Annotated in this window: 49 protein-coding genes and 1 pseudogene (1 of these 50 cut by a window edge); 18 read left to right on the top strand and 32 right to left on the bottom strand. The window is 30.8% G+C overall.

Annotated elements, in window-relative coordinates; translation table 11 throughout:
- The 3 genes in view from HGB55_RS03715 to HGB55_RS03725 are tightly spaced (at most 21 nt apart) and all read right to left on the bottom strand, a layout consistent with a single transcriptional unit that may run on beyond the window.
- A protein-coding gene (locus HGB55_RS03715; protein ID WP_168814759.1) for an NAD(P)H-dependent oxidoreductase crosses the window boundary here: on the bottom strand, nucleotides 1–259 show its 5' end (the start). The gene continues 377 nt to the left of window position 1, outside the view; 259 of the gene's 636 nt are visible here — the first part of the coding sequence; its start codon is at nucleotides 257–259; the stop codon falls past the left edge of the window.
- A gap of 21 nt (nucleotides 260–280) precedes the next feature.
- Nucleotides 281–946 (bottom strand): NAD(P)H-binding protein, encoded by a 666-nt coding sequence (locus HGB55_RS03720; RefSeq protein WP_168814761.1) that lies wholly within the window; start codon nucleotides 944–946, stop codon nucleotides 281–283.
- Nucleotides 947–956: 10 nt separating this feature from the next.
- Entirely contained in the window at nucleotides 957–1,535 is a 579-nt protein-coding gene (locus HGB55_RS03725; RefSeq protein ID WP_168814763.1) for a TetR/AcrR family transcriptional regulator, read from the bottom strand.
- Between the two features lie 113 nt (nucleotides 1,536–1,648).
- Here HGB55_RS03725 and rlmF point away from each other — a divergent pair, with 113 nt between their 5' ends.
- Nucleotides 1,649–2,572, top strand: coding sequence for a 23S rRNA (adenine(1618)-N(6))-methyltransferase RlmF (rlmF, locus tag HGB55_RS03730; RefSeq protein ID WP_168814765.1), 924 nt, complete (start codon nucleotides 1,649–1,651; stop codon nucleotides 2,570–2,572).
- Nucleotides 2,573–2,707: 135 nt separating this feature from the next.
- Here rlmF and HGB55_RS03735 read toward each other — a convergent pair whose 3' ends face one another.
- From HGB55_RS03735 to HGB55_RS15650, 7 genes are all read right to left on the bottom strand, one after another.
- Nucleotides 2,708–4,864 (bottom strand): glycoside hydrolase family 3 protein, encoded by a 2,157-nt coding sequence (locus HGB55_RS03735; RefSeq protein WP_211047336.1) that lies wholly within the window; start codon nucleotides 4,862–4,864, stop codon nucleotides 2,708–2,710.
- A gap of 352 nt (nucleotides 4,865–5,216) precedes the next feature.
- Entirely contained in the window at nucleotides 5,217–5,669 is a 453-nt protein-coding gene (locus HGB55_RS03740; RefSeq protein WP_168814767.1) for a GNAT family N-acetyltransferase, read from the bottom strand.
- Nucleotides 5,670–5,888: 219 nt separating this feature from the next.
- Nucleotides 5,889–6,662, bottom strand: a complete 774-nt coding sequence (locus HGB55_RS03745; RefSeq protein WP_168814769.1) for an SDR family NAD(P)-dependent oxidoreductase — start codon at nucleotides 6,660–6,662, stop codon at nucleotides 5,889–5,891.
- A 45-nt stretch (nucleotides 6,663–6,707) separates the two neighbouring features.
- Nucleotides 6,708–7,751: an NAD(P)-dependent alcohol dehydrogenase gene (locus HGB55_RS03750; protein ID WP_168814771.1), complete on the bottom strand. Its 1,044-nt coding sequence runs from the start codon at nucleotides 7,749–7,751 to the stop codon at nucleotides 6,708–6,710.
- Nucleotides 7,752–7,761: 10 nt separating this feature from the next.
- Nucleotides 7,762–8,472: a dienelactone hydrolase family protein gene (locus HGB55_RS03755; RefSeq protein ID WP_168814774.1), complete on the bottom strand. Its 711-nt coding sequence runs from the start codon at nucleotides 8,470–8,472 to the stop codon at nucleotides 7,762–7,764.
- A gap of 55 nt (nucleotides 8,473–8,527) precedes the next feature.
- On the bottom strand, nucleotides 8,528–9,346 hold the full coding sequence (locus HGB55_RS03760) for an SDR family oxidoreductase (protein ID WP_168814776.1): 819 nt from the start codon (nucleotides 9,344–9,346) through the stop codon (nucleotides 8,528–8,530).
- A gap of 86 nt (nucleotides 9,347–9,432) precedes the next feature.
- Nucleotides 9,433–10,269 carry an AraC family transcriptional regulator gene (locus HGB55_RS15650; protein WP_168814778.1) on the bottom strand — a complete coding sequence of 279 codons (837 nt, stop codon included), beginning with the start codon at nucleotides 10,267–10,269 and terminating at the stop codon, nucleotides 9,433–9,435.
- Nucleotides 10,270–10,555: 286 nt separating this feature from the next.
- Between HGB55_RS15650 and HGB55_RS03770 the strand changes: the two genes are divergently transcribed.
- On the top strand, nucleotides 10,556–11,542 hold the full coding sequence (locus HGB55_RS03770) for an aldo/keto reductase (RefSeq protein ID WP_168814780.1): 987 nt from the start codon (nucleotides 10,556–10,558) through the stop codon (nucleotides 11,540–11,542).
- A gap of 1 nt (nucleotide 11,543) precedes the next feature.
- Here HGB55_RS03770 and HGB55_RS03775 read toward each other — a convergent pair whose 3' ends face one another.
- The 6 genes from HGB55_RS03775 to HGB55_RS03800 all read right to left on the bottom strand — a co-directional run bounded on the left by HGB55_RS03775 (nucleotide 11,544) and on the right by HGB55_RS03800 (nucleotide 15,719).
- Complete coding sequence (locus HGB55_RS03775; RefSeq protein WP_168814783.1) at nucleotides 11,544–11,972, bottom strand: pyrimidine dimer DNA glycosylase/endonuclease V; 429 nt, start codon at nucleotides 11,970–11,972, stop codon at nucleotides 11,544–11,546.
- Nucleotides 11,973–11,984: 12 nt separating this feature from the next.
- Nucleotides 11,985–13,526: a DUF5050 domain-containing protein gene (locus HGB55_RS03780; RefSeq protein ID WP_168814785.1), complete on the bottom strand. Its 1,542-nt coding sequence runs from the start codon at nucleotides 13,524–13,526 to the stop codon at nucleotides 11,985–11,987.
- Between the two features lie 64 nt (nucleotides 13,527–13,590).
- Nucleotides 13,591–14,163, bottom strand: coding sequence for a pentapeptide repeat-containing protein (locus HGB55_RS03785; protein ID WP_168814787.1), 573 nt, complete (start codon nucleotides 14,161–14,163; stop codon nucleotides 13,591–13,593).
- A gap of 105 nt (nucleotides 14,164–14,268) precedes the next feature.
- Nucleotides 14,269–14,718, bottom strand: coding sequence for a DUF5362 family protein (locus tag HGB55_RS03790; protein ID WP_168814789.1), 450 nt, complete (start codon nucleotides 14,716–14,718; stop codon nucleotides 14,269–14,271).
- A 133-nt stretch (nucleotides 14,719–14,851) separates the two neighbouring features.
- On the bottom strand, nucleotides 14,852–15,031 hold the full coding sequence (locus tag HGB55_RS03795) for a hypothetical protein (RefSeq protein WP_168814791.1): 180 nt from the start codon (nucleotides 15,029–15,031) through the stop codon (nucleotides 14,852–14,854).
- A 1-nt stretch (nucleotide 15,032) separates the two neighbouring features.
- Nucleotides 15,033–15,719: a CPBP family intramembrane glutamic endopeptidase gene (locus HGB55_RS03800; RefSeq protein ID WP_168814793.1), complete on the bottom strand. Its 687-nt coding sequence runs from the start codon at nucleotides 15,717–15,719 to the stop codon at nucleotides 15,033–15,035.
- Between the two features lie 167 nt (nucleotides 15,720–15,886).
- Between HGB55_RS03800 and HGB55_RS03805 the strand changes: the two genes are divergently transcribed.
- Entirely contained in the window at nucleotides 15,887–16,621 is a 735-nt protein-coding gene (locus HGB55_RS03805; RefSeq protein WP_168814794.1) for an NYN domain-containing protein, read from the top strand.
- Between the two features lie 2 nt (nucleotides 16,622–16,623).
- Here HGB55_RS03805 and HGB55_RS03810 read toward each other — a convergent pair whose 3' ends face one another.
- The 3 genes from HGB55_RS03810 to HGB55_RS03820 all read right to left on the bottom strand — a co-directional run bounded on the left by HGB55_RS03810 (nucleotide 16,624) and on the right by HGB55_RS03820 (nucleotide 22,599).
- Complete coding sequence (locus tag HGB55_RS03810; RefSeq protein WP_168814795.1) at nucleotides 16,624–18,147, bottom strand: carbon-nitrogen hydrolase family protein; 1,524 nt, start codon at nucleotides 18,145–18,147, stop codon at nucleotides 16,624–16,626.
- A gap of 281 nt (nucleotides 18,148–18,428) precedes the next feature.
- The gene (locus HGB55_RS03815; protein WP_168814796.1) at nucleotides 18,429–19,994 is read right to left on the bottom strand and encodes an NAD(P)/FAD-dependent oxidoreductase; all 1,566 of its coding nucleotides are present in this window, start codon (nucleotides 19,992–19,994) and stop codon (nucleotides 18,429–18,431) included.
- Nucleotides 19,995–20,097: 103 nt separating this feature from the next.
- On the bottom strand, nucleotides 20,098–22,599 hold the full coding sequence (locus tag HGB55_RS03820) for a T9SS type B sorting domain-containing protein (RefSeq protein WP_168814797.1): 2,502 nt from the start codon (nucleotides 22,597–22,599) through the stop codon (nucleotides 20,098–20,100).
- A 164-nt stretch (nucleotides 22,600–22,763) separates the two neighbouring features.
- Here HGB55_RS03820 and HGB55_RS03825 point away from each other — a divergent pair, with 164 nt between their 5' ends.
- Nucleotides 22,764–23,183, top strand: a complete 420-nt coding sequence (locus HGB55_RS03825) for an OsmC family protein (RefSeq protein WP_168814798.1) — start codon at nucleotides 22,764–22,766, stop codon at nucleotides 23,181–23,183.
- A gap of 35 nt (nucleotides 23,184–23,218) precedes the next feature.
- The gene (recJ, locus tag HGB55_RS03830) at nucleotides 23,219–24,916 is read left to right on the top strand and encodes a single-stranded-DNA-specific exonuclease RecJ (protein WP_168814799.1); all 1,698 of its coding nucleotides are present in this window, start codon (nucleotides 23,219–23,221) and stop codon (nucleotides 24,914–24,916) included.
- Nucleotides 24,917–24,978: 62 nt separating this feature from the next.
- On the opposite strand, the gene HGB55_RS03835 is transcribed toward recJ, so the two are convergent.
- Nucleotides 24,979–26,025, bottom strand: coding sequence for an endonuclease/exonuclease/phosphatase family protein (locus HGB55_RS03835; protein ID WP_168814800.1), 1,047 nt, complete (start codon nucleotides 26,023–26,025; stop codon nucleotides 24,979–24,981).
- Nucleotides 26,026–26,140: 115 nt separating this feature from the next.
- On the opposite strand from HGB55_RS03835, the gene HGB55_RS03840 reads away from it, so the two are divergent.
- From HGB55_RS03840 to HGB55_RS03855, 4 genes are all read left to right on the top strand, one after another.
- Nucleotides 26,141–28,894: a TonB-dependent receptor gene (locus HGB55_RS03840; protein ID WP_168814801.1), complete on the top strand. Its 2,754-nt coding sequence runs from the start codon at nucleotides 26,141–26,143 to the stop codon at nucleotides 28,892–28,894.
- Nucleotides 28,895–28,904: 10 nt separating this feature from the next.
- The gene (locus tag HGB55_RS03845; protein WP_168814803.1) at nucleotides 28,905–30,968 is read left to right on the top strand and encodes a DUF5689 domain-containing protein; all 2,064 of its coding nucleotides are present in this window, start codon (nucleotides 28,905–28,907) and stop codon (nucleotides 30,966–30,968) included.
- A gap of 193 nt (nucleotides 30,969–31,161) precedes the next feature.
- Nucleotides 31,162–31,491 carry a hypothetical protein gene (locus tag HGB55_RS03850; RefSeq protein ID WP_168814805.1) on the top strand — a complete coding sequence of 110 codons (330 nt, stop codon included), beginning with the start codon at nucleotides 31,162–31,164 and terminating at the stop codon, nucleotides 31,489–31,491.
- 317 nt (nucleotides 31,492–31,808) lie between these two features.
- Nucleotides 31,809–32,144: a hypothetical protein gene (locus tag HGB55_RS03855; protein WP_168814807.1), complete on the top strand. Its 336-nt coding sequence runs from the start codon at nucleotides 31,809–31,811 to the stop codon at nucleotides 32,142–32,144.
- Between the two features lie 64 nt (nucleotides 32,145–32,208).
- On the opposite strand, the gene HGB55_RS03860 is transcribed toward HGB55_RS03855, so the two are convergent.
- A complete protein-coding gene (locus tag HGB55_RS03860) occupies nucleotides 32,209–33,180 on the bottom strand; it encodes an endonuclease/exonuclease/phosphatase family protein (protein ID WP_168814809.1) in 972 nt (323 codons plus the stop codon).
- 118 nt (nucleotides 33,181–33,298) lie between these two features.
- Between HGB55_RS03860 and hflX the strand changes: the two genes are divergently transcribed.
- Nucleotides 33,299–34,510 carry a GTPase HflX gene (gene hflX, locus HGB55_RS03865; RefSeq protein WP_168814811.1) on the top strand — a complete coding sequence of 404 codons (1,212 nt, stop codon included), beginning with the start codon at nucleotides 33,299–33,301 and terminating at the stop codon, nucleotides 34,508–34,510.
- Between the two features lies 1 nt (nucleotide 34,511).
- Here hflX and HGB55_RS03870 read toward each other — a convergent pair whose 3' ends face one another.
- The 5 genes from HGB55_RS03870 to HGB55_RS03890 form a co-directional block, all read right to left on the bottom strand.
- The gene (locus HGB55_RS03870) at nucleotides 34,512–35,609 is read right to left on the bottom strand and encodes a CNNM domain-containing protein (protein ID WP_168814812.1); all 1,098 of its coding nucleotides are present in this window, start codon (nucleotides 35,607–35,609) and stop codon (nucleotides 34,512–34,514) included.
- 104 nt (nucleotides 35,610–35,713) lie between these two features.
- Nucleotides 35,714–36,586 carry a DUF3078 domain-containing protein gene (locus tag HGB55_RS03875; protein ID WP_168814814.1) on the bottom strand — a complete coding sequence of 291 codons (873 nt, stop codon included), beginning with the start codon at nucleotides 36,584–36,586 and terminating at the stop codon, nucleotides 35,714–35,716.
- A gap of 82 nt (nucleotides 36,587–36,668) precedes the next feature.
- The gene (locus HGB55_RS03880) at nucleotides 36,669–37,178 is read right to left on the bottom strand and encodes a DUF2480 family protein (RefSeq protein ID WP_168814816.1); all 510 of its coding nucleotides are present in this window, start codon (nucleotides 37,176–37,178) and stop codon (nucleotides 36,669–36,671) included.
- On the bottom strand, nucleotides 37,178–37,498 hold the full coding sequence (locus tag HGB55_RS03885) for a DUF59 domain-containing protein (RefSeq protein ID WP_168814818.1): 321 nt from the start codon (nucleotides 37,496–37,498) through the stop codon (nucleotides 37,178–37,180). The genes HGB55_RS03880 and HGB55_RS03885 overlap by 1 nt, the downstream gene beginning before the upstream one ends.
- A gap of 50 nt (nucleotides 37,499–37,548) precedes the next feature.
- The gene (locus HGB55_RS03890) at nucleotides 37,549–37,971 is read right to left on the bottom strand and encodes a SufE family protein (protein WP_168814820.1); all 423 of its coding nucleotides are present in this window, start codon (nucleotides 37,969–37,971) and stop codon (nucleotides 37,549–37,551) included.
- A 103-nt stretch (nucleotides 37,972–38,074) separates the two neighbouring features.
- Here HGB55_RS03890 and HGB55_RS03895 point away from each other — a divergent pair, with 103 nt between their 5' ends.
- Nucleotides 38,075–39,001 carry a PfkB family carbohydrate kinase gene (locus HGB55_RS03895; protein WP_168814822.1) on the top strand — a complete coding sequence of 309 codons (927 nt, stop codon included), beginning with the start codon at nucleotides 38,075–38,077 and terminating at the stop codon, nucleotides 38,999–39,001.
- A 76-nt stretch (nucleotides 39,002–39,077) separates the two neighbouring features.
- Complete coding sequence (locus HGB55_RS03900; protein WP_168814824.1) at nucleotides 39,078–40,979, top strand: amidophosphoribosyltransferase; 1,902 nt, start codon at nucleotides 39,078–39,080, stop codon at nucleotides 40,977–40,979.
- Nucleotides 40,980–41,040: 61 nt separating this feature from the next.
- Here the strand turns inward: HGB55_RS03900 and HGB55_RS03905 are convergent, their stop codons facing one another.
- Nucleotides 41,041–41,649 carry a superoxide dismutase gene (locus HGB55_RS03905; RefSeq protein WP_168814826.1) on the bottom strand — a complete coding sequence of 203 codons (609 nt, stop codon included), beginning with the start codon at nucleotides 41,647–41,649 and terminating at the stop codon, nucleotides 41,041–41,043.
- Nucleotides 41,650–41,763: 114 nt separating this feature from the next.
- Nucleotides 41,764–42,786, bottom strand: a complete 1,023-nt coding sequence (gene fbp, locus HGB55_RS03910) for a class 1 fructose-bisphosphatase (protein WP_168814828.1) — start codon at nucleotides 42,784–42,786, stop codon at nucleotides 41,764–41,766.
- 127 nt (nucleotides 42,787–42,913) lie between these two features.
- Here fbp and HGB55_RS03915 point away from each other — a divergent pair, with 127 nt between their 5' ends.
- The 3 genes from HGB55_RS03915 to HGB55_RS03925 all read left to right on the top strand — a co-directional run bounded on the left by HGB55_RS03915 (nucleotide 42,914) and on the right by HGB55_RS03925 (nucleotide 46,600).
- Entirely contained in the window at nucleotides 42,914–43,396 is a 483-nt protein-coding gene (locus HGB55_RS03915) for a GNAT family N-acetyltransferase (protein WP_168814830.1), read from the top strand.
- The gene (locus tag HGB55_RS03920) at nucleotides 43,397–44,644 is read left to right on the top strand and encodes an aspartate kinase (RefSeq protein WP_168814832.1); all 1,248 of its coding nucleotides are present in this window, start codon (nucleotides 43,397–43,399) and stop codon (nucleotides 44,642–44,644) included.
- A 126-nt stretch (nucleotides 44,645–44,770) separates the two neighbouring features.
- On the top strand, nucleotides 44,771–46,600 hold the full coding sequence (locus tag HGB55_RS03925) for a lysophospholipid acyltransferase family protein (RefSeq protein ID WP_168814834.1): 1,830 nt from the start codon (nucleotides 44,771–44,773) through the stop codon (nucleotides 46,598–46,600).
- Here the strand turns inward: HGB55_RS03925 and HGB55_RS15485 are convergent.
- The 3 genes and pseudogenes from HGB55_RS15485 to panB form a co-directional block, all read right to left on the bottom strand.
- Nucleotides 46,595–47,038, bottom strand: a complete 444-nt coding sequence (locus HGB55_RS15485; RefSeq protein WP_371807798.1) for a VOC family protein — start codon at nucleotides 47,036–47,038, stop codon at nucleotides 46,595–46,597. The genes HGB55_RS03925 and HGB55_RS15485 overlap by 6 nt on opposite strands.
- A pseudogene (locus HGB55_RS03930) lies at nucleotides 47,012–47,944 on the bottom strand (2-hydroxyacid dehydrogenase); the annotation flags it as partial. The gene HGB55_RS15485 and the pseudogene HGB55_RS03930, both read right to left, overlap by 27 nt.
- Nucleotides 47,945–48,763, bottom strand: a complete 819-nt coding sequence (gene panB / locus HGB55_RS03935; protein WP_168814836.1) for a 3-methyl-2-oxobutanoate hydroxymethyltransferase — start codon at nucleotides 48,761–48,763, stop codon at nucleotides 47,945–47,947. It lies immediately after the preceding pseudogene.
- A 204-nt stretch (nucleotides 48,764–48,967) separates the two neighbouring features.
- On the opposite strand from panB, the gene HGB55_RS03940 reads away from it, so the two are divergent.
- The 3 genes from HGB55_RS03940 to HGB55_RS03950 all read left to right on the top strand — a co-directional run bounded on the left by HGB55_RS03940 (nucleotide 48,968) and on the right by HGB55_RS03950 (nucleotide 53,886).
- Complete coding sequence (locus HGB55_RS03940) at nucleotides 48,968–49,753, top strand: sensor histidine kinase KdpD (RefSeq protein WP_168814838.1); 786 nt, start codon at nucleotides 48,968–48,970, stop codon at nucleotides 49,751–49,753.
- Between the two features lie 114 nt (nucleotides 49,754–49,867).
- On the top strand, nucleotides 49,868–53,167 hold the full coding sequence (locus tag HGB55_RS03945) for a PAS domain S-box protein (RefSeq protein WP_168814840.1): 3,300 nt from the start codon (nucleotides 49,868–49,870) through the stop codon (nucleotides 53,165–53,167).
- Nucleotides 53,168–53,244: 77 nt separating this feature from the next.
- Nucleotides 53,245–53,886, top strand: coding sequence for an O-methyltransferase (locus tag HGB55_RS03950; RefSeq protein ID WP_168814842.1), 642 nt, complete (start codon nucleotides 53,245–53,247; stop codon nucleotides 53,884–53,886).
- Nucleotides 53,887–53,952: 66 nt separating this feature from the next.
- Here the strand turns inward: HGB55_RS03950 and HGB55_RS03955 are convergent.
- A partial coding sequence (locus tag HGB55_RS03955) for a transposase (protein ID WP_168814595.1) occupies nucleotides 53,953–54,278 on the bottom strand: 326 nt, incomplete at its 5' end.

Below are 54,278 nucleotides of genomic sequence, written 5' to 3' on the forward strand. Positions count from 1 at the left end.
CAGGAGTGTAAGTGTCCCAAGCAGCAAAAACCAATAAATGAGAACAGTCTGATACTACCGGCTGATTCCAAGCAATTGCTTTAATTTCTTCTTTTACTTTTTGATTGGTAACCACAATTATTTCAAAAGGTTGTAAACCGCTTGATGTAGGCGCAAGTCTTGCCGCTTCTATAATTCTATCAATTTTATCTTGAGAAACTGTTTTACCATTCATTGCTTTTGTAGCATATCTCCAGTTTAATTTATCTAATAATTCCATTTTTTTAGTATTTAGTTATTTTTAATTATTTGTTGCTATTTCTTGAATTTTATCTGATGTAATAATTTGTGTTATATCGTATGTTGAGTTTGCTAAATTTAGCATAGCCTCAGCAATATTTTCTGCTTTAATCATTCTATATCTTTTTAGTTTCCCTACTAATAGTGGGTCTATTAATTTAAAAAACAGGAATCCTATTTTTTCCATAGGTCTGTTTTCATTTCTTACACCTGTTATTAATGAAGGTCTTAATATATAGGTGTTTGCTATTTTTTCTTTTAATACATCTTGCTCCATTCTACCTTTAGTTCTATTATAAAAAATAGTGCTTTTAGGATTAGCTCCCATTGCAGAAACTACCATAAATGTTTTAATATGATTTTCTTTTGCGAGTTTGGCAGCAGCAACAGGTATTCCATAATCTATTTTTTTATAGAGTTCTTTATCAGGTGTTTTTTTAGCGGTTGTACCTATACAGCAATAAACCTCATCTGCAATAAAATCATCTTTAAAACTTTCTAACGCCAAAAGATTTCCTGTTTTTTGTGTAACTTTTGGGTGTAAACCTTCCATTTTTTTACGAGAAAATACTTTAACAATTGTATATCTATCGTCTTCAGTTAGTTTGTTTAAAAGATGTTTTCCTGTTAAACCGGTAGCTCCTAAAATTATTGCTGTTTTCCCCATTTTTTATGAATTAAATTCTGATACTGTCCCAAGCTGCCTGAAATGCATTTTCTAAACAATTTTCATCTAATTGGTTTTTATCTTTTTTCTGCATATTCATTAAAAAAGCTAAAGGATAAATGGTATAAGCGTAGAGGAGGTAAGAAGAAATCGGCTTAATAATTTTCTCTGTTTTCCCTCGTTCCCATAAATCTATAAGAGGTTGCAAATGTTTTAATCCTTCTTCTTTGCTGGTCTCATCAATCATAGGAGTATTATCACATTGAGATAAAAAAACAGCTTCTTCAATATTTTTAAATTTATAATGCGCAATGTTTTTCCAAATAATTTCGAATCCTTTTTTTATCGGTAAACTTTCATCATATTCATTAAAAGCACATTCACAAAAAGAAGCTTTAACTTCAACGTACAATTGATTTATTAAATCTTGCTTACTGTCAAAATACAAATAAATAGTGGCAGGAGATACACCGGTTAATTTTGCTATTTTAGACATAGGAGCATCGTGAAAGCCATTATTATTAACCAAACTTAGTGTAGCTTTTAACAAAGCTGTACGTTTTTCATTATTTTTTTCTCGTTTTACCATATTACGGACTATAACATTTCGTAAATGTACTAAAAGAATGAACGTTCATTCTTTAAATTTTGTTAAAAAAATGGTAAACTTAAAAATGGTACTTTTGGAGTGTAAATACAGTTATGGGAACTAAAATTAAATTAAACGAAAACTTACATCCAACTAATAAGCATAAATCTGGTTATAATTTTCAAGAATTATGTGAAGGATATCCGCCTTTAAAAGAATTTGTTTTTGTAAATAAGTACCAAACCGAAACAATAGATTTTGCCAATTCAAAAGCTGTAAAGGCTATAAATACGGCATTATTATTTAAGTATTATAACATTATGTTTTGGGATTTTCCCGATAAAAATTTATGTCCGCCAATTCCGGGTAGAGTTGATTATATTCATTATTTATCCGATTTATTAACAGAAAGCGGTATTACCGAAAATATTACTGTAATGGATATTGGTACTGGAGCAAGTTGCATTTATCCGTTACTGGGAAATGCTGAATATGGTTGGGAGTTCGTTGGAACGGATATTAACGAAAAATCATTGAATTGTGCTCAGCAAATTTTAAAAAAGAATCATATTGATAGTTTAATAAAATTAAAATACCAACCAGATTCTACTCAAATATTTAAAGGTGTTTTAACTGAAAACGATCGGTTTTCAGCTACAATGTGCAATCCTCCTTTTTATAAATCTCAAGAAGAAACAATGCAAGCCAATGCTCGTAAATTAAAAGGATTAGGAAATGCTAGTGATTTTAAGAGTAGAAATTTTAGTGGAAAGCAACAAGAACTTTGGTATAAAGGAGGAGAAAAAGCATTTGTTCATACGTATTTGTATGAAAGTTCTTTTTTTAAAACGCAATGTTTTTGGTATAGCACCTTAGTTTCTAAAAAGGAAAATTTAAAAAGTATGTATGCTTCTTTAAAGAAATTAAATGCTACAGAAATTAAAATCATTCAAATGCTTCAAGGTAATAAAATAACACGTATTGTAGCTTGGACTTTTCTTACAAAAGAAGAACAGAAAAAGTGGATTTCTTCTTAAAAAAAAGCTGATTAAAAATCCTGAAAAATGTTATTCTTAATCTCAAAATTATAGTGATATAGCGTATCAAATTTGATGAGAAACTGAACTTGTTTCAGTTTGACGATTTTTTAATCAGCTCTTTTTGAAAATTTATTATTCTACATAAGTTAATGTTGCTTCTACTAAAATTTTATCAGAAGCATTTCCAACCAATATTTTGAAATCTCCAGGCTCTGCTTTCCAGCTTTTACTATCAACATCATAAAATGAAAGGTCTTTTTTAGTAAGTTCCATTTCAATTAGAGCAGTTTCACCTTTTGCAAGAAAAACTTTTTTAAATCCTTTTAATTCTTTCACAGGTCTAATTACTGAAGCCTCTACATCTTGTATGTATAATTGAGCAACCTCAGCACCATCAATTTCACTTGTATTAGTAATTGTTAAAGTAACTGTTACAGGTTCTTCGTCTTTTATTATTGCTGAAGAAAGTTGTAAATCATTAAACTCAAAAGTAGCATACGATAATCCGTGCCCAAAAGCATAAAGCGGTTGTATCTTTTTGGTTTCGTACCATCTATAACCAACTAATACACCTTCTTTGTATTCTACATCTATTTGAGGATATTGCATATTCATATCTTCTGCCCAGCCGGCATAGAGTTCTGCTCCTTCCGGTAAATAATTTGCACCGGGTGAATCAGAAAATTGTTTTTCAATTGAAATAGGTAATTTTCCGGAAGGATTTGTTTTCCCTGATACAATTTCAGCCAAAGCAATATTTCCGTTTTGTCCAACATACCAAGAGTAAAGTATTCCGGCAACATCGTTAGCCCAAGGAGTCATTTCTACACCACCACCTGCATTTACAATTACCAAAGTATTTCCATTTAATGTGGAAATATTCTTGATTTTTTCATTAGTTTCTTCAGGGAGTTCAAAAGGTTTGTCCCAACCTTCATTATCAAGAGTTCCAATACTCACTATAACAACATCTGCCTCTGTAAAATCTTCATTTGTTGGATTTTCAATGTACGTTAAATTATCTCCAAATTCGGCTTTAAAAGCATCGAGCATAGTTACAATATCATAACCTTCGACTTCTGCTGAACCTCCTCCACGAGCTAATTCTTCAACAAAATCTCCTGTTAAAAGTATTTTTTTATCTTTTGAAACGGGTAAAACACATTCATTTCTCAATAATACGATGCCTTCTCGGGCAGTATTTAAGGCTACTTTTTCGTGTTCAGTGAATTTATTTAGAAAACTTTCATCTTTAACTTCTCGTTCAGTTAATCCCATAGCAATGGAAAGTTTAAGAACGTTTTTGGCCATTCTATCAATATCGTTTTCAGTTATTTTGCCTTCATCTAATAATCTTTTCGCATTAGAACGTACATACACATCTCCCATAATTTCTAATCCGGGAATATCCATATTTCCTTCGCCGGGCATTTCTAAATCAAGACCCGAAGTAATGGTTTTAACAGGATCCCAAACCGACCACCAATCGCTCATAACCAATCCTTTAAATCCTAACTGTCCTTTTAATAAATTGGTAATTACAGTTTTGCTTTGTCCTGCCCATTCACCATTAACCATATTGTAGGAGGTCATAACTGCCATAGCTCCGGCGTCAATTCCTGCTTTAAAGGCAGGTGTATATATTTCGTGAATGGTTCTTTCATCAACAATGGCATTAGTCATTCTACGGTGAAATTCATGATTATTAGCCAAGAAATGTTTCATAGTAGCAACAGTACCGGTATTTTGTACACCTACTACATAATTTTCAACCATACGACCAGCTAAATAAGGATCTTCACCAAAATATTCAAAATTACGTCCGTTTTGCGAAACACGATAAATATTCATTCCCGGACCCAGTAAAACAGCAATATCGCCGGCTCTACATTGTTCTCCAATTGAAGTAGCGTATTGTTTTGAAAGATCTGGATTCCAAGTGGAAGCCAATAAAATAGGACAAGGAAATGCGGTAGATTTTTCTAATTGTCCACTTAAATCTTTTCTGATATGTACACCTTGAGTAGCATCAGAAAGGTACAATTGCGGTATGTTAAACTTTTCAACTCCTTTTACAAAAAACCAATTATGCCCGCCAATAAGTTCAATTTTTTCTTCAACACTAAGTTGAGTAAGAAATTCATCTGCTTTTTTTGAAGATTCTTCATAACTTACAGGAGGCGAAAAAGGTTTTACAGGCTCTTCTTTAAAAGTTTTCATGTCAGGTTTTTTATCTGCACATCCAAAAAACAGAAGTGTGCACATAATACAGGTAAGTAAATATTTCATTTTAATATATTTTACATTAAAGATGTATAAATATACTACTAATAAAATAGTTTTTAAGTATTTAAAACTCAATAAATAATCAATAGAAATGAAGAAATATTACTTTGTTTATTTAGTGTTATTGTAAACGTAGTAAAGCAATCTTTTTTATTGAGTGAGATTACTTGGTCGGTTAATTCCTAGCAATGACGGATTTTAACTTTAGTGCAAACCTATTGATTGTTATTAAGGAAAGTTAAAGAAAAGTATTTTTAATACCAGCGTTTTTTATTTTTTTTAAAAGCAGCAGATTTTCTACCTTTTTTTGGCTTATTATCTTTTTGATTATACAATTTAGGGTTGGCTTTTGAATTTATTTGATAATTTTTTCAAAGCACACACTATTTTCAGCATTTTCATAAAAACCAAAATTAGGTGTTATTGTATATCCGCACTTTTTGTAAAGTTCGATAGCTTCTGGTTGTTGTATACCGGTTTCAAGTATACATTTTGTGAAATTTAATTCTTTAGCCCAATTTTCTAATTCATTTAAAACTTTTGTGGCAACTCCTTTTCTACGGCCTAATAATGAAACGTACATTCTTTTAATTTCTATTGTAGAGTTTTGGTATATTTTAAAAGCACCACAACCAATAGGACTTTCATTTTCATAAGCAACTACTACATTTTTTATGTTGTCCAATTTATTAAACTGATCATAAAAATCGTGATTATCACCATCTCGTATTTTTAATTCAGCATCGAGATGTGTTATAAGTTCTAAAAAATCTTTATTCTTGGAGTTGGTTCTCAATAATTTGATCATTTTTAAGGTTTTAGTGTAGAAATTTTTAGAAAGATTCACATATTTGTTAAGGCAGATAGTTTATACTAAAATAGTACTTAATTTGATTATTATTATTATTTTCTAATATCATTTTCATTATCAAAAATTATGATTTACGACCAAATTTTGGATAATTAAAGAAGGTTTTGAGGCTTTGCGTTTGTAATTTGTTGTCTTCCTACAATACAATCTAAGATACTATAGATTAGTTCCTCCTGTAACTTCAATTATTTGACCTGTAATCCATCCGGCATCTTTAGAGAGGAGCAGAGCTACAGCATTAGCAATATCTTCCGGTTGTCCAACTTTACCAAAAGCGACACCTGCAATAAGGGTTTTCATAATTTCAGGATCAACTAAGAGCTTTTTAGTAAAATCGGTTTCTATAAAACCCGGCATAATAGCATTGACCGAAATTTTTCTTTTACCAAGCATCTGAGCCATTGAGAGTGTAAACGAATTAACGGCTGCTTTTGAGGCAGCATAAGCTGAATAAAGAGGTTTGGCACCACGCGCGGTTAATGATGAAATATTGATAATGTGTGCATTGTCATTTAATAGTGGAAGTGCTGTTTGTGTTACAAAAAAGAGACCTTTTATATTGGTGTTAAACACATTGTCGAAATCTTCTTCTGTTACGGTTTCAAACGAAACAGAAGAAGAACTTACACCTGCATTATTAATAAGGATATCTAAATGGTTGGAGCCACTATGTGATTTAAACTCTTGGCTGAGCTTTTGAAACAGAATTTTAATTTCGGCAACAGAGCGGATATCAGCTTTTATTGAAAAAGCATCACCACCTGCTTGCTTAATTTCATCTACCACTTGTTTTGCGGACTCTGCACTTTTACTGTAATGTACAGCTGTTAAGGCTCCTTCGGAAGCAATTCGTTTTGCGATAGCCCGTCCAATTCCTTTTCCGGCTCCTGTAACAATAGCATTCTTTCCTTTTAAAGATGAATAATTCATAAAGCGTTCAAGATTTAATTATAGAAAAGTATGAGTTGGTATAAACTATAAAGTTGCCATATCAATTACAAATCGGTACTTGACATCACTTTTCAGCATACGTCTGTAGGCATCATTAATATAATTCATAGGAATTACTTCAACTTCAGAAACAATATTATGTTCGGCGCAATAATCCAGCATTTCTTGTGTTTCAGCAATTCCCCCAATAATGGAACCAACAATGCTTCTTCTGTTTCGTAGCAAATTGAAACCTAAAATTTCAGTAGGTGCCGGCGGAACTCCCACGCAGATCATGATACCATCAGTATCAAGCATATTTAAATATTGATTATAATCATGTGGTGCTGAAACCGTATCAAAAATAAAATCAAAATTGTTTTGAAGTGCTTTTACTTGTTCCGGATCTTTACTTAAAGCAAAATGATGAGCACCCAATTTTTTGGCATCTTTTTCTTTTTCCGGAGAAGTACTGATCATGGTTACTTCAGCCCCAAAAGAAGCTGCAAATTTCACAGCCATATGTCCTAATCCTCCTAAACCAACAATAGCTATACGATGTCCTTTTCCAACTTTCCAATGGCGTAAAGGCGAATAGGTTGTAATGCCTGCACAAAGTAATGGAGCCACTGCCTGTAATGGCAATTTTTCGGAAACATGAAGCACAAATTTTTCATCAACCACAATTTGGTTTGAATAACCTCCATAAGTGAACCCTCCAGTATGTTTGTTATATGAATTATAAGTTGCTATAAGTTCATTTCGGCAAAATTGTTCCAGTCCTTTTTCACAATTATCACATTCCTGACATGAATCTACTAAACAGCCTACGGCTGCTAAATCACCGATTTTAAATTTAGTAACATGGGTTCCAACTTGAAGAACTTTTCCCACAATTTCATGACCGGGTACAAGTGGATAATTTGCATTGCCCCAGTCGTTTTGTACATAATGGAGGTCGCTATGGCAAACCCCACAGTATAAAATTTCAAAATATACATCATGTGGTCCAACATCTCTGCGTTCAAAATTGAACGGATGAAGCGGATCGGTTGCATTGTCGGCTGCGTACCCTTTTGTTGCAATCATATTTTTTTATTTAATTTTTTAGTCTTGATTCAAAAAAAGTTAATGTATGAGCCCAAGCTTCTTTAGCAGCAAGAGGATGATAACTGCTTCGTTCGTCACAATGAAATCCGTGATCGGCAGATGAAAAAACAACATTAGTGTATTCTTTACCAGCTTTTTTTACCGCATTAATAATTGTTTCTACTACTTCAGCAGTAATATGTTGGTCTTTTCCTCCCCAAAAGAAAAGATGATCTGCGTAAAGGTTTTCTGCTTCATCTGTCCATTGATCAAGTCCTCCACCATAATAGGAAACTCCCGCAGCTAATGGCAATCTGGCATTCGCCAAAAATGAAGCTCTTCCTCCTAAACAAAATCCTATGCTTCCAATTTTGTCTTTGTTTATAATATCTTGTTGCTGAAACCAATCATATACGGCTTGAAAATCAAAAGAAAGTCCTTCCTTTGTTATGGCCTGATAATGTGGAATAGCTTCAGAAAAATTGGTATAAGGAACCACCAATCGATTAATGGTACGATGAAAAAGGTCTGGAGCAACTACCGCATAGCCTTCAGTACAAAGTCTTTCAGCAATACTTTCAATATGATGATTTACTCCAAATGCTTCCTGTAACAGGATAATTCCAGGAACTTTTCCATCACTTCCAGGTATCGCAATATAGGCATCAAGCTCCGTACCATCTGCAACGGATATGCTGTTAAATTCGTGGTTTTTAATCATTATTTTTTAGATTTAATTGTTACTTCTGCCTTAAATTTTCAATTAATTTATAAGTCTATCCTTGTGCTTCATTCGATACATCTTGCCATTCTTTCCAAGTCTCCAATCGTTTTTGGTAAATGGGTTCAATTACTTGCCAAGGGAATGAACCTAAAAATAAACGCAAAGGTGGTTCAGGAGCATCTACAATTTTTAGTATGGCATTTCGGGTTGCTTTCGGATTACCTTTTGGTGCATTTGCCGAAAAAGCTTGCCGTTCTTTTCTAAGATCTTCATAAGCTGATATCGGTTTGCTGTGTTTAGCTGATGAAGTTCCCCAGTCTGTACTATAACCTCCCGGTTCAATAAGCGTTACTTTGATGCCAAATTGGGCCACTTCTTGTGAAAGCGTATCACATAAACCTTCCATAGCCCATTTTGAGGCGTGGTAAATACCGTAAATAGGAAATGTGGCAACGCCACCAATACTTGTTACTTGAATAATATGTCCGCTTTTTTGTTTTCGCATAAAGGGCAATGCTGCCTGAATAACCCATAATGAACCAAAGAAATTCGTTTCCATTTGTTCACGAGTTTCAGCCTCGGTAAGTTCTTCTATAAAGCCAAAATGACCATATCCTGCATTACTGACCAATACATCAATCCGACCGAATTGTGAAACTGTTTTTTCGACAGCAGAAAAACAGGCTTCTCTATTATTTACATCGAGTTGAACTTGTAAAACTGACTCACCGTATTTATCTTGTAATTCTTTTATACTATTAAGGTTTCTTGCTGTTGCAGCAACTTTATCTCCACGTTCTAATGCGGCTTCTGCCCATTCTCTTCCAAATCCTTTAGAGGTTCCTGTAATTAACCAAACTTTTGATTCCATTTTTCTTATAATTTTAGATGGACTAAATTACGGGTTTATTGTTTGTGAGAGTTGTATATTTGAATCAAATCACTTGTCAAAAAATATCAAGCAACCAATGAAGTTACTTTTGATGGGTTCTTTCCAAAATGCTTTTTAAATGAGCGACTAAAATGCGCCAAATCTTCAAAGCCTAATTCAATATAAATATCCGAAGGTTTTCGGTTGGTAAGCGTTAATAGTTCTTTTGCTTTTAATAAACGTCGTTCTTTAATCCATTGGTGTGGAGAAGTATTAAAGGTGCGTTTAAATTCGCGATGAAAGGTAGCAATACTTCTTCCAGACAATTTGGCTAACTCATTAAGAGGTATTTTTTGAGTGTAATAATGCTCCATAAATAGCCGTAGTTCTGCTTTTGAAGGTTGAGAAAAATCGCTGAGAAAGGTAAGAATATTTTTATTTTCACGAGCTATGCCAATAAGTGATTCCAATGTTTTTAATTCAACAATATCTGGAGCCATATTTTGTTTTTCCTTTAGGTAAATTTCTAATGAACTCATTAATCCCAACAATATGCTGTTTGGGCTTACAGGAAGAAAAGGTTTGTTTATAACGTGGTCCTTATTTTGTATAAGTGGTAATTTTGCTGAAACTTTCCGGATAAATTCGTCATTCAACATAAAAGCTATCATTTTAAAACCATCTTCATTTTCGCCCCAGGTTTTAAAACAAGTGAGTGATGTGTACTTTTTAATCAGGCAAAAAGCACCTTTTTCAATGGTAAACAATTGGTTTTTGTTCCTGAAATTAAATTGTCCCTGCTGGACGTATATCAAAAGATGATCCGGATAATATACATTGTGTTCAGAACTGTTAGATGTTTCAACAGATGTGGCAATTACCAGTGAATTGCATTTGATATATTGTAAAGTTGTTTCGTTCACTATGTAAAAGTACAATTAAATTGTCAACTTACTTTATGCAAAAGGCAGGTTTAAATAAGAGAACTAAAAAGTGCAAATGTGAAAGACTTTGCAGATCTGTATAAAGATTATTTGAAATGTTTAACATTTTTACTACATAAATTTGGATGATGGATTGTTGTTAATCATCCATGATAAATAACCAAACAGTTTTTTGTTGTATTGCTTGATTTTTAAAATTGTTTTCTATTATTTATTTTGAATTTACTTTCTTTTTAAAGTAACTTTATCCTTTTAAAATAATAGTATGAATTATAGAGATTTAGGGAAAACAGGTTTAAGAGTATCTGAAATCAGTTTAGGAACTTGGCAAGTTGGCGGAAAATGGGGAAGCGAATTTAATGAAAAAAATGCCGAAGAAATTATTAATAAAGCCATTGATTTAGGAGTTAATTTTATTGATACTGCCGATGTTTACAGCGATAAATTAAGTGAAAAAACCGTTGGTAAAGTTGTAAGATCACGTTCAGAAGAAGTATATATTGCTACTAAATGTGGTAGACAGTTAAATCCGCACACAAATGCAGCTTACCAAGTAAATGTTTTGCGAAAATTTGTGGAAGACAGCTTGTCTAATTTAGGTGTGGAACGCATTGATCTTATACAATTACATTGTCCTCCTACAGAAGTATATTACCGCCCTGAAATTTTTGCATTATTTGATGATTTAACTAAAGAAGGAAAAATTAGAAATTACGGTGTAAGTGTTGAAAAAGTTGAAGAAGCACTTAAAGCAATTGAATATCCGGGAGTAAGTACGGTACAAATTATTTTTAATATGTTTCGTCAACGCCCGGCTGAATTGTTTTTTAAGCAAGCAAAAAATAAAAATGTAGGAATTTTAGCACGTGTACCATTGGCTAGCGGCTTGTTAACAGGTAAATTTGGTATTAATACTACTTTTTCTAAAGAAGATCATCGATTTTTTAACCGTGAAGGTGCTGCTTTTGATAAAGGAGAAACTTTTTCAGGAATCGATTATAATTTAGGTTTAAAAGCTGTAAATGAACTAAAACTGTTGTTTGGTGAAGATCAAAGTTTGGTTGAAAAAGCTTTACAGTGGATTTTATCTTTTGATGAAGTGAGTTGTGTTATACCGGGAGCTTCAACAGTTTCGCAAGTAATATCTAATATTGAAGCACTTGAAACTGATCTTCTCTCAAAAGAAGAAATGCAAAAAGTAAAAGATATTTATACTAAATATATAAAACCGGAGGTACATCACCTTTGGTAGTTTAAAGTATTTCCCAATCTTCAATAGCACCTTCAATAACTTTAAACATAGGGTGCTGTTGAAGATTTTTAGCATTAAGTAATTTATTGTAACTGTCTTGGTCCCTTATTTTTAACTTGTTTAATAAATGTGATTCTTCATATTTTAATTGACCTTTTGTTACCGGTATTTCAACTGGTGTAAAATTCCAATCAATTTTATCTTTATTAAAATTATAGCCTCTTTTTGCGGCTTCATCATAAACATAACTTAAATATTGGCTGATACTTTGTGCGGGATTTGCTGTTTTTTTAAACCTGTTTAGCTGTGGATGATTGGTATAACCTTTGGTTTTACCCTCCAGTACATGTTTTGCCAGCAAGGTTTCTCTCCAAAGAGCGACCAAACCTTTTGTGTCTAAATATTTTGGATGTAATGACCATATTCTCATAAAGTTATAATGCTAATTACTATTTGTTACAAAAGCAATTCGTTTACTGTCTTTAGACCAACTAGGTACATTAATAGTGCCTTGACCTCCGTATATATAAGCTATAATTTTTGGAGTTCCGCCACTTACAGGCATTAAACGAAGCGTGCAATGTTTGTAAAAAGGATGACTTCCAAATTCAATATCAGGAGGGAAAGAAATAAAAACAATCCATTTACCATCTGGTGAAATATGCGGAAACCAATCTTTATAATTGGTATCAAAAGTTAATTGTTCTTGTTCGCTTCCATTGGCCTTCATTCGCCATAACTGCATATTTCCGGTTCGGTTAGAGTTGAAATAGATATATTTTCCATCCGGTGAATATTCAGAACCGTCATCTAACGTTTTGGTATTGGTTAATTGAAATTCGTTTCTGGTTTCAACATCAATTCCGTAAATATCATATTGACCATTTCTATCGGCAGTGTAAATTAAGGTTTTATTATCGGGTGAAATACCATGTAAAAAAGAAGCCCCAATACCGTCTTTGGTTATTTTTTTTGGAATAGAATCTCCTTTCGGATCCATAATATAAATAGAAGAGGTTCCTTTATCCTCTTGATTGTGATGACTTATCCCTAAAATACTTTCATCAAAAGAAAAAACATGGTCATTATTGTTATTGATGGCGAAACCTGTATTTATTTGAGTAACTTCTTCTGTTTCAAAATTATAACTGTATAAATAACCGTTAGAATTATACACCAATTCTTTATCGTTATTCACCCAATTTGGAGCTTGTAAAGAATGTGCCGAATAAAATAAGGTTTTTCTGCTTCCTGTTTTAACATTCATAATTTCCATATTGCTGCCTAAATAATCTTGGTAAGGGGCAAAATCAGCAGCAGCAGGTTTAATAATTCTAACATTGCTAAAAACAGCTTTTTCAATAACATCAGGATTATGAGAACACACATATAGCCCAACAAAAACCTCATTTCTTAAATTAAGACTGTCAATTTTAACGGTTGTAAAAGGTTTTCCAAATGTTGCGGTTGACATAAAATAGGTATTTCCTCTACGCTCTAATTGAACCACATCGGGAGTTTTGTCGTTAGATTCTATCTGCTCTGTAATTGCGCTGTCAGTTCTTCTAAATTGAAGAGATGTTAATCCGTCTCCATGAATACAAGCGTTTACATGAGGTGAATTTCCACTTAAGTTATTTCGTACAATCCATCCAATTTTTCTATGAGGATCTACACCTTTACCAATAAATTTTACGTGAGCTCTTAAAATAAAGTCGCCTTGAATTGATTTGTAAAGGTATTGAAATTGGTCATTTTCTCCCCACATGTTTATGCCTGAACCTGTAATGGTATATTCTTGTTTATCAATATTATAAGCTACAGTTCCTTTGTTTATTGGGTTTCCAATATTGATTTGATTTTCAAAAATTCCAAAAGTTTTTGAGTTAGAATTCATAATTGTTTCTGTTGTTGAAGTTGAAATAGGACGATTACAGGCGTTTAATAGCAACAAAATTAATCCACCAAAAAGTAAATTTTTCATTTATAAAAAAATAAGTACTAATGTACCTCTTTTTCAGGATTAAGTCAAAAACAGCAATAGTTTATTACTCAATTATAATTTTATAGGTATCTAAAAGTCCCGATATTGTATTGACTGAGAATTTAGCATTGGTAATTTTATTAGTTTCAGGATTGATAGAAAAATTATAAGAACTTCTCAAATCACATTTTTCGAGTAAAGTATTATTGAACTTTGCTTTTATAAAATCACAATTTTTAAAAATGGAGCTTGTTAAGTTAGCTTCAACAAAATCAACTTCTTCAAGTTTACAGTTTTTAAACTGTGTATTTTTAATTTTTAGTTTGTAAAAAGAAGAAAAATTAAGAACACAATCTTCAAAAGAAAAAGAGAGTAGAAAAGGAGTACATTTATTGAATTGTAATCCTAAAAGCTTACAATTTTTAAACTTTACATTTTTTAAGGAAGTATGTTCCAAATTAGCCATGCTTAAATCACAATTTTCAAAAACACATTCCGAAAATGTTATTCCGCCTAAATTGAAATTGTAAAAAGAACAATTTGTGAAAGTACAATACTCATATTCACCAATGTTTAAACCTTTTTCAATAAAATTAATTCCTTTAAACTCTTCGTTTTCAATATATTGTATATTCATTTATATAAATTCAAGTAGCTGTTATGTGTGAAAAAAAGTATAAATACTATTTTGTGTAAAAGTACTTGATTTTAAAAAGAAAGCAAATATTAGATGGTTATTGTTTTAAAATAGGAATGCTCCAAGGCCAAATAATACATAAAAAGCAAGCATAATTATTGTTAAAATTCCAACAAATTTATAATGAGATTTTAAATTTTCTAAAGCTTTATCAAGGCTTTCACTATCTTTTTTCTCTATTGCTTTTTTAATATTATTTGCGAAATTGAACAAGTAATAAATTGGAAAAAAGTAAACAAGTCCCATTAAAAGATATAAAATACTAATAAAAATACCCGGGAAAGGAAAAGGACTTTCATCACCACCTATAGTAGATAAAAGCGTACCTGCAAATAAAGCAATTATTACTATAAGACCGATAAAACAAAACCCAATAATTGAAAGAAAATAAACCCATTTACCGGTTTCTGAAAGGTTGGTTTTTGCTTTTTTAGATAGTTTAAGGGTTGAGTCATTTTCAGCTGATTCATCCTGAATTTCTATAAAATCTTCCATGTTTTTAGTCGGATATTTATGAGTAATAATTAAATAGTAAAAAAGCTATAATAAAAACAATTACAGCTATACTTATTAGTAAAATTAATTGATTTTTTTCTTTGTTTGATTCCTTTTTAAGATTGTTTTTTAATTACTCAAGTTCATCTTTAGAGGCTTTAGGAAAATCAAACTCAAGTTTTGTAGGATGCTCTTTCGAATAAATACCGCTCCTATTATTTCCTTTAAATTTATTTTTACGAGACGATTTTAGCGCAGCATTTTGCCTTATGCGGTTCATCATATCTAATATATGTCCTGCGCCACCACTCATTTTAATGCATAAATATTGCGGCAATAAAACCGGTAAAATTACCTGCCATGTGTACTAATATTGCGTAAATGTTATTGTTGTATTTCTCTTGATAATACCCTGCAAATAGTCCTAAAATAGTGGTAAAAACAACTACTTTAAGCAAAAATGCCCAACTCACACCGGTAGTAAATAAAATTAAATGAGCCAAACCAAATGCTATGGCACTAATAATTATAGGCAGACTTATTTTTCTTTTAAAAAAAGGAATTACAGTTGATTTTAACGGGCTTAAAAAATTCATTAAAAAACCACGAAATAAAACTTCTTCAGCAATACTGGCATAAATAAAAACGAAGAAAAAGACCTGAGTTGCATTCATTTTTAGAAATAGTGGATGGCTTTCAACGTCAGCACCTAATTTTCTTGTTAAAATGGTCATTAAAGGATTAACAATAATCGAAACCAATAAACCCACCGCAATCGGGTTTAAAAGTGTGTTAAACTTTGGAAATGCTATTTTATAATTTACATATTTTTTTAAGTATACTATTGCAATAATAGATAGCAACAGCATTATTGAATGGGTACCAAAAGATGTAGGTATAAAATTGATATTTAAATTAATTTTACTGCCAAGTAATGTGGCTATAAGAAATATAACAGCTGTTAGTACTAGTCCGTTTAAAATTCTTTGGGAGTTTTTCATTTATTTTTGGTTAGTTAATTTCATAGCTATACTAAGTTAAAGTTCTCTTTTTAACTTAAAGTTTTAAACGAAAATTGCAAATTTTTGATGATAAAGATAATCAAAAAAAAATATTTCCATTAGTTTTTCAAAAAAAAGCAATATAATTTTCTGTATCTTTAACAAATATGATAAAAGACACAAAATTAGCCGTACTTATTGACGGAGATAATATTCCTTCAAAATATATTAAAGAAATGATGGAGGAAATAACCAAATATGGAACTCCAACAATAAAGCGTATTTACGGTGATTGGACCAAACCTCAACTGGCAAAATGGAAAAATATTTTACTTGAAAATGCTATAAATCCTATACAACAATACAGCTACACAACCGGTAAAAACGCTACAGATTCAGCAATGATTATTGATGCAATGGATATTTTATATTCTGAAAAAGTAAACGGATTTTGTTTGGCTTCTTCGGATAGTGATTTTACAAAATTAGCTACCAGATTAAGAGAAGCCGGTGTTGTAGTTTATGGTATTGGAGAAAAGAAAACTCCAGACCCTTTTATAGTAGCTTGTGACAAGTTTATTTATTTGGAAATATTAGAATCTGGAGAAGAAAATCAAAACGGAACAGGAACCCAAAAGAAAGCAAGTATTGATAAAATTACTCCAAAAGTTATACGTTTACTTAGAAATTCGGTTGAAGATGCTGCAGATGAAGATGGCTGGGCATTTATGGGAGATGTAGGGTCGCTAATTTTAAAAAAGCAACCTAATTTTGATGCTCGTAATTTTGGTTTTGAAAAATTAACGCCCTTATTCAAATCACTTAACCAATTTGAGATTGATCAAAAAGATAGTACAAAAGGGCGTTTTAAATTAATTTATGTTCGCAATAAAAAGAAATAGGTTTACTTTTTCTTTTTCAACTCAAATAAGTCTAGCCTTCTGTCTTTTAAATTTCTAACACTTCCTAATTGATTTAGTTCTCTTAGCAAATCTATATCAACATCGGCAATTAATATCATTTCAGAATTTGGAGTGGCTTCTGCTTTTATACCCGTAGCAGGAAATGAAAAATCACAAGGTGTAAAAACCATAGATTGGGCGAATTGAATATCCATATTATGAACTTTTGGTAAATTACCTACACTTCCGGCAATAGCAACATAACATTCATTTTCAATAGCTCTTGCTTGCGCACAGTTTCTAATTCTTGAATAACCATTTTGTGTGTCGGTTAAAAAAGGAACAAATAATATATCTACACCTTCATCGGCCAATAGTCTGCTTAATTCAGGAAATTCAACATCGTAACAAATTAAAATTCCTATTTTACCGCAATCTGTATCAAAGGCCTTAAGTTCTGTGCCGCCTTGCATACCCCAAACTTTAGCTTCATTAGGAGTTATATGAAGTTTTTCAAAACGTTCTACAGATCCGTCTCTTTTGCATAGATAACCTACGTTATAAAGTCTGTCATCTATAATTTCAGGCATACTTCCCGAAATAATATTGATATTGTATGAAATAGCTAACTGTGAGAATTTTTCGGTTATAGCCGAAGTATGTTTAGCTAATTCTCTAATGGCTTCAGGTTCGGTTAAATGATTGTTTTCAGCCATAAGAGGCGCATTGAAAAACTCAGGAAACAAAGCAAAGTCTGAGCGATAACCCGAAACAGCATCTATAAAAAATTCAGCCTGATGCATTAATTCATCTAAATTATCATAAGGTCTCATTTGCCATTGAATTAAACCTAAACGAACTATTTTTTTCTTAGTAACTGCTTTTTCTGTAGGTTTTTCATAATAAATATTATCCCATTCCAATAAAACGGCAAACTCATTTGAAGCTTTATCACCTTCTAAATAACCTTTCAATATTTTAGAAGGATGAAAATCATTAGATATCTGAAAATTTAATACAGGATCATGAATTTCTTTTCTTCTTACTTTATCAATATATTGTTTAGGAGTTAGTTCATTTGCATATTTGTGATAATTAGGTATTCGTCCTCCAAATGCAACACCTCTAAGGTTTAGTCTTTCACAAAGTTCTTTTCTGTAATCGTAAAGTCTTCTACCCAAACGTAAACCTCTGAATTCTGGTTTAATAAATACGTCAATTCCGTAAAGTACATCACCTTCAGGGGTATGTGTGCTAAACGTGTAATCTCCGGTTAATTCTTTATACGTGTGATGATCATCAAATTGATGATAATTTACAATAATTGACAATGCACACCCGGCAATTTGATTGTTAACCTTTATAACTACCTGACCTTCAGGGAAGCGATTAATTAAAGATTCTATTTGATGTTCTCTCCAATATGAATCCGGCATATTGGTGTAAGAATCAATCATAGCTTTTTTAAGCTCTTGATAATCATCAATATTTAAAAAAAGTAACTCAATATTTTCAATGTCTTTCATAAATAAAAAGGACTAGTAATTTTAGTATTGTTTTGCAGTAAATGTACTATAATAAAATCAAATTAAATTTATAAAATATACACTGATTTTGGGAGGAAGATTGTTTATTCTTTCTATTGTAAAATAACGAGAAATCAATCTAAAAGTGTCTGATAATTAATTAGATATATTTCTGGTTGATTAGAAGCCTGTCATTCCTGTGAAGGCAGGAATGACAAAAAACATGACAAGTTTATTAACGGCCTGTTAACTATTTTAATTAAACTCACTTTAAAATAAGGTTAAAAACCTCTAAGCTCCTTTATTGCAGCTTCAACACATCGTTCACCATCCATAGCGGCAGAAACAATACCACCTGCATAACCACCACCTTCACCACATGGAAACAAACCTTGAATTTCAGGATGTTCTAAATTTTCTTTTCTTGGGATGTTTACTGGAGATGAGGTTCGAGATTCAACACCAACAATGTTAGCATCTTCGGTATAATAACCATGCATTTTTCGCCCAAATTCAGCAAAACCTTTTCTTAATCTGCCTCCAATTAATTTGGGAAGTAAAGAATGTAATGGTGCCGAATTTAATCCGGGTTGGTATGAAGTAGGATTTAAATTATTAGAGAACCTTCCTTCAACAAAATCGGTTAATTTTTGTGCAGGTGCAGTTTGCGTTCTTCCACCGGCAATAAATGCCATTTTTTCTAAATCTTTTTGAAATTCCAACCCTTTTAACACACCAAAATGATTGTATTTAGCTAAATCTTGCTCAGCATTAATTTCTACAACAATTCCGGAATTTGCAAATTGATTATTTCTTTTTGAGGGTGACATTCCATTTACAACTACTTCACCATTTGCCGTAGCTGCAGGCACTATAAACCCTCCCGGACACATACAAAACGAATAAACACCCCTACCTTGCACTTGGTGTACAAGACTGTATGAAGCTGCCGGTAATAATTCGTCTCTTTCTCCTTTGCAATGGTATTGAATAGAGTCGATAATTTGTTGAGGATGTTCTACTCTAACTCCCATAGCAAAAGATTTTGCTTTAATGGCAATATTTTTTTTGTATAATAAATAATAGATATCTCTGGCGGAATGACCTGTAGCTAAAATAACAGCATTTACAGGAAGCTCAGTATTATTTTGGAGCTGAATAGCTTGAATTTTATTGTTTTTTATAATAAAATCAACCACTTTACTTTCAAAGTGAATTTCACCGCCACATTTTAAAATGGTTTCTCTAATATTTTGAACAATTTTAGGCAATTTATTCGTGCCAATATGAGGATGAGAATCTATTAATATTTGTTCAGTAGCACCATGATAAACGAAGTTTTCAAAGACTCTGCGAACATCGCCACGTTTTAAACTGCGTGTATATAATTTTCCGTCAGAATAAGTGCCGGCACCGCCTTCTCCAAAGCAGTAATTTGAGTCTTCATTAACAGTGTGAAATTGATTTATAGCGCGTAAATCTCGTCGTCTTTCTCTTACCTTTTTACCTCTTTCTAAAACAACAGGTTTGTAGCCTAATTCAATACAACGTAATGCGGCAAACATTCCTGCAGGCCCAAATCCAATAATATGTATTTCTTTGGCAGAAGAAACATCTTTATAATCAAACGAATAGGTAGAAGATTCAGGAATTTGTTCATTAATATATACTGCTATTTTGTAATTAAAAAAAATCAATGCTTTACGAGCATCAATAGATTTTCGTACTATTTTTATGGCATTTATTTCTTTTTCATCAATACCCAAGTAATGTGCGGCTTTTTTCTTTAAAATGCCTTCTTGCTTTTCTTCCTGAAGTTGTACTCGAATTTGAATTTCTTTTACCATGTTGGCAAAATTACTTAAATTTCAGTGAAAAATAATACAGTAACAATTTAATCTAAAATGAACGATAAAATTATAAGTTTTATGTAAAAGAGTTGGATAGTTATTATCTGATTAGGCTGAAATGACCTTTTTTTTCTCGTATGTTTCCATTGATATCAGTAAGTTGCACAACGTACCAATAGTCTGAAGCAGGGAGTCTTTCTCCGTTAAAAAAACCTTCCCAACCTTGTTTTGCAGTATCAATTACGGCTAAAATTTTACCAAATCGATCAAAAATATACATTAAAGAAGAAATGTAAAAATTAGTGTCTAATCCTTGTACAGTCCAAGTATCATTATAACCATCGTTATTGGGTGTAAAAAATTTAGGGAATCCCATTACAGATACCTCAATTTGAGCAGTACCGCAGTTGTTTTTATCGTTGATGTAAATGGTGTGAATTCCGGGAGAAACCATTTCAAAAAACGGTTCATTTTGGTATATTCCAAATTCATCGTCAAGAGAAAATTCGTAATCACCAACTCCTAAATTAGCGGTATTAATGGTTATTGAATTATTTTCGGAATCATCAACTACTGTAATATCATTTAAAGTTATATGTGGAATATCCGATTCTGTTACAGTAACTGTTTGTGATACAGATTCACAATTATATAGATTAGAAGTTGCAATAACAGTATAAGTGCCGCCTTTAGAAATTTCAGCAGTAGATTGATTACTTATACTTTCCGCATTTTCGTTAAACCATTCATAGCTATAATCACCTTTAGGGTTTTTAGTTTCAATAGTAATTGGTGATAAATTTAAACACACCATAGCTGTTGGGTCAACTTCAAATTCGGGAATAGGATTTACAGTTAAGGTTAAATATTCGCCAATTTCAGAACAATTCCCATTAGTTTCACTTTCAACTCGTACAATTAAAACTTCAGTATCTTTAGTTTGATTTACATAATTATTTTGCGGTAAAATTTCATTTTGCTCTAATTGAGCATCTACAATGGTATTAAAATAATGAACAGTTAAACTTTCAGGAGAAGAAAGTTGAGATAAAATTACAGTAGTAGCTTCAGTTAAATCAAAAGAGTGGAAACCATCAATTACTTCATCATCATCACATTCGGTTAATTCTTCCATAAAATCAGAAAGTAAAGATGTTGTAGAAACTTCTAAATCTACTGTAGAAACCAAATAACAACTGAAAGAATTTTCAACGCGGGCATAAACTGTGCTGGTTGTATTATTATTGAAAGGAACAGGATTTATAGGACTAGCTGTAGTACTGTTTGCATCGCTTTCCGATAAATAAAAAGTAACATCTAACGAAGCGTCGTTTTTTGTAATTACAGGAATAACTTCATTCAAATTAAAATCGGTAAAACCATCAGGATTTCCATCTTCATCACAGTTTTTAAATGTTAATGATGCTTCAATATCAGGTAAAGGATTTACTGTTGCAGTCACAGGTTTTCTTTCTCCATTGGTGCAACCATTTTCTGAAGCCAATACATAATAAGTTGTAGTTGTTGTAAGACTTGGAATGGTATAACTTGTACCTGTGTGTATTGGTGTTGTGCTTGTTTCAGAATCAAACCAAAGAACATTACCAGCAGTGGCGGTAGCTGATAACGTTACAGTTCCAACCCCACATCGTGTATTTTCATTAATTGAATTTATTGAAGGAATGGTTATTTTGGTACTTGCTGAAAGATCAAGTGTTGGATCTCCGGGCATACCTCCATATTCAACGATGTAACCTTTAGGTTGATAGTCTCCAGAATCATTTCCTATGTTACTTAAATCGTTCCAAGATCCTGGATTTCCAACACCGGGAGCAGTAACATGAGCATAATCTTCATTTCCAGCCTGATTTGGTTCGTTTGCATTCCAATTTGCATAATTAGGAGAACTTCCATTAATACCTCCGTTCCAAAAAACAGTTCCGGCTTCCGGTCCCGTAACCCATTTCCAAGTTTCTTCGGTTTCAGCATCGCTACCACCAATCCATCCGGCTCCACCAGCTTGTTCACCGGAAAGTTGGGCTTCTTCAGGCGAGGTTATAGTTGCTAAATAACCCTGTAAACCGTAATAATTTCTTGTTTCAGCGGCAACTTTGGCATCAGTCCATGTTATTCCTATATCTTCAATGTACTCATAATAATGTCCTGTTGAAGGCAAATAATTAGCTTCACTAACAGTAAAAGAAAAATGCTTTTCACCCGAAGGTGTTGGAGAACTGCTTTCAAAAACAACATCCTTTACGGCATTTGCTAAATCTTCTATTGTTGCTGAAGTATTTCTAGTTAAAATTAATTTTCCTTCAGAAGTATTAAAAGGTGTAAGTGTAATATTTGGATGAGAACCATTTAACGTCAATTTGTCTTCACCATTAACATAACCTATAGAAATTTGTATATAAACGGCCTCTACATTATCATCTACATCAATAATATTAAAATCTGTTGCAATATTTATTTCAGATAAAGGGCAATAGTATTGGTCTCCTTCAGCAGTAATTGTAGGTGGCGTTTGAGCAAAAACATAGTTGGAAAAACCTAAAATAAATAAGAAGAAGGATAAAATACTATGTTTTGTATAACGCATTAATAAACCAAAAATAGTTAATCATGTAAAATTACATAATTGGTTTGAGAAAAGACCTAATGATAGCTTTAAATATCAAGATAAAAGCATTTAAAATTGTAAATAATGTTACTAATTAGCTTAAAAATTCATGTAAATTTGTTTAAATAAAATACAAAAAAATTATGACAAATAAAATTGAAGTAAATTGGAAAGGACAAATGTTATTTGAATCTGTTGCGCCTGAAGGAAGTGTAATGATTGATGCCGATAAGGCTGTTGGTGGACAAGGAAAAGGATTACGCCCAAAAGCAATGATGTTAACTTCATTGGCCGGTTGTACAGCAATGGACGTTATTTCTTTACTTAAAAAAATGCGTGCTGAGGTTGATGATTTTAAAATTTCTGTTGAAGCTAACCTTACCGACGAGCATCCAAAATTTTATGATAAAGTTAAAGTTACATATCATTTTTTTGGAAGCGATTTCAAAAAAGATAAAATTGAAAAAGCTGTAAACCTCTCCGTAGAACGTTATTGTGGCGTTTTTGAAATGTTTCGTCAATTTTCTGATATTTCTCACGAAATAATCTACATAGAGCAGTAAAATAATTTGATTATTTTTGGCAGAAAAATGATGCTATGCGTTGGAATATTAAGCCGGAACCAAATACTGAAACAACTTTAAAATTAGCTGACGAGCTAGGTATTGAATATACTTTAGCTAAATTATTAGTACAGAGAGGTATCGAAACTTTTGACGAGGCTAAAGCATTTTTTCGTCCCAATTTAAACGATTTACACAATCCATACTTAATGAAAGATATGGATAAAGCGGTTGAACGCATTGAAAAAGCGATATTTGAAGGCGAAAATATTTTAATTTATGGCGATTATGATGTTGATGGAACTACTTCTGTTTCATTACTTTCTTCTTATTTAAAAACAATTCACCCAACTATTGCAACGTATATTCCGGATAGATACGATGAAGGTTATGGAGTATCATATCAAGGAATTGATTTCGCTGAAGAAAACGATTTCACCTTAATTATTGCGTTAGATTGTGGTATTAAAGCCATTGATAAAGTTGCTTACGCTAAAGAAAAAGGTATCGATTTTATTATTTGCGATCATCATAGACCCGGAAATGAAATTCCAGATGCTGTTGCGGTTTTAGATCCAAAAAGAGCTGATTGTGAATATCCTTACAAAGAATTATGTGGTTGTGGTGTTGGTTTTAAATTGATTCAGGCATTGGCAACTAACAGAAATCAAACTATTGATGATTTGGTTTCATATTTAGATTTGGTGGCTACAGCAATTGCGGCAGATATTGTTCCTATAACTGGTGAAAACAGAATATTGGCGTATTTTGGATTGCAGGTGATTAATTCCAATCCGAGAACCGGAATTAAGGCTATGATTCATCAAATTAAAAAAGAAGAATTAACCATTACCGATGTTGTTTTTATTATTGCACCAAGAATTAATGCCGCCGGACGTATTAAGCATGGAAATTATGCAGTTGAATTATTAACCGAATTGGATTTTGAAACTGCTGTTACTTTTGCTGCTGAAATTGAAAACAATAATAATGAACGAAAAGAGTTAGATAAAACCATTACAAATGAAGCTATACAACAAATTGAACAAAATAATGAGCAACAAAACTTTTCTACTGTTGTTTATAGTGAAAACTGGCATAAAGGTGTTATTGGTATTGTTGCTTCTCGATTAATTGAAACGTATTACAAACCAACCATTGTATTTACTAAAAGCGGTACTAAATTAGCAGCTTCGGCACGATCTGTAAAAGGTTTTGATGTATATGAAGCCTTAGAACAATGTTCAGAGTTTATTGAACAGTTTGGCGGACATAAATATGCTGCAGGGTTAACGATTGATGAAGAGAATTACATAAACTTTAAAAATAAGTTTGAAGAAGTGGTGAAAAACACCTTACCTGAAGAATTGAGAACTCCTGAAATCACCATTGATGCTGAAATCAGTTTATCGGAAATTACACCTAAATTTTATAGAATATTAAATCAATTGGCGCCTTTTGGTCCTCAAAATATGAGACCTGTTTTTATGGCTTCAGGCTTGCGAGATAATGGTTATGGAAAAAAAGTAGGTGCTGATGAAACACATTTAAAACTAAATATTTTTGAAGGGTCAAATCAGCAAACATACAATGCAATAGGTTTTGGATTAGGAGATAAATATGAGTTAGTTCAAAATGGAAATTCGTTTAAAGCAGTATTCAATATTGATGAAAACCATTGGAATGGTTTTACTTCGTTACAGCTATTATTAAAAGATATAAAAGAAGAATAAATAATAGCTAAAATTTTGATATCCGCCAGTCATCCTGAATTTATTTCAGGATATCATCAAAACTAATTAATTTCTTTAATTAAATACATATACACAGGATAATGGTCGCTATAACCGCCTAAAAAATTACCTCCGGCAAAACTTCTAAAAGGATACCCTTTGTATTTTCCTGTTTGTGTAGTTAAATATTGCGGATTAAAAACATTCACTTTGTACATTTTATAAGTTGAATACTCCTTTTTTGTGGTTAGTAAAGGCGAAGTAAACATAATTTGATCAAAAAAGTTAATGTTATCTCTATAAGCTAAAGTGTTTTGTCCTCTACGAAACATATCTTCTGTAGGGTTATAAATATCACCTTCTTGTACTTCAGCCTTTTTAGACTTGGTTTTTAGTACATCTTTCAAACTTTTATTGGTTGGGTCATCGTTTAAATCGCCCATAATAATAATTTTAGGATTTGGGTCGCCCAACTTTATTTTTTCAATTATTTGAGTAGTTAAATAAGCTGCTTTTTCTCTTTTGTAACTGCTGGCTGTTTCTCCACCTCTTCTTGATGGCCAGTGATTTACAATAATATGAATCAATTCATCATCTAAATAACCGGAAACTAATAATTGATCTCTGGTATAAATTCGAGTTCCGTCAGTATCCCACAAACGCAACTCAAAAGTTTCGTGATGTGTTGGTTTAAAATAGCGTTGTTGGTAAAGCAAAGCAACATCAATTCCTCTTTTGTCAGGCGAGTTGTAATGTATAATACTGTATTGTTTATTTTTTAAGGAATCTGTAGCTATCAAATCTTCCAATACTTGTCTGTTTTCAACTTCGGCAACACCCAAAATTACCGGCGTGTTTTTAGCTTCTTTTACACCCATTTCAGAAATAACCTTTGCCATGTTGTTCAATTTCTTTTGATAAATTTCATCTCTATTTTCTTCAATTCCCATAATTGGGCTCGATTCATCATTTTTTTCAGGATCATTAATAGTATCAAAAAGGTTTTCTAAATTATAAAAAGCAACGGTTCTAATTTGGTAGTTTTTTTGACTAAAAATAGGGTTTGATGCAATAAAAAGAAGTATAAAAAGAAGCGAAAAGCGTTTCATAAAAAATAAGTTTAAAAGGCTAAATTACAAACAAAGTTTGAGCCAAAAAATAAAAAATAGACTTTAAAAATTTTAGAATTACAATAAAAAACTGTTTATTTGAAAAAAATTGCTAATGAAAATAATTGTTATTACAACTGTTGTGTGGCTCTGCTGTACAATCAGTTTAACTTCACAAACCTTAAATTCTATAAAAGGAAAAGTTGTTGAAGCAACTTCAGAAAAACCTCTAAAAGGGGTTCTGGTAAAAATTAAAAACACAATTATTTTTGGGGAAACCAATTTTAATGGAGAATTTAAAATTGAAAATATTCCGATTGGAAATCATGTGATTCAATTGATTTATGAAGGCTTCAATTCTCAAAATTTGCCAATTACCATTTCTGAAAAGAAATCTCTTAATTTAGGAATTATTTATTTGGAAGAATCAATTACAATGTTGCATAATGAAAGTATTGTTTTGTTAACTGATGATGATTTACAAGATGATACCGATAGAAGTTCCGATTATATTGCAGGTTTATTTCAGTCTTCCAAAGATGCATATTTAAAAGCTGCAGCGTATAATTTTAGTCAGGCTTGGTTTAAAGTTCGCGGATACGATTCAAGTTACGGAAGCATTTTAATTAATGGAGTTGAAATGAATAAATTGTTTGATGGAAGGCCGCAATGGAGTAATTGGGGCGGTTTGAACGATGTGTTTAAAAATCAAGAATTTTCCAACGGCCTCGATGCAAATACAAATGCTTTTGGTGGAATTTTAGCAACTACCAATTTCAGCACAAGAGCTTCCGAATATCAAAAAGGAGGCAAGGTTTCCTTTGCTTCAACCAATAAAAGTTATACAGGGCGAGTTATGGCAACGTATGCAACAGGTTTAACTAAAAACAATTGGGCTTTTGTAGCTTCGGGTTCTCGCAGGTTTGCAAATGAAGGATATATAGATGCTACTTCTTACAATGCGTGGTCGGCTTTTTTGGCTGCCGAAAAAAAACTAAGTAGTCATCATAGTTTAAATTTAACAGCATTTGCTGCTTTTAACCGAAGAGGAAAATCGTCACCAAATACCCAAGAAGTTTACAATTTAAAAGGGTTCAAATACAATTCGTATTGGGGGAATCAGGACGGTGATATTCGAAACTCTAGAAAAAAGGAAATTTTTGAACCTGTGATAATGTTCACTCATTTTTATGATAGTAAAAAAACTCAATTAAAAACAACGGTTTCCTATCAGTTCGGACATATTGGAAATAGCAGATTGGGATATTTTAATGCTCCAAATCCGGACCCAACGTATTGGAAATATTTACCAAGCAGTTATGTGCGTTTTATAGATGATCTGGATTATGAAGGTGCGTATTTGGCTGAACAAAATTTTATTGAAAACGGACAAATAAACTGGGGAGAGTTGTATAAAACAAATATTGATAATGTGAATTCTTTGTATTATTTATATGAAGACAGGGTTGATGACACGCAATTTTCTTTTAATTCAACTTTAAGCAAAAATATCAATGAAAATTTATTGTTGAATGCAGGAATTTCTTACAAAAATATAACCTCTGATAATTATGCCAAGATGTTGGATTTGTTAGGAGGGAATGGTTTTGTAGATTTAGACCAGTATGCGGTTGGTGAGGCGCAACAAAATGATTTAAATAATGTAGATAGATTAATTGGTAAAAATGATAAATTTCAATATCATTATAAAATAAACGCTTCAGTAGCAGGTATTTTTGCGCAAGTGCAGGGTTTTCAAAAGAAGATAGACTATTTTGTAGGTATAAATTTAAAAAATACCAATTATCAAAGAGATGGTCTGTATAAAAATGGTACGTATCCTTCAAATTCCTTTGGAAAAGGGGAAAAGCAATCTTTTTCTGATTTTGGTGTAAAAGGAGGGTTAACCTATAAATTTACTGGACGTCATTTGGTAAATGTTAATGCTGCTTATATTTCTAATGCACCAACTATTCGCAACACTTTTTCTAATGCCAGAGTTAATAACAACATAACGCCGAATTTAACCAGTGAAAAAATAGTAACAGGTGATTTGAGTTATATTTTTAGAGCCCAAAAACTTCAAACCAGATTTACTGCTTTTTATACAAAATTTACCGATGCTGTTGAAACTTCGTTCTTTTTTGCTGAAGGATTACGTGGCGATCAGGCTGATTTTGTAAACGAAATTATGACAGGTGTTGCTAAAAAGAATTTGGGTGCAGAGTTAAGTTTAGAATATAAGGTAACACCTTCAATCAAACTTTTAGGAGCCGGATCGTTTGGACAATATACATACGATAATAATCCGCAGTTATATTTGGAATCAGAAAGTTTTACCGATGAAAACAGTGATTTCGGAACGGCATATTTGAAAGATTATCGTATTTCCGGCACACCACAAAGAGCTTATTCCGTTGGTTTTGAATATCAAGATCCTGAGTTTTGGTGGTTTCAGATAAATGCTAATTTTTTAACAAACAACTATTTAGATATCTCACCATTATTGCGCACCAACAATTTTTATCTCGATAGTGATGGTACTCCTTTTATTGATGCTGAAACAGGTGTTGAGGTTACGCAAGAACAAGTAAATTCATTATTAAAACAAGAAAAATTTGACGATGCCTTTTTGGTAAATGTTGTTGGAGGAAAATCGTGGAAAATAAATGAATATTATCTCGGTTTTTTTGCAGGTATAAATAATGTGTTGGGAGAAACCTTTAAAACAGGTGGTTTTGAGCAATCTCGAAACGCCAATTATCAAGAGTTAAAAGAAGATAAACAATTAAAAAAGCCCGTTTTTGGGCCAAAATATTGGTACGGAAATAAAACGTCGTATTATGTAAATGTATATGTAAGATTTTAAATTAAACGCTATGAAAATTTATAAAACATTAAAAACAACTTTAAATATATTACTGTTAATCACCGTTTTTTCGTGTGTAAAAGATGATGGTTTTTCAACACCAAAAGTTGAATGTACTGAGCCGTTACTAACAGTTACAAACACCATTCAACAAGCAAAAGAATTGTACACTTTCGGTTCTCCAACCGTTATTGATACCGATGTTATTATTGAAGGGTATGTGGTTTCGAGTGATGAATCGGGGAATATTTATAAAAGTATTTCTATTCAAGATAAACCCGAAAATCCTACTTCAGCTATAAAAATTGCTATAGATCAAACCGATTTATATACCAAATATAATGTGGGACGCAAAATTTATATAAAATTAAAAGGGTTGGCTGTTGGTTATAGTTATGGAAGTATTCAAATTGGAAAAGTAATCAATGGAGAATTAACAGGAATTTCAAAATTTGAAGTTGATGATTATATTGTCAGGTCTTGCGAAGTAGCTGAAATTGTACCTAAAAAAGTTACTATTTCAGAACTGAATAAAGAAATGTTGGAAATGTTGATTGAAATTGAAAACGTTCAGTTTAAAGCAAATGAATTAGGAAGTTCGTATGCGAATATTGACAATACTGAAACGGTAAATAGAACGCTGGAAAGTACAAGTGAAAATTGCGAATTTTTGGATGAAATTGATGTTAGAAATAGTGGTTATGCCGATTTTAAATCGGAATTACTACCCGAAGGAAAGGGAAGTGTTATTGCTGTTTTCAGTAATTATTATAATGATTTTCAATTGTATTTGCGAAGTACTGAGGATGTTCAATTTAACGAGTCTCGTTGTGATTATATTTCAATAGTAGAGCCAAACATTACCATTGCTGAGGTTAAAGCGATGTATTCAGATACTATGGTTGAATTTGGTGTTAATAATAATTATGTGGTAGAAGGTTACGTGATTTCTTCTGATGAAAATGGAAACTTTGAGCATAAATTGGTAATTCAAGATGCTGCTGAAAATCCTTCAGCAGGAATTCAGATTTTAATAGGTACCGATGCTATTTTTGAACAGTTTAATATAGGTGATAAAGTTTTGGTTAAGCTGGATCAATTGTATATGGATAAAAACGAAGGAGTTTTAGCTGTTGGCTATCCGAAAAACAATAAAATTTCAGAAATTGAAGAAGAGGCTATCAGTAATTTCATTTTTAATACAACAGAAAGTTTTGAAATTATACCAACTGAAATCTCCATTGACGAAACCTCAAATCCTGTTTACGAAAACATATTGGTTACTGTTAATAATGTTCAGTTGGTGCAAAGTGAGTTAGGATCGGCGTTTGCATTTTTTAGCGGAACTGATGATGGATTTAGAACATTAGAAACGTGTGGTGAACCTAAAAAATTAAAAGTTTTTACCAATGGAAACGCAAATTTCGCCAACGAATTATTTCCTGAAGGGCACGGGAAAATAACAGGTGTTTTAAGTGATGTAATTGAAGTAAGAAATGTGCAAGATATTGATTTTGATGAAACTTTTGTAGAATGCCCTGTTATTGTGCCTAAAATTATGATTACTGAAGTTGCTGACCCTAAAAATAGCGTTTCATCTCGTTTTGTTGAATTGTATAATGCCGGAACTACTAAAATTGATTTAACAGGATGGAAATTAAATAAATATATTAATGGGTCAACTACTGTTTCAAGTAATGGAGTTGATTTGTCAGGAATCACTATAAATACAGGAGATTTTGTAATTATTGCGAATACTGGATATGCAGCAATGTTTACTGATGTGCCGGAAGTGGAAACGAGTTACATTTCCGGAAATGGAGATGATGTGTATGAATTGGTAGATGCCTTTGGAAACAGCATGGATATTTATGGTGTAATTGGTGAAGATGGAACAGGAACGAATTGGGAATATTTAGATGGAGGTGCTGTAAGAAATTTAGAAATAAATGAGCCAAATTCTGAGTTTGATGTGAGTGAGTGGACAGTATTTTCAAATGCAAATAATTTATTGATAAATCACCCAAATACGCCGAAAAATGCTCCGGATGACTATTCTCCAAATTTAAGATAATGCAATACGAAGCTATAATTATGTTAAAAAAATATGAAAATTATATGTAAATGCTTAAAAAAATTACGAATATATCAATTTCTTAATCCAACCTTGAATTAGTGGTAAATCTTTCAAAACGTTGAATAAAGAGTAAATTAATCGTAAATTTATACTATTAAAAATAAGCAGTTTAACATATAACTAAAATATTATGAAAAAATTACAATTAATGGCTTTAGCCTTAGTATTAGGAACAATGAGTTTATTTGCTAATAATGAAACTCCAGAGGTATCTAAAGATGAAATAAGAAAACAAATTGTTGAATTAGTACAGGCTTCAGAACCTCAATTTACAAACGAAACTATTGTTAAATTAACTTTCACATTTAGCTCAGAAGGAGAAATAGTAGTTTTAGGGATGGATTCTAAAAACAAAGAAGTTATCGAGTTTGTTAAAGAAAACTTAAATTACAAAAAAATAGAAAATCCTGGTAAACAAAACAAAAAGTATACATTATCTATTAATGTAAAAAATAAGTAAAAACTAAATCACTAAATAAAAAAACTCAAACTGAAAAGTTTGAGTTTTTTTATGATATATATCCTTCAATGTTTTTTAACATAATTTAAGTTAAAAAACATTTATACTTCATTGAACAGTAATTATGTGAAAATATCATTAGCAGCAAAATAAGATTTATTCACATCATTTTTTAAGTTATTTGAAATATTTTTTCATATTAACAAGGTAAAATGAGTTCGGTTAAATATTTGTTAATCAGCTGTTTTGTAAAAAATTAACAGCAATTTCATATTAAATTTAGTACACAAAAAATGTTTAACTAAAACCTGTTTATTATGAGAAAATTCAAATTATTGGCTTTAGCCTTGGTTTTTGGAGTATTTGGGATGTATGCTTCTAATGCCATTGGAGAGCCAAATGCACCAACAAAAGAAATTAGAAATGAAATCATCAAGTTATTAAAAACGCCTGATTTTGTAGTTGAAAAAGATATGACAGTAATACTTAAATTCACATTTAGTTCAGAAGGTGAAATAGTAGTATTATGTCCTGGATGTGAAGATAAAGAGATTGTAAAATATATCCGTAAAAATTTAAATTATAAAAAATTTAAAAATCCCGGAGAAAGAGATAAAATTTATACAATTCCATTAACACTAAAGGCGGCATGAAAAAATCATTAAAAACATAAAAAAACTCAAATTAAATAGGTTTGAGTTTTTTTTATGTCAATTTTTAGTTTTTTGATAAATATACATATACCGGAAAATGATCGCTAAAACCTCCTTTGTACCACTTGCCAATGTAAGTTCTGTAAGGACTCCCTTTTAATTTACCTTTCCAAACTTTTAAAAATTCTTTATCAAATACTTCGGCATATTTAAAGGAATGTTTGTTAGGCTCAATTGTCAAAAAGTTTTTTGAAAAGATAATTTGATCAAATAAATGCCATGTTTTGCGATGGCTTAAAGTTCCTTTTCCTGTATTAATTAAACGTTCCATTGGGTTATAAAAGGTGTCGTTAACAAGATACTCTTTTACACTATTACTTGTTGGGTCATCATTAAAATCTCCCATCACAATAATTTTTGCATTTTCGGTTTCAGCATTTATTTTACCAACAATTTCTAAAACTAATTTTGCAGCTTTGATTCTTTTTTCTTCGGTGATATCAGAGCCATCTCTTCTTGAAGGCCAATGATTTATTATTACATGAACTAACTCACCATTTAAGTTTCCTTTTACCAATAAAATATCTCGTGTAAAATCTCTATCTCCATTTTCACTTTCTAAATAAAGAGTAAAAGTTTCAGAAGATAAAAGTTCAAAAAGCTCTTTTTTATAAAGCAAAGCTACATCAATTCCTCGTTCATCGGGAGAATCATAATGTACAAAATCATAATGATGTTTTTCTAAATGCTTAGAATGTACTAAATCGTTTACAACATTTCTGTTTTCAACTTCAACAACACCTACTATAGCGGGAGTATGAAATGACTTTTCAGCACCAAGTTGTGCAATTACACTGCCAAGTCTTTTAATTTTTTTCTTATATCGTTTGTAATTCCAGTGCTTTTTCCCTTCAGGAGTAAAATCATCATCAAGTGTAAGAGGATCGTCTTTAGTGTCAAATAAATTTTCGAGGTTGTAAAAGGCAATTGTGTAAGCGTGGTTTACTTTTCCTTCTTCTTTAAAAAATGAGAACATAAATTTTATATTAAAAAGGGGAAATTACAAAATTTCAATCAAACTGTATTTGTATCTTTGCCTCAATTAATTATTAATGTTTTTTGCTTCAATTTTTTAAAATTGAACAATTTGAAGTATGATAGAAGAAAAAAAAGTAACATCTGAAGAAGCTGTTTTAATAGGAATAATTACTCAGCACCAAGATGAAGAGCAGGCCAATGAATATTTAGATGAGTTGGATTTTTTAACATTAACAGCAGGAGGTGTTGCTGTAAAACGGTTTGTTCAAAAATTAGAAAGTCCAAATCCTAAAACATTTATTGGAGCAGGTAAGCTGGAAGAAGTTAAAGCTTATATGGAAGCTAATACTGTTGAAACTGCTATTTTTGATGATGAACTTACTGCTGCTCAGTTACGAAATATTGAAAAAGTATTAGATTGTAAAGTATTGGACAGAACAAATTTAATACTTGATATTTTTGCTGCAAGAGCTCAAACAAGTTATGCACGTACTCAAGTGGAATTGGCTCAGTGTCAATATTTATTGCCGCGTTTAACAAGGCTTTGGACGCACTTAGAACGTCAAAAAGGAGGTATTGGAATGCGTGGACCGGGTGAAACAGAAATTGAAACAGACAGACGTATTATTAGAGATAAAATTTCTTTATTAAAAAAGAAATTAACAACAATTGATAAGCAAATGGCTGTTCAGCGTAAAAATCGTGGTAAAATGGTACGTGTTGCTTTAGTTGGGTATACCAATGTTGGTAAATCAACTTTAATGAATGTGGTTAGTAAAAGTAATGTTTTTGCCGAAAATAAATTATTTGCAACGTTAGACACTACAGTTAGAAAAGTGGTTGTAAAAAATATTCCGTTTTTATTAACTGATACTGTTGGTTTTATTAGAAAATTGCCTACTCAATTGGTTGAGTCGTTTAAATCTACATTAGATGAGGTGCGCGAAGCCGATTTGTTATTGCATATTGTAGATATTTCGCATCCTAATTTTGAAGATCATATCAATTCAGTAAACGGTATTTTACAAGAAATTAAAAGTGCCAATAAGCCAACTATTATGGTTTTTAATAAGATTGACGCTTTTAAACACCAAACTATTGATGAAGATGATTTAGTTACCGAAAAAACTAAAGTTCATTACACATTGGAAGATTGGAAAAAAACCTGGATGAACAGATTAGAAAATAACTGTTTATTTATATCGGCATTAAATAAAGAAAATCTAGAAGAATTTAGAGAAAAGGTTTTTGAAGAGGTAAAAAAAATACACATTACACGTTTTCCGTATAACGATTTTTTATATGAAGAATACGAAGATGAGAATTAGATTAGTTTTCTTCTTCTTCTTTCTTTTTATCTTCGATTAATCCCATTCTTTTGGCTCTTGTTTCCCAACTTTTACGAGCTAATTGTTGTAAATCGGCAACATTGTCGCTTTCATCCATAATTTCCAAACCTAACAAGGTTTCAATTACATCTTCCATAGTTACTAAACCGCTTACAGAGCCATACTCATCAACAACTAAAGCAATATGTTCGCGTTGCGAAATAAATTTTTCAAACAAATCAGGGATTGGTAAATTTCTATTGGTAATCAATATTTCGCGTTTAATGTTAGATAGATGTTTTTCTCCATTACCATTAATAATTTCTTCTAAAACCACATCTTTTAAAATAAAACCGGTGATGTTGTCAGAATCATCTTTATAAATTGGAATTCTAGAAAATCGAAGCCTTGGATGTCCTTCAAAAAATGATTGGATAGTTTGTTCTTCAGAATCTGTAACCATAACAGTTCTTGGAGTCATAATATCTTTTGCCTGAACTTCTTTAAAAGAGAGTAAATTTTTAATCATTGCGCTTTCACTTTCTTCAAATACACCTTCTTTTTGAGCAATATTGGTCATTGCATGAAAATCTTCTCTGCTTAAAATTGAGACATGGGCATTTTTCCCTCCAATAAGTTTGGTAGTAAGCTGTAAAACCCATAAAACACCTGTCCATTTTAAAGGAAACATTAATAGTGTTAAAGCTTTAGAAGTAAAGGGAGCTAATTGTTTCCAGTATTTAGCCCCAATGGTTTTTGGAATAATTTCTGAAACTATTAAAATTAATAAAGTCATTATTGCTGAAACAATGCCAACAATATTCATTCCAAAAAAATTAATTTTATAATCAAGAGTTTCAGCTTGTACTCCAACCAAAATTGCTCCAACGGTATGAGCAATAGTATTTAGTGTTAAAATAGCAATTAAGGGTTTATCTACGTCTTTTTTTAAACTTTCAAAGGTGTAAGCAAATTTTTTTCCTTCTTCTTTTTTTACATTAATAAATGTAGGTGTTATACTTAAAAAAACAGCCTCAAGTACAGAGCATAAAAATGAGAAGAATATAGAAAGAGCTGCATATAATAAAAGTAGTGACATTTTTGTAGTAGTTTAAATGCTAAGATAAATAATAAATTATCAATATTGAAATAAAAAAAGATGCTCTATTTAGAGCATCTTTTTTCTAATATTTTTTGTAAGAACTAAAATCCGTAGTTTACACCAATACCAAATACTTCTCTTGTTTGAAATCCTTTAAAAGCATTATCATCATATATAGTTTGGAAAGTTATATTTGCTGATAGGTATTTGTTAATAGACATAACTAAATTCATAGTATAATCTAAATCAATATTTTGAGGATCTTCTAAGTAATTAGAGTATAAGTTTAAAATATTTTCTACAGATACGTTTTCCATAATCTTGAATTTAGCGTAACCTGATGCGTAAAAACCAAGTTCATATCTTGTACTTTTTCCTTCTTCTACACCAAAGTAAGCATCATTTGGTAACGTAAAATCTTTATCAACAAAAGTTAATTTTGAAGTTGCTGGAGCTAAGTTGAATTTCAAATTATCGCTTTTTTTCCATTGCATACCAGGACCAAAAGTTAAATATGCCGGTGAAAAAATGTTTGTATATTCATCTCTAATTTCTTTACCGTTTGCATCAGTTCCGTAAGTATAACCTTTTGAAAATTGAGTTCTAAAGTTTAGAAATGCAGAGTAATACCAGTAGCCGGAAGCTTTTTTACCTACAATTGAGTTAAATTCAAAACGATCGTCAGTTTTCTTTTCAAACTCGCTGTTTTTGCTTTTAGTTAAACCGTAAGACGCTAAAATTTTGTTATCCCAAGTTATATCTCCTTTTAAATAATTAAAGTCGTAATTAATACCTAAATTTCCTGCAATATTGTTTTCGCCTCCTGCAACCCAATCAGAAAATGCAGATTGATTGAATAACAGAGAAATATTTCCTTTTTTTGTCCATCCTTCTTTTGGACCTTCTTCTTTTTCTTGTGCAATAGTTATTGTAAAACTTAACACAGTTACTAATAGTAATAGTACTTTTTTCATAATGTTTATTTTGAATTTTATTTTTTAAGCGTGCAAAAATATATAATATTAGACTACTTTTTAAATAAAAAGTCACATAAAATTACTGTTTATTTTTAAAAAGAGGTACTGTAGAGCAGGCTTCGCCAAACATAATTGATTTAGCTACAGGTTGAAGTTTTGTTATTAATTGAATATAAGCAGTTTGTGGAATAGGTTTGTTTGCACAACCTTTTATAATAACAGGAAAGTTCTTGTAAGAATTTGTATTGAAATTAGAAATAATATCTTGAAAAATGGAAGCTTCTAAATAATTGATGTCGCCAACCACTACTTTTTTTGCGTAAGGAGAAACATAAGTGGTTATTAGCATAAATGCCCAAGATGGTATTATTGCATCTGACGAGCAGGTAAGGCTTATATAGTGATTTTGGTATTGGCTCCAATCGTGGTTTTTTAAATGTTCACGAAAGTCATTTTCTTTTAAAATAAGTTCTTGAAATAGCCAGTTTTTTATATCAATAACGGTTCTGGGGCCTTGCGGATAAAAATCTTCAAGGTCAATTGTTTTTAGTTTACTGTTGGCAACTCTATTTACAATTTCATCAGCCATTATAAAAAACCAAGTTCTAATTTAGCTTCTTCGCTCATCATATCTTGTGTCCACATTGGGTCAAAAGTAATTTCAACTTCGGCGTTAGAAACCTCTTCAATTGTTTTTACTTTTTCTTCAACTTCAACAGGTAAAGTTTCGGCAACAGGACAGTTTGGTGATGTAAGTGTCATTAAAATTTTAACATCATTATTTTCACTTACAAAAACATCGTAAATTAACCCTAATTCGAATATATCTACAGGTATTTCAGGATCATAAATAGTTTTTAAAACTTCAACTATTTTGTCTCCTAATTGTTGAACACGTTCACTATTCATTACTTTTCTTTCTTTAAATTTAGTCTAAATAAAGTACAAATATACAATTATTAACTCAATTTTGAATGAAATGCCAATGCGTATAATTTAATTTGTTTTATCATAGATACCAAGCCATTTGCACGCGTTGGTGATAAGTGTTCTTTCAATCCAATTTCATCAATAAAATACAAATCGGCATCTAAAATATCTTTTGGTTTTTGGTGGTTAAAAACGCGCAGTAAAATTGCTACAATTCCTTTGGTTAAAATGGCGTCACTATCAGCCGTGAATTGTAAGTTTTCGCCTTTAATTTCAGAATGTAACCAAACTTTTGATTGACAGCCAACGATCAGATTTTCATCCACTTTAAATTCTTCTTTTATCAGGGGTAACGATTTTCCTAATTCAATAATATATTCATAGCGTTGCATCCAATCTTCAAACATTGAAAACTCGTCGATAATTTCTTCTTGTATTTCTTTGATAGTCATTTTTTAAACTTATTTTTGCAAAAGTAAACACATAGGTTGTTATAAAAAAATATTAACATTAATTATAACAATACTTTAAGTGTGTATAATAGAAAATATAAAAATGAGTAAATTATTAATTGTAGGAACGGTTGCTTTTGATGCTATTGAAACTCCGTTTGGAAAAACGGATAAAATTTTAGGAGGAGCGGCAACATATATTTCACTTTCGGCTTCACAATTTGGGGTAAATTCAGGGATAGTTTCTGTAGTTGGTGGAGATTTCCCAAAAGAATACTTATCAAAATTAAATAAAAGAAATATCAATACCGACGGTATTGAAATTATAAAAGAAGGTAAAACATTTTTTTGGAAAGGTAAATATCATAACGATTTAAACTCGAGAGATACTTTAATTACCGATTTAAATGTATTAGCCGATTTTAATCCGATTGTACCTGAAAGTTTTAGAGATACTGAATTTTTAATGTTAGGTAATTTACACCCTTCTGTTCAAATGGGTGTTATAAAACAAATACCAAACAGGCCAAAACTAGTAGTATTGGATACCATGAATTTTTGGATGGATAATACTTTGGATGAATTGATGGAAGTAATTGCTAAAATTGATGTAATTACTATTAATGATGAAGAAGCACGACAACTTTCGGGAGAATATTCTTTGGTAAAAGCTGCGCAAAAAATCCATGAAATGGGACCAAAATATGTAGTTATTAAAAAAGGTGAACATGGAGCATTGTTGTTTAATAATGAAAATGTGTTTTTTGCACCTGCATTACCATTAGAAGAAGTTTTTGATCCAACAGGAGCCGGCGATACATTTGCCGGAGGTTTTATAGGACATTTAGCAAAAACAGAAGATATTTCATTCGAAAATATGAAAAGAGCTGTAATTGCAGGTTCAAATTTAGCATCGTTTTGTGTTGAGAAATTTGGCACTGAAAGGATGGAAGATTTAACTCATGATGAAATTCAAGAAAGGCTTTTACAATTTAAACAATTAACACAATTTGAAATAGAATTAAGTTAAATATAAATTCCGCATGCGTGCGGAATTTTTTATTTACAATACTACAAACTAAAATATATTAAAACTTATTAATACTATGAGTGATGCTATAAAACATGAATGTGGAATTGCAATGGTTAGATTATTAAAACCATTACAGTTTTATAAAGACAAATATGGCTCTGCATTTTATGGTTTAAATAAAATGTATTTGTTAATGGAAAAGCAGCATAATCGCGGACAAGATGGTGCGGGTTTGGCAAGTATAAAATTTGGTGTTGAACCCGGAACTCGATATATAAGCCGAATTCGTTCAAATCAAGCTCAACCAATTCAAGATATATTTTCTCAAATAAATGAAAGGTTAAACAGTTTAAATGAAGAACATCCTGATAAAATTGATGATGTACAGTGGCAATTAAATAATGCTCCTTACATTGGCAATCTGTTTTTAGGACATGTACGCTATGGCACATTTGGTAAAAACAGCATTGAAAGTGTGCATCCTTTTTTACGTCAAAGTAATTGGATGCACAAAAGTTTAATTATTGCAGGTAATTTTAATATGACCAATTCTAAACGATTGTTTAATGATTTGGTTGAAATTGGGCAACATCCAAAAGAAATGACTGATACCGTTACCGTAATGGAAAAAATAGGTCATTTTATTGATGATGAAGTTGCCAAATTGTATCAGAAATTAAAAAAGGAAGAAGGAGTTAATAAAAAAGAAGCCTCTCCACTTATTGAACAGCATATTAATATCAAAAAAGTATTAAAAAAGTCTGCAAAAAATTGGGATGGAGGTTATGCTATGGCAGGTTTATTAGGTCATGGAGATTCATTTGTGTTACGCGATCCGGCAGGTATCAGACCCACATTTTATTATAAAGATGATGAAGTTGTTGTAGTTGCATCAGAACGTCCGGTTATTCAAACAGTATTTAATGTTCCAATTAATAAAGTTAAGGAGTTAGAAAGAGGACATGCTTTAATTATTAAGCGTGACGGGGAAATAAAAATTAATAAAATTAAGGATCAATTACCTAAAAAATCGTGCTCATTTGAACGCATCTATTTTTCAAGAGGAGGAGATGCCGATATTTATAAAGAGCGTAAAAACTTAGGTAAATTTGTTTTTCCTCAAATTTTACAAAAAATAAATAATGATATAAAAAATACTGTTTTTTCGTATATCCCAAATACTGCTGAAACTTCATTTTACGGAATGAGAGAAGCGGCTGAAGATTTTTTAAATCGGCAAAAAACAGATATGATTTTAAATGGTAAACGAAGTTTATCTGCTGAAAAAGTAACTGAAATTTTATCGGAAAGACCACGAGTTGAAAAATTAGCTGTAAAAGACGCCAAATTACGAACGTTTATTGCTGATGATAATAGCAGAGACGATTTGGTTGCTCATGTTTACGACGTTACTTACGGTATAGTTAAGCCAAAAGATAATTTGGTTGTTATTGACGATAGTATTGTTAGAGGAACCACTTTAAAGAAAAGTATTATTAAAATTTTAGACAGGTTAAAACCTAAAAAAATTATTATAGTTTCATCGGCACCACAAATCAGATATCCGGATTGTTACGGAATTGATATGGCAAGAATGGGTGATTTTATTGCTTTTAGAGCAGCTTTGGAATTATTGAAAGAAACGAATCAATATCATATTGTTGATGAAGTGTATAACAATTGTAAAAATCAACAACATATGGAAGATGCTGAAATTCATAATGCAGTAATAGATATTTATGCTCCTTTTACGGATGAACAAATATCTGATAAAATAGCAGAAATGTTAAAAACGGAAGAAATTAATGCTGAAGTTGAAATTGTATATCAATCAGTTGAAAATTTACATAAAGCGTGTCCAAATCATTTAGGTGATTGGTATTTTACAGGAGATTATCCAACTCCCGGAGGAAATCGAGTAGTAAATGATGCTTTTATTAATTTTTATGAAGGAAATAATAAAAGAGCTTATTAGAAAAAAAGACATATAAAAAAGCTCGCCAATTTGGCGAGCTTTTTTATTATAAAATTAAATATTATTTACTTTCAGCATAACGTTTTTCAACTTCATTCCAGTTAATTACATTAAAAAATGCGTTGATATAGTCTGGTCTTCTATTTTGATAATGCAAATAATAAGCATGTTCCCAAACATCAATTCCTAAAATAGGAGTTCCTCCACAGCCAACACCAGGCATTAACGGATTGTCTTGGTTTGGAGTAGAGCAAATATCTACTTTTCCTCCTTTGTGAACACATAGCCATGCCCAACCTGATCCGAAACGTGTTGCTGCTGCTTTAGCAAAAGCATCTTTAAAAGCATCTACCGAACCAAATTCGGCAATAATAGCATCTTTTAATTCTCCTGATAAATATCCTTTATCTTCAGGTTTCATAACTTCCCAATAAAGAGTATGGTTATAAAAACCTCCACCGTTATTTCTAACAGCCATGTTATTCATATCTAAATTGGTTAAAATATCTTCAATAGATTTTCCGTCTAAATCTGTACCAGCAATTGCATTATTTAAATTGTTGGTATATCCTGCGTGATGCTTTGTGTGGTGAATTTCCATAGTTCTTGCATCAATATGTGGTTCTAACGCATCGTATGCGTAAGGTAATTTTGGTAACTCAAAAGCCATAATTGTATTTTTTTAGTTAAACATAAAATGTATTCAAAGGTAACGAACGATATTCATTATAAAAAATCGAATATGTTTATAGTAATATTATTAAATTTTATGCTTAAAGTTAATTTAATAATTTGCATCATCAGCATATTTAGCCATAAATTCTTCAGCTTTGTTTACCATGTCTTTACTTCCGCAAAAAAAAGGTACACGCTGGTGTAATTCTGTTGGCTTTATATCTAAAATACGTTGATAACCGTCGCTTGCTTTTCCGTTGGCTTGTTCAGCTAAAAAAGCCATAGGATTACATTCGTATAACAAACGTAATTTTCCTTTTGGACCAATAAAACTTGTTGGGTAAATGTAAATACCGCCTTTGATCATATTTCTATGAAAATCTGAAACCAATGAGCCAATGTATCTTGACGTATAAGGTCTATCTTCTTTTTCTTCTTGGCAATATTTTAAGTAATCTTTTACACCTTGCGGGAAATGAACGTAATTTCCTTCATTAATAGAATAAATTTTTCCTTTTTCAGGATACTTCATGTTTGGGTGTGATAAGTGAAACGAGCCAATAGCAGGATTTAAAGTAAAACCGTTTACACCATGTCCCGATGTATACACCAACATTGTTGAAGTACCATAAACTACATAACCTGCAGCAACTTGTTGATTTCCACATTGTAAAAAATCTTTCTTTTCAACAGGAGTTCCCATTGGAGTAACTCTTCGGTATATAGAAAAAATGGTTCCAACCGAAACATTTACATCAATGTTTGAAGAACCGTCAAGCGGATCAATTAAAACCACATACTTGTTTTCGTTAGTGCCGTGTTTACCTTTTATAGTTACAAAATCTTCCTCTTCTTCACTGGCAATACCACAAACAATTTCTCGGTTAATTAGCGTTTGCATAAATACTTTATTGGCAAAAACATCTAATTTTTGCTGATCTTCACCCTGAATATTCGTATCGCCGGCATCACCTAAAATATCAACCAATCCGGCTTTATTAACTTTATGATTTACAATTTTTGCTGCTAATTTTATGGAGCTTAGCAATCTTGAGAACTCACCTGTAGTTGATTTGTAATGTTTTTGATTTTCAATAATAAACTCACCTAAAGTTAGATTATTTTGTTCCATGAAAGTTGTTTTTAGTTGTATGTATTCACAAATATCGAGAAAATTATTTTTAAAAAGCTCTTTGTTTGTGAGTAAGTTTGAGTAAAGATATTTACTTTAGCTATTGCTTGTAAAATACAAAATATAAATGACTTTTATTATTAGAGAAGGAAGAAAAACGGATATGCCTTCCGTGTTAAAATTGATAAAGGAATTGGCCGATTTTGAAAAAGAATCGGATGCAGTTGAAGTTACTGTAGAAGATTTGGAAAAAGATGGTTTTGGTAAATTTCCTTTATTTGAAACTTATGTAGCCGAAATAAATGGTGAAATTGTGGGTATGGCATTGTTCTATCCAAGATATTCTACATGGAAAGGACCCACAATCCATTTGGAAGATTTAATAGTTACAAAAAGCAAAAGAGGTTTAAAAATAGGCTCTGCTTTGTATAATAAAGTAATTGAATACGGATATAAAAAAGGCGTAAAGCGTATAGAATGGGTTGTGTTGGACTGGAATACTCCGGCAATTAATTTTTACGAAAAAACAGGTGCTTTGGTTTTAAGAGATTGGAATACTGCTCAAATAACTGAAAGTGCTATTGAAAGCTATGTAAAATCTCTCGATTAAATGAAAATATACAAATTTGGAGGCGCATCAGTTAAAGATGCTGAAGGTGTAAAAAATGTTTTAAGAGTTTTAAAACATGAAGGCTATCAAAATACACTTATTGTGATTTCTGCAATGGGTAAAATGACTAATGCTTTTGAAAAAATCATCAATTCATATTACCATAAAAAAGATGATTTAAAGCAAAATATTGATTTTGTAAGAAATTATCATTTAAGTATTATTGACAATTTGTTTAAGGAAGATACGCATGAAATTTTAATGGAAGTTGAAATGCTTTTTGGACAACTGACAGGCTTTTTCATTAAAAATAAATCAACAGATTATAATTTTATTTACGATCAAATTGTAGGTTTTGGAGAATTAATTTCAACCAAAATTGTAAGCGTATTTTTAAATGAAAGTGGCATAAAAAATAAGTGGATAGATGTAAGAAATTATATTAAAACCGACTCTAACTATCGTGATGCTTGTGTAAACTGGGACGTAACCAATACCAATATTCAAAAATTAAACTCTAAAGAGCTGTTTATTACGCAAGGGTTTTTGGGATCAAACTCAAAAGATAAAACAACATCATTAGGACGTGAAGGTTCTGATTATTCTGCTGCTATTTTTGCTCATTGCTTAAATGCTGAAAAATTAACTATTTGGAAAGATGTTGATGGCGTTTTAAATGCTGATCCCAGATATTTTAATGATGCGCAATTGTTAGAACAAATTTCGTATGATGAAGCTATTGAAATGGCTTTTTACGGAGCATCGGTTATCCATCCTAAAACGTTAAAACCACTCGAAAATAAAAAAATACCTTTATACGTACGTTCATTTGAAAACTTAAACCAAAAAGGAACCGTAGTTTCAAAAGGGAATCATTTAGTACCGGAAATACCTTGTTTTATCTTAAAACAAAATCAAATTTTAGTATCAATTTCAGCATTGGATTTTTCGTTTATGGTTGAATATAATTTGAGCGACATATTTAAAATATTACACAACTATAAGCTTAAAGTTAATTTAATACAAAACTCGGCCTTAAATTTTTCAGTTTGTATTGAAGATAAATTCAATACTTTTCAGCAGTTTCTAATGGAGTTAAAATCCAAGTATAAAGTAACTTATTTTGAAAATGTTTCGTTATATACCGTTAGACATTCTACCTCAAAAGTTATTGTTAAAATAGAAGAAAAAGGAGAGGTGCTTTTAAAACAAGCTGCAAAAGGAACAGTTCAAATTATTATGAAATAAATTTCTAAAAGTTTAATTATCAATAAAAAACACAATAAAAAAAACGTTTGGTTAGCGATAAATCATAAAATCAAACCAAATGAAATAAAATTGTTTATTTTTGCAATTACCGTTAATTTAAAATAAATGAGTTTAGTAACAGCTAAGGAAGTTGCGAAAGTAATAAATCTGGATAAATACGGATTTATAGGTACATTTTTTGGTTGGTTATTAATGAAGGTGCTTAGAATATCTACAATCAATAAAAAATACAATAAGCATAAGCATTTAAGTGGAGAAGAATTTTTTTCAGCTTTGTTAGATGATTTTCAAATTAATTTTGAAATTCCTGAAGAAGATTTAAAACGTATTCCAAAAACAGGAGCTTTTATTACGGTTTCTAATCATCCACTTGGTGGTATAGATGGAATTTTATTGCTAAAATTACTGATTAAAGAACGCCCCGATTATAAAATTATAGGTAACTTTTTATTGCATAGAATAGAACCTATGAAACCATATATTATGCCTGTAAATCCTTTTGAAGACAGAAAGGATGCTCAGTCAAGTGTTACAGGTGTTAAAAATGCTTTAATGCATTTAAAAGAAGGATATCCTTTAGGTATTTTTCCTGCTGGCGAAGTTTCAACTTATAAAGACGGAAAATTAATTGTTGACAAACCATGGGAAGAAGGCGCTATAAAGCTAATTCAAAAAGCAAAAGTGCCGATAATACCAATTTATTTTCATGCAAAAAACAGCAGGTTGTTTTATTTTTTATCAAAATTAGATGACAAACTTCGCACAGCAAAATTACCTTCTGAATTATTGTCACAAAAAAGCCGTGTTATTAAAGTTAGAATTGGAAAACAAATTTCAGTTAACAACCAAGAAGAGTATTGCAACACTCAAGATTTTTGCGATTTCATTCGTAGAAAAACATATATGCTTGCTAATCCATTTCAAAAAGAATCCAAAAAATTAAGTACCTCATCATTAAAATTGCCAAAATCGCCAAAAGAAATTGTAGGACAAAAGAATATTGATAAAATGATTGCTGAAGTAGATGCCCTTAGAAATAATGGAGGGAGGTTACTTAAGAGTAAAAATTATGAAGTATACTTTTCTTTAAGCAAAAAGATTCCAAACATTACGTTTGAGATAGGGCGTTTGCGCGAAATTACTTTTAGAGAAGTTGGAGAAGGAACTAACGAGTCTATTGATTTAGATACTTTTGATAGTTATTATCATCATTTATTTTTATGGGATGATGAAGCTAAAAAAGTAGTTGGAGCTTACCGGATGGGTTTAGGGAAAGAGATTTACAAAAAATACGGCATTCAAGGATTTTATATACACACCTTATTCAAATTTGAACCCGAGTTGTATACTATGATGGAAAATTCAGTTGAAATGGGACGGGCTTTTATAATAAAAGAATACCAACAAAAGCCAATGCCTTTATTTTTACTGTGGAAAGGAATTGTACATATAACTTTAAGGCATCCCGAATATAAATATTTAATTGGTGGCGTAAGTATAAGCAACCAGTTTTCTAATTTCTCAAAGTCGTTAATGATTGAGTTTATGAAATCTCATTATTACGATCCATACATAGCGCAATATATTCACCCTAAAAAAGAATATAAAGTTAAATTAAAAGATGCTGATAAAGATTTTGTTTTTGATGCTACAAAAGCTGACATGAACAAATTTGATAGAATAATTGATGAAATTGAACCGGGAGCATTGCGTATTCCGGTTTTAATTAAAAAATATGTAAAACAAAATGCACGATTAGTAGCGTTTAATGTAGATCCCAAATTCAATAATGCAGTTGATGGATTGATGTATATACGTGTGCAAGATATACCGGAAAGTACTGTAAAACCGGTAATGGAAGAGTTTCAAGCCGAGTTGGAGAGTACTATTGAAAATGAGGCAGAAAGTATTTCTTCAAATTTTGAAAAATTATAAAAATGAAGAATCGATAGGTTCCCAAAGTTCTATTTTATTTCCTTCCGGATCTAATATCCAACCAAATTTTCCATAGTTATATTCTTCAATTTCACCTACAATTGAAACACCTTCTTCTTTTAATTTTTTTAAGAGTTCGTTTAAATTATCAACTCGGTAATTAAACATAAAATTTTTGGTTGAAGGCGAAAAATAGGGAGTATCATTTTTAAAAGGACTCCATTGGGTACTTGCAAGGTTGTTATTACTATCTTTCCACCAAAAAGTAGTACCCCAATCGTCAGTTTTAAAACCTAAATGTTTTTTATACCATTCTTTTAATTCGGCAGGATTTTCAGCCTTAAAAAATAAACCTCCAATTCCTGTAACTCTTTTTAATTCTTTAACAGCTAATTCTTTTTCTTTTAAAAAGAAAATTCTTTCAACTTTATTTACAATGGTTTGAGCAAGTTTAATATTAGATTCTACTGTCCAACCTGCAATATGAGGTGAAAGAAGTACGTTTTCAGCATTAATTAAATAATTGAATGCTTCAGGTAAATTATCGTTTTCAAACAGGTTTTCGAAAGATAGTTTTTCGTATTCTAGAACATCTAAACAAGCTCCTAATACTTTTTTTGATTTTAAAGCATCTACCAAATCATCAGTAGCAACGGCAGAACCACGAGCAGTGTTAATTAAGTAAAATGGCTTTTTAAAATTGGCAATAAAATTTGTATTTACCATTTTGTACGAAAGCTTGTTAAAGGGTGTATGAATACTTAAAACATCTGCTTTTTCTTGTACTTCTTGTAGGGTTACTTGTTTGCAATTTTCATCTTCAACGCTATCTTTAATATCGTAGCAAATAACTTCAACATCAAAGCCTTTTAGTTTTTTGGCAAAAGCCTTTCCCATATTTCCATAACCTATAATTCCAACAGTTTTTCCTTCTAGTTCAATACCACGGTTGGCTTCACGTAACCATTTTCCGCTGCGTATTTCAAGGTCAGCTTTTTTTAAGTTGTTAAATAGAGAAAGAATCATACCCAATGCATGTTCACCAACGGCATTTCTATTTCCTTCTGGGGCAGAAATTAAATGAATCCCTTTTATTTCGGCATAATTAACATCAATACTTTCGAGTCCGGCACCAACACGGGCAATAAATTTTAAGTTAGTAGCTTTGTCTAAAAATTGTTTATCGATTTTAAATCTGCTTCTTATAACAATACCTTGATAGTTCTGAATTTTATCTTCAATTTGTTTTTTTGAAGAAGTATAATCTTCATCACAAATACAACCTAGTTTTTCTAAACCAGACTGTAGTATAGGATGATTAGTATCTATAAGAAGTACTTTCATTTAATATTGTTCGTTTTCATTTGGGAAGTCTAAGCTTTTAACATCGGTAATATATTGTTGAAAAGCGTTGGTCATTTCAGTATATAAGTCTAAGTATCTGCGTAAAAATCGAGGACTGAACTCGTGAGTCATTCCCAACATATCATGCATTACTAAAACTTGTCCGTCAACACCATTTCCTGCGCCAATTCCAATTACCGGGATTGAAAGACTTTCGGCAACTTCTTTAGCAAGTTTTGCCGGTACTTTTTCCAAAACCAAAGCAAAACAACCCAATTCTTCTAATAATTTAGCGTCTTCTTTCAATTTTTCAGCCTCTTCTTCTTCTTTAGCTCTAACAGTATAACTTCCAAATTTATAAATAGCTTGTGGTGTAAGGCCTAAATGTCCCATTACAGGAATTCCTGCAGTTAATATACGCGAAACAGACTCGCTTATTTCACTTCCTCCTTCTAATTTCACAGCATGTCCGCCAGATTCTTTCATGATTCTTATAGCCGAGTCTAAAGCACTTTTTGAGTTACCTTGGTAACTTCCAAAAGGTAAATCAACCACTACCAAACTTCTATCAATAGCTCTTATTACTGAACTTGCATGATAAATCATTTGATCTAAAGTTATAGGCAGTGTAGTTTCATGTCCGGCCATTACATTTGATGCAGAATCACCAACCAAAATAACATCAATACCTGCTTTATCAACAATTTTAGCCATTGTATAATCATAAGCAGTTAGCATGGCAATTTTTTCACCGTTTTTTTTCATTTCTACCAAACTTTTAGTAGTAATTCTTTTGTATTCTTTTTTTGCAGTAGACATTTTAATGCTTTTTTAACTTGAAGAGGTAAAAGTAGTGAAAAAACATATTTATTTTAAATAACTTTAAATTTAGAATTTTTTAAAATGAAATATTTTTTTGTAATAAAAGGTTGATATATCATATTACACAATAAAATATAAATCAAAAGTTTGAAAATTATTGAATTAAAATTATATTTACGAAAATTCAACCCCATATAAAAAATGAATAAAAAAGCATCTGTTACTTATGTAAATGAGCTTGAAGAGAAAATAGTTGATCTCAGTCTAAAGTTAAACAAAGCGAAGAATGAATTAACCTCTGTATATCAGGGTAATACAAAATTAATGAGTAAGCTTGCTCATAATTTAAAAAATCCGATAGGACTGATTTTTTCTTTTTCTGATATAATTTTGGAAGATGTGCAAAACGGTTCAACTGAGAAATTAGAACAACATGTGAAGATTATAAAAAACTCTGCAGGATATTCGTTAGAGTTGCTTAATTCAGTTGCAAAACTTGTTCAATTACAATCTGTTCAAACATTAAATTTTAGTGAGAAAAATTATATAGATGTATTAAATAATGTTATATCTAATTTAACTGAATTAGCGAATGCTAAAAATATAAAAATTGTAAAAAACTTTTCTAAGGAAGATCTATATATAAAAATTAATGAAGCTGAAATTTCTAAAGCAATAGAAAATATAATTAATAATGCAATAAGATTTTCAAATCAAAATACTGCAATTACTATTACTGTTTCTGAAAATGAAAACATGGTTGAAACAATAATAGAAGACGAAGGAATTGGTATTTCTGAAGAGAATATTCCTAATATTTTAAATGAATTTTATGTTGAAAACACGTATTCTCCCGACAAGCAAAAATGTATTGGTTTAGGGTTGGCAATTGCAAATAGAGTCATTCAACAACATAAAGGTAAAATTTCAATTAAAAGTATCAAAGGAGAAGGTTCTTCATTTATAATAACGTTACCTAAAAATTAAGAATTAAAGATTTATATTGATAAGGTGTTAGTATTAAGTAAGTTGTACGTAATGTAACTATTGTATTGTGAAAATTACGTATATTTAGACGCTCTAAAATCCCAAAATGAGAGAATGAAAGGTAAAGAAAACAAAAAAAATGAATCGATAGATTTTTATAAAGAACCACAAAATTCTCAAAATATAACATCAACTGAAGTTCAATTTAAAAAATATTTTAATTTTTTTGAACATGCTCCTATTGCATTATGGATAGAAGATTTCTCAAAAGTAAAAAGATATATAGATGAAATTGCTGCTGAAAATAACAAGACAGTTAAAGCATATATTTTAGATCATCTGGAAATTGTTCCGGAGTTAGCTTCTATGATAACTATAAAAGAAGCTAATGCAGCTGCAGTAAACTTATATAAAGCAAAAAACAAAACAGATTTATATGAAAATATAAATAAGTGTTTTACAAATGATTCTAATATTGGTTTTGCTAATATGTTGAAAGATGTATTGTTGGGTAAATTAGATACTGAGGTTGAAACAATAAATAGAAACTTTGAAGGAGAATTAATTTATATATTAATAAAATTTAAAGTTGCAGATGGAGATGAAAATACACTAGAAAATGTAGTAGTTTCTGTCGAAAATATTACAGAAAGAATAAAAGTACGTGAAGCATTATTAGAAAGTGAACATAGATATAAAGAAGCTCAGTCAATAGCCAAAATAGGAAGCTGGTTTTACGATTTTAAAACTAAAGAATTATATTGGTCTGAAGAAGCATATAAAATGCTTGGTATTGAGCCAAATGCAAAAAAATTAACTATTGATTTTTATTTGTCTTTTGTTCATGAAGATGATAGAGAGTTAGTACAAAATTTTTCAATAAAATCACTTTTAGCTAATCCAAATCAGAATTTACAATATCGCGTTATCACTTCAAATGGAGAATTGAAGCACATATTTGAGAAGAGAACTGTTATTATTGAAAATAATAGAATAATAAGAATTATTGGTATTGGACAGGATATTACTGAGAGTGTTATTGCCGAACAAAAATTAAATGAAACCAAAAATTTATTTTCAAATACATTATCGAGTATAAAAGACGGCTTTGTTATTTTAGATAACGATTTAAGATATACTTATGCAAATAAAGAAGCTGGTGAATTATTAGGAAGGAAAGCAGAAGAACTTTTAGGGAAACATCTTTGGACAGAATTTCCTGAAAAAGAAGGAGATATATTTTATGATAATACTATAAAGGCTATTGAAACAAAAAAACCTGTAAGCTTCGAAAATTATTTTGAAACTTGGGATAAATGGTTTGAAAATAGAATTATACCTTCTAATGAAGGAGTTATCATGTTTTTTCAGGAAATAACTGATAAAAAGAACACTGAAAATAAAATAAAAGAAGCATATAATATTATAAATAAAAGCTCCTCAGTTGCAATATTATGTAAAAACGAATGGGACTTTCCTGTTGTTTTTGCTTCTGAAAATACAATAGATTTATTTAGCTATAAATACAATAAATTATTAAAAAATAAAATAAAAATACACCAATTAGTTTATCCTGATGATTTAAATTATATAAGAACTGAAATATTTAAATTAATTAAAAGTGAAAATTCTAAAGGAATAAAGCCGCAGCCATTTAGGATAATTACAAAAAATGGAAAAGTAAAATGGATACAATGTAGTATTGATGTTATTAGAAACAGCTCAAATAAAATAACTCATATACAAGGTATTGTTGAAGATATTTCGGAAAGAATTAAAAAAGAAGCATTAGAAAATGTATTATATAATATTTCTAAAGAAGCATTAATTAATAATGATTTTAATAAATATTGTTTATATGTTAAGCAAGAATTACATAAAATTATTGACACTAATAATTTTTATATTGCTTTATATAATGAGGAATCTGATACAATAACAACTCCTTTTATTTCCAGTCAAGAGGAAGAAACACCAAAAGAGTTTCCTGCAAAAGATACATTAACAGGATATGTTATAAAAACTAAAAAACCACTATTAGTTAATAAAGATATACATAATGAACTAATTGAAAAAGGTAAAGTTAAACTTGTAGGTGTAGACTCTAAAATATGGATAGGAGTGCCTTTAAAAATAGGAAATAAAGTTTTTGGAGCAATAGTTGTTCAAAGTTATGATAATGAAAATGCCTACAATGAGCATGATTTATTGTTGTTAGAATTTGTTGCCGATCAAATTAGTACTACAATTCAAAGAAAAAAAGTTGAAAATGAACTTAAAGAAGCTTTAATTAAGGCTCAGGAATCGGATAGACTAAAATCTTCATTTTTATCTAATATGAGCCACGAAATCAGAACACCTATGAATGGTATTATAGGTTTCTCAGAATTGTTTTTAGATGCCAATATTTCAGAATCCAAAAGAAAAGAATATGCTAAAATTGTAATAAATAGCAGTAAACAATTACTGTCGATAGTAAATGATATTCTTGATTTTTCAAAAATTGAAGCAGGTGCAATAAAACTTGTTTATGAAAGTGTTAATATAAACAAATTGTTGGACGATTTGTTTGTGTTTTTTAGACCATCAGCAGAGCTAAAGAATTTAACATTGAGTTGTGTAAAAGATTTGGAAAATAATAAAAGCTATGTTCAAATTGATAAAACAAAACTAAATCAAGTATTAACCAATTTATTGTCTAATGCTTTTAAGTTTACCTATTCTGGAGGAGTAGAATTTGGGTATAAATTTTTAGAGAATAAGTTACAATTTTATGTAAAAGATACCGGAATTGGTATTGAAGAGAAACTTCAAGAAAAGATATTTGAAAGATTTATTCAGGCTAATTTATATTTAAATAAACATCATAAAGGAACAGGACTTGGGTTGTCAATTTCAAAAAAATTCGTAGAATTATTTAATGGTGAAATTTGGATAGACTCTAATAATAAAGGTACAACTGTTTATTTTACAATACCTTATATTAAACCAAAAGAAAAAGCAATAACTACAGTAATCGAAAATAACAAACCTGCTTTTTATCAAAAAAGAAAAGAATTAACAATTCTTATTACCGATGATGAAGAGTATAATATGATGTATTTGAAAGAATTATTTTCCAAAACAAACTTCAAAATTCTTGAAGCGGATAATGGGAAAAAAGCAGTAGAACTTTTTCAAAAACACCCTGAAATAGATTTGGTTTTGATGGATATTAAAATGCCGGTTATGAATGGAAATGAAGCAATGAAAGAAATAAAAAAACTTAAATCTGATATTCCGGTAATTGCTCTTTCTGCTTTTGCAATAGAAAATGAAAAAGATCAAGCGTTAAAAAAAGGTTTCGATTTTTATTTGACTAAACCAATAAATAAAAAAATACTGTTTGATATAATTAATAAATATTCTAAGTAGTATTAAAAACTAAAAAAATAAAAGAATTTGCGGAACTTAAAATAAGTTCCGTTTTTTGTATTTTAATAAATTAGAAAATGAGTTTTTTATCAGATAAATTAGATAATTATATATTGAATAATTCTCAACCGGAACCAGAATTATTACAACAACTTAATAAAGAAACTTGGCAAAAAGTATTAAACCCAAGAATGCTAAGCGGAGCTTTTCAAGGACGTGTGTTGGCTATGATTTCTAAATTAGTTAGACCTTTAAATATATTAGAAATAGGAACTTATACCGGGTATTCGGCACTTTGTTTAGCTGAAGGATTACAAAAAGAAGGTTCGCTAATTACCATTGATAAAAATGAAGAATTGGAAGATTTTGCGAAAATATATTTTGAAAAATCAAATTATAAAAATCAGATTAAACAATTAATAGGTAACGCAATAGATATAATTCCAACTTTGAATAATAAATTTGATTTGGTTTTTATTGATGCCGATAAATCAAACTACGTTAATTATTTCAATTTGGTTATTGATAAAATGAATTCAGGAGGTGTAATTTTATCAGATAATGTTTTGTGGAATGGAAAGGTAATTGAAGAACTTGAAAAGAAAGATAAAGATACCAGAATACTTTTAGAATATAATAAGTTGTTAAGCACAGATGATAGAGTAGAAACTGTTTTACTTCCAATACGTGATGGTTTAACAATAACTAGAGTGAAATAGTATTAGGGTTTAATATGACACTGTTTCACAAAGTGTGTAAGTATAAAATATCGAGGGTTTAGCTAATTATAGCTGGACCCTTTTTTCAAATATGACAAGGAACTGATTTAGGATAATGCCCCAATTTTGGATTGGCATTGACCATTTTTTGGTAGCTTCTCTCAAAGCCAAATATACGGATTTCATTACAGATTGATCAGATGGGAATGAAAGTTTGTTTTTGGTGTACTTTCGGATTTTCCCATTCAGATTCTCAATAATGTTCGTTGTGTAGATTATTTTTCTGATTTCCAGGGGAAATTCAAAAAATACGGTCAGGTCTTCCCAATTGTCTTTCCAGCTTTTAATGGCGTAGGAATATTTATCTTCCCATGCGGCTGCAAAATCGTCCA

It is taken from the genome of Lutibacter sp. B1 (genome assembly GCF_012524075.1).
GTDB lineage: Bacteria > Bacteroidota > Bacteroidia > Flavobacteriales > Flavobacteriaceae > Lutibacter.

Coding starts and splice junctions, on each gene's coding strand:
- HGB55_RS03720 (WP_168814761.1), bottom strand. CDS start 946: ATGGGGAAAACAGCAATAATTTTAGGAGCTACCGGTTTAACAGGAAAA.
- HGB55_RS03725 (WP_168814763.1), bottom strand. CDS start 1,535: ATGGTAAAACGAGAAAAAAATAATGAAAAACGTACAGCTTTGTTAAAA.
- rlmF (WP_168814765.1), top strand. CDS start 1,649: ATGGGAACTAAAATTAAATTAAACGAAAACTTACATCCAACTAATAAG.
- HGB55_RS03735 (WP_211047336.1), bottom strand. CDS start 4,864: ATGAAATATTTACTTACCTGTATTATGTGCACACTTCTGTTTTTTGGA.
- HGB55_RS03740 (WP_168814767.1), bottom strand. CDS start 5,669: ATGATCAAATTATTGAGAACCAACTCCAAGAATAAAGATTTTTTAGAA.
- HGB55_RS03745 (WP_168814769.1), bottom strand. CDS start 6,662: ATGAATTATTCATCTTTAAAAGGAAAGAATGCTATTGTTACAGGAGCC.
- HGB55_RS03750 (WP_168814771.1), bottom strand. CDS start 7,751: ATGATTGCAACAAAAGGGTACGCAGCCGACAATGCAACCGATCCGCTT.
- HGB55_RS03755 (WP_168814774.1), bottom strand. CDS start 8,472: ATGATTAAAAACCACGAATTTAACAGCATATCCGTTGCAGATGGTACG.
- HGB55_RS03760 (WP_168814776.1), bottom strand. CDS start 9,346: ATGGAATCAAAAGTTTGGTTAATTACAGGAACCTCTAAAGGATTTGGA.
- HGB55_RS03770 (WP_168814780.1), top strand. CDS start 10,556: ATGAATTATAGAGATTTAGGGAAAACAGGTTTAAGAGTATCTGAAATC.
- HGB55_RS03775 (WP_168814783.1), bottom strand. CDS start 11,972: ATGAGAATATGGTCATTACATCCAAAATATTTAGACACAAAAGGTTTG.
- HGB55_RS03780 (WP_168814785.1), bottom strand. CDS start 13,526: ATGAAAAATTTACTTTTTGGTGGATTAATTTTGTTGCTATTAAACGCC.
- HGB55_RS03785 (WP_168814787.1), bottom strand. CDS start 14,163: ATGAATATACAATATATTGAAAACGAAGAGTTTAAAGGAATTAATTTT.
- HGB55_RS03790 (WP_168814789.1), bottom strand. CDS start 14,718: ATGGAAGATTTTATAGAAATTCAGGATGAATCAGCTGAAAATGACTCA.
- HGB55_RS03795 (WP_168814791.1), bottom strand. CDS start 15,031: ATGAGTGGTGGCGCAGGACATATATTAGATATGATGAACCGCATAAGG.
- HGB55_RS03800 (WP_168814793.1), bottom strand. CDS start 15,719: ATGAAAAACTCCCAAAGAATTTTAAACGGACTAGTACTAACAGCTGTT.
- HGB55_RS03805 (WP_168814794.1), top strand. CDS start 15,887: ATGATAAAAGACACAAAATTAGCCGTACTTATTGACGGAGATAATATT.
- HGB55_RS03810 (WP_168814795.1), bottom strand. CDS start 18,147: ATGAAAGACATTGAAAATATTGAGTTACTTTTTTTAAATATTGATGAT.
- HGB55_RS03815 (WP_168814796.1), bottom strand. CDS start 19,994: ATGGTAAAAGAAATTCAAATTCGAGTACAACTTCAGGAAGAAAAGCAA.
- HGB55_RS03820 (WP_168814797.1), bottom strand. CDS start 22,599: ATGCGTTATACAAAACATAGTATTTTATCCTTCTTCTTATTTATTTTA.
- HGB55_RS03825 (WP_168814798.1), top strand. CDS start 22,764: ATGACAAATAAAATTGAAGTAAATTGGAAAGGACAAATGTTATTTGAA.
- recJ (WP_168814799.1), top strand. CDS start 23,219: ATGCGTTGGAATATTAAGCCGGAACCAAATACTGAAACAACTTTAAAA.
- HGB55_RS03835 (WP_168814800.1), bottom strand. CDS start 26,025: ATGAAACGCTTTTCGCTTCTTTTTATACTTCTTTTTATTGCATCAAAC.
- HGB55_RS03840 (WP_168814801.1), top strand. CDS start 26,141: ATGAAAATAATTGTTATTACAACTGTTGTGTGGCTCTGCTGTACAATC.
- HGB55_RS03845 (WP_168814803.1), top strand. CDS start 28,905: ATGAAAATTTATAAAACATTAAAAACAACTTTAAATATATTACTGTTA.
- HGB55_RS03850 (WP_168814805.1), top strand. CDS start 31,162: ATGAAAAAATTACAATTAATGGCTTTAGCCTTAGTATTAGGAACAATG.
- HGB55_RS03855 (WP_168814807.1), top strand. CDS start 31,809: ATGAGAAAATTCAAATTATTGGCTTTAGCCTTGGTTTTTGGAGTATTT.
- HGB55_RS03860 (WP_168814809.1), bottom strand. CDS start 33,180: ATGTTCTCATTTTTTAAAGAAGAAGGAAAAGTAAACCACGCTTACACA.
- hflX (WP_168814811.1), top strand. CDS start 33,299: ATGATAGAAGAAAAAAAAGTAACATCTGAAGAAGCTGTTTTAATAGGA.
- HGB55_RS03870 (WP_168814812.1), bottom strand. CDS start 35,609: ATGTCACTACTTTTATTATATGCAGCTCTTTCTATATTCTTCTCATTT.
- HGB55_RS03875 (WP_168814814.1), bottom strand. CDS start 36,586: ATGAAAAAAGTACTATTACTATTAGTAACTGTGTTAAGTTTTACAATA.
- HGB55_RS03880 (WP_168814816.1), bottom strand. CDS start 37,178: ATGGCTGATGAAATTGTAAATAGAGTTGCCAACAGTAAACTAAAAACA.
- HGB55_RS03885 (WP_168814818.1), bottom strand. CDS start 37,498: ATGAATAGTGAACGTGTTCAACAATTAGGAGACAAAATAGTTGAAGTT.
- HGB55_RS03890 (WP_168814820.1), bottom strand. CDS start 37,971: ATGACTATCAAAGAAATACAAGAAGAAATTATCGACGAGTTTTCAATG.
- HGB55_RS03895 (WP_168814822.1), top strand. CDS start 38,075: ATGAGTAAATTATTAATTGTAGGAACGGTTGCTTTTGATGCTATTGAA.
- HGB55_RS03900 (WP_168814824.1), top strand. CDS start 39,078: ATGAGTGATGCTATAAAACATGAATGTGGAATTGCAATGGTTAGATTA.
- HGB55_RS03905 (WP_168814826.1), bottom strand. CDS start 41,649: ATGGCTTTTGAGTTACCAAAATTACCTTACGCATACGATGCGTTAGAA.
- fbp (WP_168814828.1), bottom strand. CDS start 42,786: ATGGAACAAAATAATCTAACTTTAGGTGAGTTTATTATTGAAAATCAA.
- HGB55_RS03915 (WP_168814830.1), top strand. CDS start 42,914: ATGACTTTTATTATTAGAGAAGGAAGAAAAACGGATATGCCTTCCGTG.
- HGB55_RS03920 (WP_168814832.1), top strand. CDS start 43,397: ATGAAAATATACAAATTTGGAGGCGCATCAGTTAAAGATGCTGAAGGT.
- HGB55_RS03925 (WP_168814834.1), top strand. CDS start 44,771: ATGAGTTTAGTAACAGCTAAGGAAGTTGCGAAAGTAATAAATCTGGAT.
- panB (WP_168814836.1), bottom strand. CDS start 48,763: ATGTCTACTGCAAAAAAAGAATACAAAAGAATTACTACTAAAAGTTTG.
- HGB55_RS03940 (WP_168814838.1), top strand. CDS start 48,968: ATGAATAAAAAAGCATCTGTTACTTATGTAAATGAGCTTGAAGAGAAA.
- HGB55_RS03945 (WP_168814840.1), top strand. CDS start 49,868: ATGAAAGGTAAAGAAAACAAAAAAAATGAATCGATAGATTTTTATAAA.
- HGB55_RS03950 (WP_168814842.1), top strand. CDS start 53,245: ATGAGTTTTTTATCAGATAAATTAGATAATTATATATTGAATAATTCT.